Here is a 56,984-nt window from a genome sequence, read left to right as displayed (position 1 = left end):
GTGCTCGCCGGTCACCGTGTATCGGCCGCCGGCATGCTTGGCCAGCTCGTCGAGCACGAGGTCGCGCCGCTGGCGGTATGCGTGGCGGGCGGCGCGCAGGTGCTTCGCGAAATCGCCGTGGCCGATGAAGCGGGCCAGCGCGAGCTGCGGCGCGACGCCGACCGAGCGCGCGGTCGCGTGCCACACGGCGGACAGCGCCGGCCGCAGTTCCGCCGGCACGACCATGAAGCCGATGCGCAGCCCCGAAAACAGCGTCTTGTTGAACGACCCGCAGTAGATCACGCGATCGCATGCGTCGAGCGATTTCAGCGCGGGCAGCGGGGCGGTCTGGTAGCTGAATTCGCCGTCGTAGTCGTCCTCGATGATCCACGTGCGGTTGCGCTGCGCCCAGTCGAGCAGTTCGAGCCGGCGCGACACCGACATCGTGACGCCGAGCGGCGCCTGGTGGGCCGGCGTCACATAGGCGACGCGCGCATCGGGATGGCGGTCCAGCAGCGCGGTGTCGATGCCTTCCCGGTCGACCGGCACATCGATGACGGCCGCGCCCGCGAACGTGAAAATCTGCCACGCCGACGCGTAGCCGGGATCTTCCATCAGCACCGTCGAGCCGGGCGCGAGCAGCGTGCGGGCAACGAGGTCGATCGCGTGGCGGATGCCGGTCGTGATGACGATGTCGCCCGCTTCGCACGGGATGCCGCGGTATTCGCGCAGGTACGCGGCGATCTCGGCGCGCAGGCTGTCGACGCCCTGTGCCGGCGTCGCGGCGAGGTCGTCCGCCGTCGCGGCAAGCAGGCTGGCGCCGAGCGCCTTCTTCCATTGCTGCATCGGCAGCAGGCCGGGGTCGGCGAGTCGCGCGACGAACGGGACGCCCGGGCGCACGCCGTGCTCGGGCTCGGCCGGGGAGGCCGGCGCCGGCGAGGCGGCGGGGGCGTGGAGCGAGCCGCCGTCGCGCGCCTGCTCGGCCGCGCGCAGATAGCTGTCCGGCACCGCCGCACATACACGCGTCCCGGATCCTTGCGTGCGGGCGACGTAGCCCTCGGCGCACAGGATGTCGTACGCCGCTTCGACGGTGCCGCGCGCGACGTCCCAGCGCGCGGCCAGCGTCCGGCTGGATGGCAGCGGCCTGTCGCCGGGCAGCAGGCGCTTCAGGATCGCGTCGCGAATCGTGTCGGCGATGCATTCCTGCTTCGTCTGCGAGCCGGCGCCCGACAACCCGGCAGGGCGCGGCAGATCCAGCGGAATCGCGGCTTTGCCTCGCGGCATAGTGGTCCAGTCAACGGTCGATTTAATGGTCCTTCAGCTTATATCACTTTCGCCCTAGATTGCTGTCGACCCCACTCATCCGACCGAAACGGACTGACCGCATGAAGACGCATTCGTTACCCCGCCGGGGCTGGCTGTTCCTGTTGATGCTCGTCGTTTGCCTGCCGCGCGTCACGATCGATGCATACCTGCCGTCGCTGCCCGCGATGGCCGATACGCTGCACGGCACCGACGCGCAACTGCAGCTCACGCTGACCCTCTACATGGTCGGCTATGCGCTGTCGATGCTGGTGTCGGGGCCGCTGTCCGACCGTTACGGCCGACGGCCGGTGCTGCTCGGCGGGCTGTGCCTGTACGTCGTCGCGAGCGTCGCCTGCGCATGGGCGACCAGCGTTCCGGCGCTGATCGCCGCGCGTGTGTTCCAGGCGCTGGGCGGCTGCAGCGGCACCGTGATCGGCCGCGTGATCGTGCGCGAGCGTTTTGCGGCCGCGACGCAGGCCACGATGCTCGGCCATATTTCCGCCGGCATGGCGCTGTCGCCGGTGGTCGCGCCGCTGGCCGGCAGCGCGATTGCCGCGTGGCTCGGCTGGCGCGGCGTGTTCGGCTGGCTCGCGGCGGGCGGGCTGGTCGCGATCGCGATGGTGCTGCGCGACCTGCCCGAGACCCGTGCACGCGATGCGCGGCCGCCGGCCGGCGCCGGGCTGCTGCGGACCTACGCCGGCCTGCTGCGCGAGCGGCGTTTCCTGCGCTACTCGCTCGCGATCAGCTTCGCTTACTGCACCTACTATCCGTTCATCGCGGAATCGTCGACGCTGTTCCAGCGGCAAATCGGCGTGTCCGGCCCGGTCTATGCGGCGATCTTCGGCGTGACCGTGCTCGGCTACCTGATCGGTTCGAATGCGTTCGCACGGACCAGCGCGCGCTGGAAACCCGATTCGGTCATCGCGGCGGCGTCGGCCGTCAATCTGGCCGGTGCCGCCGTGCTGTGGGTCGGCGGCGCGCTCGCGCCGACTTCGGTGACGGCGCTCGTCGTGCCGATGTTCGTCGTGATGATCGCGGTCGGGATCGCGATCCCGGCCTGCCAGTTCGCGGTGATGCAGCCGTACACGGAGATCGCCGGCACGGCGTCGGGGCTGTTCTTCTTTATCCAGATGGCGATCACGGCCGCGTGCGGCGGCGTGCTGGCGTCGCTGTCGGACGGCACCGCGCACCCGATGATCGTCGTCACGGCCGGCGCGAGCATCGCGTTCGTCGCGGTGGTGGCCGGTTTTCGCGAGCGGAGCGTGTCCGGCCACGCGCACGTCGCGACGGGCAACCGTTCCGCGGCAGCGCGCTGAGCGGCAGCGTCGCGCCCCGGCGCGCGGCGGCTGGACGGCACCGGCGCAACCCGTGTTTTCGCGAGGCGTCGCGATGGAAAGGATCATGTAATGTAGCGGGCTGTCGCTGACCTTACCGGAATTCCCATGCGTGTGCTGCTCGTCGAAGACAACCCGAACCTGGCTCAGTCGCTGAACGACGCGCTGAGTGCCGCGCGCTTCGCGGTCGATCACATGGCCGACGGCGAGGCGGCGGACCACGTGCTGCGCACGCAGGATTACGCGCTGGTGATCCTCGATCTCGGCTTGCCGAAGCTCGACGGGCTGGAGGTGCTGCGGCGCCTGCGCGCGCGCCGCAATCCGGTGCCGGTGCTGATCCTCACCGCGCACGGGTCGGTGGAGGACCGCGTGAAGGGGCTCGATCTCGGCGCCGACGACTATCTCGCGAAGCCGTTCGAGCTGACCGAACTGGAGGCGCGCGCCCGCGCGCTGATCCGGCGCAGCCTCGGGCACGAGCATTCGCGCGTCGAATGCGGGCCGCTTTCGTACGACAGTATCGACCGCAGCTTTCATCTCGCGGGCGAGCCGCTGTCGCTCACGCCGCGCGAGCGCTCGGTGCTGGAAGTGCTGATCCTGCGCAACGGCCGCGCGATCAACAAGGACACGCTGTCGGAGAAGATCTTCGGGCTCGACGAGTCGGTCAACGCGGATGCGATCGAGATCTACGTGTACCGGCTGCGCAGGAAGCTGGAGAACACGGGCGTCGCGATCGTCACGCTGCGCGGGCTCGGCTATCTGCTCGAGGCGAAGGCGGAGCGCGCGGAATGACCCGCCCGAACCTGCGCGCGCAGGTCGCGCTGTGGCTGCTGCTGCCGCTGCTCGGCCTGCTCGCGCTCGACTCGTGGCTCACGTACCAGCGCGCGATGAGCGCCGCGCACGTCGCGTTCGACCGCACGCTGTCGTCGTCGTTGAAGTCGATCCGCGAAGGCGTGCGGCTCAACGACGGCGAGATCGAGGTCGACCTGCCGTATCTCGCGCTCGAAATGCTCGAATCGAGCGACGGCGGCAAGATCTACTACCTGATCCGCGAGGACAACGGCCACACGATCACCGGCTATCCGGACCTGCCGCTGCCGCAGGGGCGCGACGCGGGCGACGGCGCGCTGTTCGTCACGCGCTACTACGACGTCGTGTATCGCGGCGAGCAATTGCGGATGGCCGCGCTGCGCATCCCGGTGCACGACGTGCCGACCGCGCAGTCGCGCGTCGTGTGGGTGATGGTCGGCGAAACGATCGAGGCGCGCCAGGCGCTCGCGCGAGAGATCCTGATCGGGTCGCTGCTGCAGGAAGGGCTGCTCGTCGTGCTGGCGCTCGGGATCGTGTGGCTCGGCGTCGGGCGCGGGCTGCGGCCGCTGAACCGGCTGTCGGCCACCGTCGCCGCGCGCAGCGAGGACGACACGACGCCGCTCGATACCGGCGCGATGCCGAGCGAACTCGCGCCGCTCGTCGATTCGATCAACCAGTACATCGGCCGCACGCAGCGGATGCAGGTGGCGCGGCGGCGTTTTTTCGCCGATGCGGCCCATCAGCTGAAGACGCCGCTCGCGGCCGTGCAGGCGGGCGTCGAACTCGCATTGCGGCCCGACGAGCAGCCGCGCGCGAACGTGCATCTGCGGCGCGCGAACGGCGCAGTGCGGCAGGCGGCGAAGATCGTCCAGCAACTGCTGTCGCTGTCGCGGCTCGATTCGGACAGCGGCCATGCGGTCGCGCACAAGCCGGTCGCGCTGCACCGGCTCGCCCGCAGCGTGACGCTCGACTGGTCGCCCGTCGCCCGCGCGCGCGGCATCGATCTCGGCTTCGAGCACGAGGCCGACGTCGACGTGTCGGGGCAATCCGACCTGCTCGGCGAGATGATCGGCAACCTGATCGACAACGCGATCCGTTATGCGGGCGACCACGCGGTGATCACGGTGCGCGTCTCGCGCGACGGCGCGGACGCGCGGCTCGACGTGATCGACAACGGGCCGGGCATTCCGGCCGACGAACGCGATGCGGTGTTCGAGCGCTTCCATCGCGGCAGCAAGACGCAGACGGTCGAAGGCACGGGCCTCGGGCTGTCGATCGTGCGGGAAATCGCGCGCGTGCATCAGGGCAGCGTGACGCTGGCCGATGCGGCCGGCGGCGGGTTGGTCGTGACGATCCGGTTGCCGGCGGCGGCGAGCGACGCGATGCCGCGCGCCGCGTGACGGCGCGCGACGCGAAGGGGCGTGAAGGGGCGCGAAGGGAACGGGCGGCGCCGTCCGGCTCAATCGCCGAACCCGATCTCCGCTTCGACCGGTTGCCCGACTTCGAGCCACGCGCCCGCGCCTGCGACGACGATCGCATTGATGCCGAACGTCAGCGCGCCGTCGTAGTTCGGGTTCGCGCGATAGGTCTGCATCGTGTCGGTCGGCTCGTGCGGCCATGCGGGATCGGGTGCGCCGGTAACCTGGTCGATCGTCGGCATCGGGCAGCGCGTGCACAGCTTCACGAGCCGCAGCCGCACCGGCGTGTCGCCGTCGGCGTCGAGGTGTTCGACGAAATCCTCTTCGTACGCGTCGAGATCCGACACGACGATGTTCGGCCGGAAGCGGTTCATCGGGATCGCAGGCGCGCCTTTCGCGGCAAGCCGCGCGTTCAGGTCGTCGAGCGACGACTGGCCGATCACGAGCAGCGGATAGCCGTCCGCGAACTGCGTATGCGTATCGATCTCGCCGGTCCATTTGCGGTTGCAGCCGCGGCGCGTGTCGGGGCCGAAGCGCGCGAGCTTCGTCGGCACGCCGAGGAATTCGCTGAGCCACGCGGCCGTTTCGACGCCCGTGTCGATCGCGTCGACGGTGTCGCGCCACACGGTCGCGGCCATCTTCGGCGTGGCGGGCGTTGCGTCGCCATCGAGCGGCGTGCGGATCGCCGGCATGCCCGGCGCGTTCAGCACGAGCGCATCGCCGTCGAGCGTCGGGCGGATCAGCGCGAGCCGCGGGTGCGTGCGCTGCGTGAGCATCTGCCCGTGCGGATCGGTGATCAGCCAGTGACGGTCGTACGCGAGGCCCGTTTCGAGCAGTTGCGCGCGCGTCAGCGCGATGCCCGCGCAGGATTTGATCGGGTAGACGAAGAGTGCGGTGATGGCTGGCATGACGCTGGCTGAAGGCGGGATGATCGAATCGCGATTGTGCCAGATCGTGCCGAAGCCGTTCGGGCGGCCGCGCGCCTCTCAGGCAAGCGGGAAGCTCGTGTCGAAGGTCGTGCGCACGTCGAGCGGCTGGCGCAGCAGCCCGGCCTTCAGGTAGAAGTCGGCCGTGCGCTGCTGCTCGGCGATCACCGTCGCGTCGATCGGCAGCCAGCGCGTGCCGCGGCGCTCGAATTGCAGCTTCGCGGCGGCCGGCGGAATGCCGATGATGCGCGCGAGCGCCGCCGAATATGCGTCGGCGTGCCGGTACGACCAGGCCTGCGCGCGCACGACACGCCGCAGGAAATCGTGCAGCACGTCGCGCTTCGCGGCGATCGCCGCGTCGGTCGCCGCGAGATAGCTGAGGCCTGACCACAGCCCGCGGCCGTTGACCAGCACGCGCGCGCGGCCGCTCGTTTCGGCGAGCGCGGTATAGGGCTCCCAGGTCGCCCACGCATCGATCGAACCGGTGGCGAGCGCCAGCATCGTGTCGGCCGGCGGCAGGAAGCGGAACGACACGGCGTCGGGCGGCAAGCCGGCCGCATCGAGCGCCTTCAGCGTGACGAAATGGCCGATCGAGCCGCGCGTGGTGCCGATGCGCTTGCCTTTCAGGTCGGCCGCGCCTTTCAGCGCGGCGTCGGGTTGCACGAGCACGGCGGTGCCGTATGGATCGGAACGGTTCGCGCCGATCACCTTGATGCGGGCGCCCGATGCCAGCGCGAAGATCACCGGCGCGTCGCCGATCGGCCCGCAGTCGACGGCGGCCGCGTTCAGCGCTTCGGCGAGCGGCGCGGCGGCCGGGAATTCGGTCCACGCGATGTCGTATGCGAGGCCGTTCAGTTCGCCGGCCGCTTCGAGCAGCGCACGCAGCCCGCCTTTCTGGTCGCCGGCGCGCAGCAGCGGCCGGGCGCCCGATTGCGCGCGCACGGCGGCCGGCGCGGCGGCGATCGTGGCAAGGGCGCCCGCCTGGGCGAGGAAGTGGCGTCGGGTCGGATTCATCGTGAAGTGCGGTTGGAGGAAGGGTTCAGGGATTCAATGCGCAAGCCCGGCCTGTACGTCGCGCACGGGTTCCCGGTCGACGCGCAGCAGCAGCGCGGTCAGTGCGTCGCCGCTCGTGGCGCGCGCGGTCGGCTGCACGGACGCATCCGAGCGGCACAGCAGGTCGGCATCCGACCAGCCGACACTGCCCGGCAACGCGCGCGCCCGCAGCCAGCCGCGTCGATCCGCAAGCAGTTGCGTGCCGCCGAGTGCATCGGGCGCGACACCGGCAATCGTCGCGAACGCGCGCCACGCGTCGGCCGTCGTCGCGACGCAGTTCGCACGCGAGCCGGTCGATGGCGCCACCGGCGCGCCGCGTTCGGTGACGAGCAGGGTTTGCCAGCGCGGGTCTTCCTGCGGTGGCGTCGCGCCGGGCGCGAGCGCGACGACGCGCACGCGCTGGCCTTCGCGCCAGCGCTCGAGTGCTTGAGGCGCGGCGTTGCCGCACTGTACGTCGAGCGCCGGCAGCGGGACGGGCACCGGCCACGCGCCTTCCGCCTGCGCGCCGCTGCCGGCGGCCAGCGCCTTCAGGTAATCGAGCACGGCCCACGTGTCCTGCGGGCCGAGCGTCGTGGCGAAGCCGGGCATCGTCGACGCGCCGTGCTCGTCCTGCGTGCCGTGGCGCACGCGCCAGAACAGTTCGCCGTCGAGCCGACGCGCGAGCAGCGCGCCGGCGAAGGTCGGCGGCCAGTGCGCGAGCTTGGCCGCGAGCGGGCCTTCGCCGCGTCCGTCCGCGCCATGGCAGGCCGCGCAATGTTGCGTGTACAGATGAGCGCCGCGCATCACGTTCGCGACGGAAAACGGTGTGGGATCGCGCTGGAAGCTCGTCGGCACGGCAGGCGCGAGCCACAGCGACGCAGGCGGCCACGGCGCGCACCATGCGACGGCCAGCGCGGCGACGGCCGACGCGACACGCCGCTTGCGCGAAGCCAGCGCGATGCAGGCGAGCACGACGGCCAGCGCCGTCGCGCCGCAGGCGAGCGCGAGCTGTCGCGTGAGTCCCGCGTCGATGCGCAGCGTTTCGAGCGCGATGCGGTGCGCCCACGGCCACGCCGCCTGCCCGTCGGCGTCGCCGGTCAGGCCGAGCGCGTGCAGTCCACGCACCAACGCGATTTGCATGCGATACAGCAGTTGCAGGAACGCGATGGCCCAGTCGGCGAACGGCGGCGCGTTCATCGCGCGCGTCTCCGGCGTACCGCGGTCGAACGTCGAACGGCCCCCGGCATCTACCAGCTCGCGTCGAGCCCGAGATGCCGCAGCGCGTCGTGACGCAATGCGGCGAGGCGCGGGTCGCCGCGATGGCGCGGGTAGGGCAGGTCGACGCGCAGCTCGGCGACGATCCGTGCCGGGCGTGGCCCGAACACGATCACGCGCTGCGCGAGGAACAGCGCTTCCTCCACGTCGTGCGTGACGAGCAGCGCGGAGAACCCGTCGCGCTGCCACAACGCGGTGAGCTCGGCCTGCATCGTGAGCCGCGTCAGCGAATCGAGCTTGCCGAGCGGTTCGTCGAGGATCAGCAGGCGCGGATCGTTGACGAGCGCGCGGGCGAGCGCGACGCGCTGCGCCATCCCGCCGGACAACTGATGAGGAAACACGTTCGCGAAGTCCTGCAGCCCGACGCGCGCGAGCGCATCGTCGACGCGATGCTGCGCGGTGCGCGCCACGCCGCGCGCTTCGAGGCCGAGCGCGACGTTCGCGCGCACGCGCCGCCACGGGTACAGCGTCGGGTCCTGGAACACGACGATGCGCGACGGATCGGGGCGCTCGATCGGCACGCCGTCCTGCGCGATCGTCCCTTGCCGGGCCGCGTCGAGCCCGGCGACGAGGCGCAGCAGCGTCGATTTCCCGCAACCGCTCGGGCCGAGCAGCGCGACGAATTCGCCGGCCGCGACCGACAGCGACACGTCGTCGAGCACCGGCAGCGCGCCGCCGGGGCCGTCGAACGCATGGCTCACGCGGCGGATGTCGATGCGCGCGCCGCGCGGCGGCGTGACGGCGGGCGCGGCGACAGTGGTAGCGGACGGTTCGAGTACGGCGGCGCTTACCATTTGACGGTTCCTTTCTGCCAGGCGAGCACACGGTCGCGCAGCGCGAACAGCAGCGCGATCAGCCCGGAAAACAGCAGCGCCATCACGAGCAGCGCCGCATACATGTTCACGTACGATGCCCAGCCCTGCGCCCAGCTCAGGTACCAGCCGAGCCCCGACTTGACGCCCATCATCTCGGCGACGACCAGCACGGTGAACGACGCGCTCAGCCCCATGAAGATGCCGACGAACACGTGCGGCAGCGCGGCCGGAATCGCGACGCGCAGCACGAGGAAGCGTGCGTTCGCGCCGAGCGTGCGCGCGACGTCGTAGTACTGCTTGTTCACGCTCGCGACGCCCGACCACGTGAGCACCGCGACCGGGAACCCGGTCGCGAGCGCGATCAGGAACGCGGCGGCCGAATAGCTCGACGGGAAGAAATAGAACGTGAGCGGCAGCAGCGCGGTGGCCGGCACGGGCCCGAGCACGCGCAGCACCGGATGCACCCAGTAGCCGATCCGGCGCGACCAGCCGATCGACACGCCCACCGCGAAGCCCACCGTGACGCCGTACGCGAAGCCGAGCGCGAGCAGCTTCAGCGTATTGCCGGCGCTGCCGGCGAGGCGCGGCCAGTCGTCGACGTAGACCTCGATCAGCGCCTGCGGCGGCGCGAAGAACGGCGTCGGCAGCCAGCCGGTTTTCGCGGTGACGATTTCCCACGCGGCGAGCACGAGCGGCAGCGCGACGAGCCACGGACCGGCCGGTCGTATGCGTGCGAGCCGCTTGCGGGTCGCCGCAACGAGATGGCCGAGCGTCGCGGCGACGAGCAGCAGCGCGGCGATCGTCCACGCGGCCGTGCCGAACGTGTCGGTGTACGCCCAGTCGCTGAAGCCGACGATCCGGTTCGGCCACAGGTGCGTCAGTGCGCCGAGCGCGGCCCACGCGCATGCGGCGGCGATCCCGGCCGGCCAGGTACGCGCGCGCCGGGCTTCTGCGGCCAGCGTGGCTTCGCAAGTCGTGCAGCCTGCGCGCGCGGAAGCCGTCGCGTTGGCAGCGGCGCCGGTCGAAGCCGATACGGCGCGGGCGGCGGAGGCGTGTTCGATCGTCGACATCGCGTTATCCCAGTACGTTGGCATAGACCTGCTGCGCGAAGCGCTGCGGGTCCGTGCTCTTCTTCAGCACGCTGATGCGGCGGAAATCGTCCGCATAGAACGCGATTTCCTGCTGCAGGTCGACGTTGGTCGGGTGATGCGTGTAGGTGAGCGTCGCGTACAGCTTGCGCAGATCGTCGGGGCTGATCTTCGGCGAATACTTCGCGAACACCTTCGCGGCTTCGTTCGGGTTGTCGTGCGTGTACTCGGTGGCCTGCACGATCGAGCGCGCGAGCGCGGCGGCCGCCGGCCGGTCGTTGCGCACGAGGTCGCCGCGCGCGCCGATCACGCAGCACACCTTGCGTGCGTACTCGCCGGACAGGTTGGTCGCGAGTTCGGTATACGCGCCGTTGCTGCGCTTTTCGAGCAGGTAGAGATTCGGGTCGCCGTCGGCGATCGCGTGGATCTCGCCCTTGTCGACCGCAACGCCGAGCAGGTCGGCCGGATACTGCCGCCACGTGATGTCGCGCTCGGGATCGACGCCGTTCTTCGCGAGCAGGATCGAGAAGAAGTGCTTGCCGGGCGCGGCGAGATCGCTGACGCCGACCGTCTTGCCCTTCAGCGCCTGCAGCGTCGTGACGCCGGCCGCCTTCGCGCCGAGCAGCCGCACGCAGCCGCCGTGCGAGCTGCCGATGATCTTCACGTCGAAGCCGGCCTCGAGCGGCTTGAGCCAGCGGTGGATCATCCCGACCGCCGCATCGGCCTTGCCGGTCGCGATCGATTCGAGCAACTGGTCGGTCGAGCCGCTGTAGTTGATCAGTTCGACCTGCAGCCCGTTTTTCTCGAAGAAGCCGCGCTCCTGCGCGACGACGATCGGCGTCAGGCAGAACGCGTTCTGGTTCCACGCGAACGTGAGCTTTTTCAGCGGCGGGGCGGACCACGCCTTGCGGCCGAGCGTGATCGCCGGCACGGCGAGCGCGGCGGCGCCGGCCGCGCGCAGCAGCCGGCGGCGTTGGTCGTCGTGTGCGTCGTGGGGCGCGGGTGCGGTGGTTTCGGTCATGGTCTGGTCTCCGGTGTGGCGGCGGAACGGCTCAGTCGAGCAGATCGGGTTCGTCGGCGACGACGCGCGCGAACAGGCTGTCGAACGCATGCAGCGCGCCGTCCGGGCCGCCGATCTGGCCGTGCGTATGGCGCGCGGTCGCATGATCGATCGGCTGCGGCGTGCCGGCCGCTTCGGCCAGCAACTGCGTGTGCGCGGCATTGTCGAGCGCGATGTACCACCACGCGGCGGCCTCGACCGTCGGGCCGGCCGTCAGGATCCCGTGGTTCTTCAGGATCACGCCCTTGTGCGTGGTGCCGTCCGGCTTCGCGAGCGCATCGGCGATCCGCGCGCCTTCGCTGGTGTCGACGACCATCCCCGTGAAGTCGTCGAACAGCGCGTGGTCTTCATAGAACACGCACGCGTCCTGCGTGAGCGGATCGAGCGGGCGGCCGAGCGTCGACCATGCCTTGCCGTAGGTCGAATGCGTGTGCGCGGCGGCGACGACGTGCGGATGCGCTTCGTGGATCGCCGCATGGATCGCGAACGCGGCCTTGTTCAGCGGCCGCTGGCCGATCGCGGTTTCGCCGCGCGCGTTGACGAGCAGCAGGTCGGACACCTTGATCTGCGAGAAATGCACGCCGAGCGGGTTCACCCAGAAATGGTCGGGCAGCTCCGGATCGCGCGCGGTGATGTGGCCGGCCAGGCCCGACGCGAAGCCGAAGCGCGCGAACAGGCGGAACGCGGCCGCGAGCCGCTCCTGCCGGTGGCGGCGCTCGGCAGCCACGTCGATGCGCGGCGCGGGCGGATCGAACCAGAAATGCTGGCGCGGGGTGTCGGCGAGCACGAGGCCCGATGCGGTACGGTTGGACGGCGAAAGGACGGCGGACATGATCGCGTATGGCTCCGTTGGACTCAGGCGGCGCGGCGGGCCGCGTCGCGGGCGGCGACGGCGCTGCGCACGCGCGGAATCAGTTCGCGGCCGTAGTCGATCGCGTCTTCCAGCGGATCGAAACCGCGGATCAGGAACGTCGTCACGCCGAGGTCGTAGTAGTCGAGCAACGCGTCGGCGACTTGTTCGGGCGTGCCGACCAGCGCGGTCGAATTCGAGCGCGCGCCGGTGAGCTTCGCGATCTCGGTCCACAGCCGCTTGTCGACGCGCGCGCCGCGCTCGGCCGCGGCGAGCAGGCGCCGCGCGCCTTCGCTCTGCTGCGGGCCGCCGGCGCCGAGTCCCGCCGCTTCGCGCAGCCGGCGCGTTTCGTCGAGGATCCGGTGCGCGCGTGCCCACGCTTCGTCCTCGGTCGCCGCGAGGATCGGCCGGAACGACACGGAGAAACGCACCTGGCGGCCGTGCTTCGCGGCTTCGGCGCGCACGCGCGTGGTCAGGTCGCGCACCTGGTCGAGCGATTCGCCCCACAGCGCGTAGACGTCCGCGTGCTTGCCGGCCACCGCGAGCGCGGCTTCCGACGCACCGCCGAAGTAGATCGGCACATGCGGCTGCTGGAACGGCTTCACTTCCGAGAAACCCTGCTTGAACCGGTAGTGCGCGCCGTCGTGATCGAACGGCTGCGTTTCCGTCCAGATCCGCCGCAGGATGCCCAGGTATTCGTCGGTGCGTGCATAGCGCGCGTCGTGATCGAGAAAATCGCCGTCGCGCTGCTGCTCGCTGTCCGAGCCGCCGGAGATGAAGTGCACCGCGAGCCGGCCGCGGCTGAACTGGTCGAGCGTCGCGATCTGCCGTGCGGCGAGCGTCGGCGCGGTGAAGCCCGGGCGATGCGCGAGCATGAAGTGGATGCGCTCGGTCGCGGCCGCGGCGAACGCGATCGTCAGCGTCGCCGACGGGCCGGTCGAGTGATGCGGCACGAGGATCCGGTCGAAGCCGGCCGTTTCGTGGGCGCGGGCGAAGTCGCGCACATAGTCGGGATCGACCACGGGGCCGGATGCCGGGTGGATTTCCGACTGCTTCTGGCTCTGGATCATGCCGATGAATTCGACGCTCATCTGGGTCTCCGGTGCAGGGACGTCCCGGCGCGCGGCCGGGCAGGAATGGAGCGCAGGTTAACGCCGCGATCATGCGGAATGGAAATAATCAATCCCGATTTGAATATCAGATTTGCATGGTTTGGGGCCGCATGCGTTGCGCATACGCTGTGGGCTCGTGAATGATCGGGCGCGCGTCGGCACGGTATGGGCCGTCGCTGTCGTGTTCGCCGCCGTGTTCGACCTACCCAGGGAATCCGTTTCGATGTCCGCCAGCCTTGCCGCTTCCTCGCCGCCACAGCAGCCTGCGCTGCGTCTCCTGCCTGCCGACGTCGCTCGACCCGCCGCCGACGACGCCGGCGACGAGGCGAACGACGCGCGCCTCGCCGCGTTGCTCGATCGGCTCGCCCCCGAACTCGCCGCCGATGCGGCCCGCAACGACGTCGACGGCCGGTTTCCGCACGAGAACTTCGCGCGGCTGCATCGTGCCGGGCTGATCGCGCAGGTCGTGCCGCGCGAGCATGGCGGCGCCGGGGCGACGCTCGCGCAGGCGAGCCGGATCGTCGCGGCCATCGCGCGGGCCGATCCGGCCACCGCGCTGGTGCTCACGATGACGTATCTGCAGCATCGCGCGCTCGGCCGCGCCGACAACCGCTGGCCGGCGCCGATGCGGCGCGCGGTGTTCGACAGCGCGGTCGCGCACGGCGCGCTGATCAATGCGCTGCGCGTCGAGCCGGCGCTCGGTTCGCCGTCGCGCGGCGGGCTGCCGGACACCATTGCGCGCCGCGCCGGCGACGGCTGGCGGCTGTCGGGCCACAAGCTCTACAGCACCGGGATTCCGGCGCTGCGCTGGCTGGCCGTGTGGGCGCGCACCGACGAACCGGCGCCGCGCGTCGGCGTGTTTCTCGTGCCGCGCGACCCCGAGGCCGGCGATGCCCGCATCCGCGTGATCGAAAGCTGGAATCACCTCGGGCTGCGCGCATCGGGCAGCCATGAAGTCGTGTTCGACGACGTGCCGCTGCCGGCCGATCATGCGGTCGACGTGCGTGCGCCGGACGCGTGGGCCGTGTCGGCTGCCACGCACGCGGATGCCGACGCGCAGGCCGATCAGCAGGCGTGGATGGTCGCGTTGCTCGGCAGCCTGTACGACGCGGTGGCGCGCGCGTCGCGCGACTGGCTGGTCGAATTCGCGACGACGCGCGCGCCGAGCGGGCTGGGCGCACCGCTCGCGTCACTGCCGCGCGTGCAGGAGGCGGTCGGTGAAATCGAGGGCTGGCTGCACGCGAACCGCGTGCTGCTCGACGATCACATCGCGCGCACCGATGCGGGCAACGCGCCGTCGGTGACGACCAGCGGCCTCGTCAAGCGCACCGTGACCGAACACGCGATCCGCACGGTCGAGCAAGCGCTGAAGCTGTCGGGCAATCACGGGCTGAGCCGCGGCAATCCGCTCGAACGCCACTATCGCGACGTGCTGTGCAGCCGCGTGCATACGCCGCAGGACGATGCGATCGCGATAGCGGCGGGGCGGGCGGCGCTCGACGCGACGCGCGGGGCGACGCACGCGCAGGCGGACGCAACGTCACGCAACGGGATCGAACGCGTTCGACGCGATGCGTGAGCCGGGCCGGGTTGCCGTGCGCGAAAACGGCGCGGATCGAGCCGGGCGCCGCGCGGCTGCCTCGGCTTCCTCTGCGTCGTTAAGCGGCCTTGTCCTGCGATCGCTCGGGCAGCGCGAACGCCGTGCGCGCATGCGCGGCGACGGCCGCGAGCGGCGCATCGAAGCGCGCCGCATCGTGCCGGCGCAGCAGCCACAGGTCGATCTGCGGCTTGAAATCGGCGAGCGGCACGATGTCGAGCGCATCGCGCAGCGGGCTGCCTTCGACGAGCGGCAGCGGCATCAGCCCGAGGCCGAAGCCGTTCGCGACGCTCTGCAGTTGCAGGTCGCGGCCGTACGCATCGAGCGTGACCGGCATCGGCAGGCCCTGCGCGTCCAGTGCGCGCCGGAGGCCCGCCCGGAAGCCGCACCCGTCCGGATTGAGCACCCAGCCGCGCGCATGGCAATCGGCGAGCCGGTAGCTGCGGCGCGGCCAGTCGCCCTTGCGGCCGACCGCGACGAGCCGCGTGGCCAGCAGCCGTTCACCCTCGACCTGCGCCGGCAGCACCATTTCGCGGGCGAGGAAGACGAGCGCCGCATCGAGTTCGCGGCGGGCGATGCGTTCGACGAGCAGGCCGCCCCATGCGGTCGTGACCTGCGTCGCGAGCGCGGGCCACTGCGCGGCGAGATCCGCGATGAGCGCCGGCAGCATCAGCTCGCCGAGCCCCTGCGTGAGCCCGATCCGGAATTCGCCGGCGGGCGGCTGCTGGCCGGCCGTCAGCTCGCGCAAGGCATCGACCTCGCGCAGGATCGCGCGACACTGCTCGAACACCTGCCGGCCGATGTCGGTCGGGCGCGGCGGCTTCGTGTTGCGGTCGAGCAGCGTTACGCCGAGCGCTTCCTCGAGATTCTGGACGCGCCGCGTGATCGCGGGCTGCGTCATCCCGAGCTCGGCCGCGGCCTGGCTCAGCGTCTGGCAGCGGACGACCGCTGCAAAAGCGTCGATATCGCTAATTTTCATGTTTGTTCTGCATGGTCTTTCAGGTGCATCATGACGATCCATCATATTCGGCATCATATTCGAGGAGACGGCCGATGAGTACGCTTTCGTTGCAACAGACGCCGCTGCGTCCGTTCGTCGACGGTCTGGGCGCGTTGCTCGCGTCCGGCGCGAACGAGGCGCGCATTCTCGACGAGGGCGGCGCGCTGCTCGCCGCGCTCGTCGAACACGACGACTGGCTGCCCGACGCGTTCGCGCAGCCCGATCCCGAGCGCTACCGGCAGTACCTGCTGCATCTCGACCCGGACGAGCGCTTCTCGGTCGTCAGCTTCGTGTGGGGGCCCGGCCAGACGACGCCGATCCACGATCACACGGTATGGGGGCTGATCGGAATGCTGCGCGGCGGCGAGTTCTCGCAGCCGTACCGGTTCGACGCGGCCGGCAGGCCGGTGCCCGCAGGCGACGCCGTGCGGCTGCGGCCGGGGCAGGTCGAGGCCGTGTCGCCGCGCATCGGCGACGTGCACCGCGTGACCAACGCATTCGCCGACCGCGTATCGATCAGCATCCACGTGTACGGTGCGAACATCGGCAAGGTCGAGCGTGCGGTGTACCTGGACGACGGTACCGTGAAGCCGTTCGTGTCGGGCTATTCGAATGCCTGACGCCACGCCTGCTCGCGCGGCCCGTTGCAGGTGCGCGCCGGCAGGGTGAGACTCGATCCGTTCCGTTTTCTTCACCGACTTTCAACGTATTCAACCCAGAGACATCGTGACGCAATCCGCCGATTCCACTTCCCGCTTTCCCGTCGCGTCGTACCAGGACGTACGCGCGCGCCTGCTGGCCCGCGACGAGATCGCGCTGATCGACGTACGCGAAGAAGATCCGTACGCACAGGGCCACCCGCTGTGGGCCGCCAACTTTCCGTTGTCGAAGCTCGAACTCGACGCGTGGACGCGGATTCCGCGCCGCGACACGCCGATCGTCGTGTTCGGCGAAGCGGGCGGCGAGGATCTCGCGCCGCGCGCGGCCGCGACGCTCGCGCGGCTCGGCTACACCGACGTGCGGCTGCTCGACGGCGGCCTCGCCGGCTGGGTCGCGGCGGGCGGCGAACTGTTCATCGACGTGAACGTGCCGAGCAAGTCGTTCGGCGAATGGGTCGAGGCCGAGCGCCATACGCCGTCGCTGTCCGCGCAGGAGGTGCAGGCGCTGATCGATGCGAAGGCCGATGTCGTGATCGTCGACGCGCGCCGCTTCGACGAATACCAGACGATGAACATCCCGACGTCGACGAGCGTGCCCGGCGCGGAACTCGTGCTGCGCGTGCGCGCGCTCGCGCCCGATCCGCGCACGCAGGTGATCGTCAATTGCGCGGGTCGCACGCGCAGCATCATCGGCACGCAATCGCTCGTCAACGCGGGGCTGCCGAATCCGGTCGCCGCGCTGCGCAACGGCACGATCGGCTGGACGCTGGCCGGCCAGACGCTCGAGCGCGGCGCGGCGCGCCGCTTTCCGGACGCGATCGACGCGACGCAGCGTGACGAAGCGCGTCGGGCCGCCCGCGCGGTGGCCGAGCGCGCGGGCGTGCCGCGCATCGCGCTGGCCGATGTCGCCGCGCTCGACGAACCGGGCCGCACGCTGTACCGCTTCGACGTGCGCACGCCCGACGAATACGAAGCCGGCCACCTGCCGGGCTTCCTGAGCACGCCGGGCGGCCAGCTCGTGCAGGAGACCGACCATCACGCGGCCGTGCGCGGCGCGCGGATCGTGCTGGCGGACGACGACGGCGTGCGCGCCGACATGACCGCATCGTGGCTCGCGCAGATGGGTTGGGACGTGCGCGTCGTCGAACCGGCCGGTACGGCGGCATTCGTCGAGCGCGGCCAGCCGTCGCGCGACGTGCCGGCGGCGCCGCCCGCGACCGACGTGTCGCCCGCGACGCTCGCGGGCTGGTTGAGGGAAGCCGCGCCGGGCGAGCTCGCGATCGTCGACGTGACGGCCAGCGCGAACTACGTGAAGCGTCACATCCCGGGCGCATGGTTTGCCGTGCGCGCGCAGTTGCGCGACGCGCTGGCCGCGATTCCGCCCGCGAAGCGCTACGTGTTCACATGCGGATCGAGCCTGCTGGCGCGGTTCGCGGCGGACGATGCGCGCGCGCTGCTGCCGGAGTCGGCCGACATCCGGGTGCTGACCGGCGGCACGGCCGCGTGGATCGACGCCGGGCTGCCGCTGGAGAGCGGCGAGACCCGTCTCGTGTCGCCGCGCGTCGACCGCTACCGGCGCCCGTACGAAGGCACCGACAACGCGGCCGCCGCGATGCAGGCGTATCTCGACTGGGAATACGGGCTCGTCGACCAGTTGAAGCGGGACGGCACGCACCACTTCAACGTGATCTGACCGGTACGTGCAATCGGGCGCGGCGCGTGCATCGTGCGCGGCGCCCGGTCGCGATGCGTGCCGGCGCTTCGTGTCAGCGCTGGAACGTATCGACGGCCGTGCGGCCGACGGCCGGATCGTCGGTGAAGAAGCCGTCGATGCCCGCACGCAGGTACGCCTGGATCTCGCGCACCGAGCCGGCCGTGTTGCGCGTGGCCGGCGTGCCGCCGTCCTTCAGCGACGCGGGCAGGAAGTTGTTCTCCGGCCGGAACGTGTACGGATGCACGACGAGCCCGGCCTCGTGCGCGTAGCGCACGTACGGCGTCGGCTGCTGCAGCGTGCCGTCCGCGGCGACCGCGATGATCGACGTCTTGTACGGCCCGACGCCGTTCGCGTACGTCGCGATCTCGCGCATGCCGTCGCGCGTCGACAGGTCGCCGTAGGTGCGCGTGTCGTTCGCCTTCACGAAGTCGTACGGGCGCTGGCCGGCTTCGTCCATCAACTGCACGAGCTTCCAGTTCGGCTGGCTCGACTTGATCCGGTTGCGGATCGTCTTCAGGTTCGCGACTTCGAACGACTGGATGTAGACGGTCGCCGTGCGCGACGTGTACGCATCCTTCAGCAGCGCGTCGACGAGGCGATCCTCGAGCGGCAGGCCGATCGACTGGAAGTAGGTCGGATGTTTGGTTTCCGGATACAGGTGAATCGTGCGGCCGGTCTGCGCGGACATCTGCTTCGCGAGCGCGACGATCTCGTCGAACGTCGGAATCTCGAACTGGTCGTTGTACGCGGTGTTGGCGGGGCGCACCTGCGGAATGCGCTCGCGGGCCCGCAGCGTCTTCAGTTCGGCGAGCGTGAAATCCTCGGTGAACCAGCCGGTCAACTGCGTGCCGTCGATCGTCTTGGTCGCCTTGCGGCTCGCGAACTGCGGCAGCGTCGACACGTTGGTCGTGCCCGAGATCTCGTTCTCGTGGCGGGCGACGAGCACGCCGTCGCGCGTCGACACGAGGTCGGGCTCGATCACGTCCGCGCCGTCCTCGATCGCCTTGCGGTACGACGCGAGCGTATGTTCGGGACGCAGCGCGCTCGCGCCGCGATGGCCGACCACCTGGACCTTCGCGGAAATCGGCTGGGTGGGGTCGCGTATCAGATCGTCGTCGCCGCCGCACGCGGCGAGCAGGCACGCGGCGGCACAGGCGAACGGGACGGAGCGCAGGGAGGTCGGGCGCTTGAGGAGCATGTCGATGAACCTTCGAAACGGAGTCGGAAAGGGGCGTTCGCGCCGGTGGCCCGGCATGGGCGCCGGGCTACGCGGAAACGAGCGGTGCGCGATCGTCGCATCGAATAATTACATATGTATTACTTAGACCTTTCCGTTCCGTTTTGACGAGGCGACGGGCACGGCGGCGCGAGCGACGGCAGGCGGGCGCACGCCGCGTCCCGGCCGTCTCGGCGAACCCGCGCGCCGGATGCACTAAACTTGCGGGAATTTTGCATCGTCGCGGCGGGGCCGACGCCCGCCCGGCGCGACGATGCGGCGACTCGCGGGCCGGCGCGGGCGCCCGGCGCCCGTGTGTGCCCGGGCCCCGCGCCGGCCGGTTTTTTCCCGACTCATGACGACCCATACCGATCCCGCCTATCTGCTCGGCGAACTGCTGAAGAACGTTTCCCGCTCCTTCTACCTGACGCTGCGCGTGCTGCCCGACGGCATGCGCGACCCGGTCGGCCTCGCGTACTTGCTCGCGCGTGCGGCCGACACGATCGCCGATACGGCGCTCGTCGCGCCCGACCGCCGCGCGGCGCTGCTGACCGACCTGCGCGACGACATCGAGCGGCTCGGCGACGGCGCGGCGCTGTCGCGTTCGCTCGAGGACGTGACGCGGATGCAGACCGATTCGCACGAGCACGTGCTGCTCGGCTCGATGGAGCCGATGCTCGCGCTGCTGCGCGCGCAGCCGGAGGCCGATCGCGCGTCGATCCGCAAGGTCGTCGCGACGCTCACCGCGGGGATGGAATTCGACCTGCGCACGTTTCCGGACGAGCAGTCGGGGCAGGTCGCGTCGCTGCCCACGCGCGACATGCTCGACCGCTATACGTACCTCGTCGCCGGCTGCGTCGGCGAGTTCTGGACCGACATGACGGCGGCGCACACGCGCGCCGCGCGCGGCTGGGATCTGGCGGCCATGCGGGAGAAGGGTATCCGTTTCGGCAAGGCACTGCAGATGACCAACATCCTGCGCGATTGCGCGAAGGACCTGCGCATCGGCCGCTGCTACCTGCCCGACGACGTGCTGCGCGCGCACGGGCTCGTCGTGGCCGACCTGATGCGGCCGGAAGCCTCGGCGCGCGCGCGCGGCGTGCTGGTCGACCTGCTGCGCGTCGCGCTCGACCAGTATCGCGACGCCTGCCTGTATACGCTCGCGATCCCGCGCCGGTTCGTGCGGCTGCGGCTCGCCTGCCTGTGGCCGATCATGATCGGCCTCGAAACGCTCGAGCTGCTGGCCGGCCACGCTGCGTGGCTCGACCCGGTGACGCCGGCCAAGGTGCCGAGAAAGCGCATCTACCGGATCATGGCCGTGTCGCTCGCGCTGGTCGGCTCGAACACGGCGATCCGCGCGCGCTTGACCGCGCTCGCCGATGCGGTGTCCGCGCGGCTCGCGCGCCCCGTGTCGCAGCCCTGAAGATCGCCGGCGCGACAGGCGCCGGCTTCGCCTTCCGGCCCGCGTTCGCCGGGCCGTTCGCGGCGGGTCTCCGGCACGCCGGCTAAAAACGTTTTCATGATTTCGTGTCTCGAAATGTGGGTGTCATGAACGTCGGCGATCCTGCGCGGCGGCGTGAATCGCGGCGTCAGCTCCGATCGCGCATTTGTAAGATGAATTTTTGCCGAAGGCGTCTGACGACATCGGACGGCCGCGTGGCACCCGTAAAAATGTAAAGCTAGGGTTTTCACCGGCAAATGCCGGAGACGCCCGCCACACATGCGTTTCGAGGTGCCATGTAACCGTTTGGTGAACCCGCGCGTTGCGTCGATCATACGATGACCGACTGCACATGTTGGGAAACAATCGGTAATCCGTCAGAATCGCGTCGGCATGTACTCGCACATGTGTCAGTCATAAAACCACACCAGAAAAGAAATCATTCTTTGAGGACGGAGAATCAATGAAAAAGCGCGTCGCTTTCGCCATGACGGCAGTGGGTCTCGCAGCCGCTACCGCCGCCCACGCCCAGAGCAGCGTGACCCTGTACGGTATCGTCGACAACGGTATCGCTTGGCAGAACAATTCGTCGGCAGTCGGCGCGACCTCGGGTGGTCACTCGAAGGTGCAGATGTCCACCGGCGTGTGGGCAGGCAGCCGCTTCGGCCTGAAGGGCAGCGAAGATCTGGGCGGCGGCACGAAGGCGATTTTCCAGTTGGAAGCCGGCGTCAACACGGCTAACGGCTCGTCGCAGTGGACCAACGGCATCTTCACGCGTCAGGCATGGGTTGGCCTGACCAACGCCACGTACGGTACGCTGACGGCCGGCCGCCAGTACACCGCGTACTACACGCTGCTGTCGCCGTACAGCCCGACGACCTGGCTGACGGGTTACTACGGCGCGCACCCGGGCGATATCGATTCGCTGGATACCAGCTACCGCGCGAACAACTCGCTCGTCTACATGTCGCCGAAATTCTACGGCTTCACGGTCGGCGGTTCGTACTCGTTCGGCGGCGTCGCAGGCGCGACGAACCGCGGCTCGACGTGGAGCGCGGCGATCCAGTACCTGAACGGCCCGGCAGGCATCGCGGTCGGCTACCAGAAGGTCAACAACTCGACGCTCGGCGGCGGTGTGTGGGGCGCGAACTCGACCGCGCAGAACGGTCTGGATGCGAACGGGAACGGTGCGGAACAGGCCGTGTCGTCGATCAACAACGGCTACAAGTTCGCGCAGTCGCAGCAGCGTATCGCCGTGACGGCGGGTTACCAGTTCACCCCGTCGTGGGACATCTCGGCTTCGTACTCGAATGTCCAGTACGTCCCGGGTACGGGTTCGGGCTTCAAGAACACGGCGATCTTCAACACGGCTGGCGCCGTGCTGCACTGGAAGGCATCGGCGCAGTGGGACTTCGCGGCAGGCTACTCGTACACGGCTGCAACGCAGTCGAACGGCGTGTCGAGCTCGGCCAAGTACCACCAGGTTACGGTGTCGCAGTACTACAGCCTCTCGAAGCGCACGGGTCTGTACGCAGTTGAGGCTTACCAGCACGCGAGCGGCAACACGATTACCCCGACCGGCGGTATCATCGCTGCAACGACCTCGATCGGCGACGGCGTGGGCGCAGGTTCGAAGCAGAACCAGATCGGCGTTGGTGTCGGCCTGATCCACCGCTTCTAAATGTCGCGCGGCGCGCGAGCGCCGCTCACTGCATGCGGTATGAAAAAACCGGCCTTCGGGCCGGTTTTTTCGTTTACGTCGTTGCTGCGTGCATCGCGATGCATCGGATCACTGATCGATCGGCGACTTCAGCGGCTGATGCTCGCCCGTCAGCCCGAACACGACGAGTTGCGCGGGCTCGGTCGCGCTCGCGTTGCGCGACACCCGATGGCGCGAGCCGGGCGGCTCGTACCAGCCTTCGCCGGCGCGATAGCGGCGCAGCGGGCCGTCGTTCACCTGCGACAGCACTTCGCCTTTCGACACGACCGCGAACACCGAGCCGAGATGCCGGTGCGCTTCGGATGCCTGGCCGGGCGCATAGTCGACCGTCGCGACGACGACATGCTTGCCGGGCGCTTCCGGCACGGCCTGCCGCATGATCGCGTGCACGTTGTCGCCGGCGTCGTGCGCGCGGGCGGCGGCCGGCAGCGCCGCGGCGAGGGCGAGCCCGGCGGATAGCGCGGCGCGCTGGAGCGGGGAGCGGATCATCGTCGCCGCCTTACTCGGGCATCTTGCGGAACGCGATCGCGAAGCGGTTCCACGAGTTGATCGTCGCGATCAGCATCGACAGGTCGAACAGTTCCTCGTCGGTGAAGTGCGGTTTCACGGCTTCCCAGACGGCGTCGGGCACATGGCTGCTGGCCACGAGCGTCAACGCCTCGGTCCATTCCAGCGCCGCGCGTTCGCGCTCCGTGAAGAACGGCGTTTCGCGCCACGTGACGACGGTCGCGAGACGGCGATCGGTTTCGCCGCCCTTGCGCGCGTCGGCGGTGTGCATGTCGACGCAGAACGCACAGCCGTTGATCTGCGATGCGCGCAGGCGGACGAGCTCGGCGAGCGGCTTCTCGATCGAGCTCTTCGCGAGGAATTCCTCGGCGTTGCGCATCACCTTGATCGCATTCGGGCTGGCGGCATAGAAGTTCAGACGCGGTTGCATGGCAGGTCCTTTTCGGTAGGTAGCGCCAGGGCGGCGCGACAGGACCCACTTTAGGACGCGTACTGGCCTGCTTGAATAACCAATTTCATGGAAATTCAGGTAACCAGTGACGACTCGCCCGCGAGGTCGGCATCCAGTAACCGCGCCAGCTTCGCGAGCGCCGTGTCGATGCGCAGCGCGTCGATCCCGCCATAGCCGAACAGCAGCCCCGCGCGCACCGGCACGCCCACGTGGAACGCTGAGATCCCGTACAGGCCGATGTCCTGCGCGCGCGCCGCGCGGACCAGGGCGGCTTCGTCGAGCCCCGGCTTCAGGCGGGCGGCGAGATGGATGCCGGCGGTCGGCACGATCGCGTCGAACCACGGCGCGAGTTCGCCGCGCAGGTGCGCGATCAGCATCTTGCGGCGCGCGTCGTAGTGCTTCTGCACGCGTTTCAGGTGCCGTGCGAAGTCGCCGTCGTGCATGAAGCGTGCGAGCGCCGCCTGCGTCAGCGTGCACGTGTGCCAGTCGACGATCTGCTTCGCCTTGGCCAGCGCGCCGCGCAGCGCGCGCGGCGGAATCGCGTAGCCGATCCGCAGCTCGGGAAAGATCGTCTTCGAGAACGTGCCGACGTACGCGACGAGGCCCGTGCGGTCGAGGCTCTTCAGCGATTCGACCGGCCGGCCTTCGAAGCGGAATTCGCCGTCGTAATCGTCCTCGATGATCACCGCGCGGCGGCGCTGCGCCCATTCGAGCAGCGCGACGCGGCGCTCGAGCGTCATCGGCATGCCGAGCGGGAACTGGTGCGACGGCGTCACGTACACGAGCCGCGCGTCGTCCGGCAGCCGTTCCGTGACGAGGCCGTGCGCGTCGACCGGCACGCCGATCACCGTCGCGCCGAGCGACGCGAACGCGGCGCGCGCGGGCGGGTAGCCGGGATCCTCGACCGCGACGACGTCGCCCGGCCGCACGACGACGCGTGCCAGCAGGTCGAGCGCCTGTTGCGCGCCTTGCGTGACGAGCACGTCGTCCCAGCTGCAGGCGACCGCGCGGCTGAATGCGACGTATCGCGCGATCGCGCCGCGCAACTGCGGATCGCCGGCCGGATCGTGGTACTGCCCGCGGCCGCGCGCCTGCTGGCGCAGGGCATGATGCAGGCAGCGCCGCCATGCGTCGAACGGGAACAGCGTCTTGTCGGTCACGCCGCCGCGAAAGTCGAAGCCGGGCGAATCCTGCGGCGCGGGCATCGCGAGCGCGTCGGGCAGGTCGTTCCACAGCGCGCGCGCATCGACCGCGTCGATGCGCGGCCGCTCGTCGGCGATCGACGGTGCCGACGTCGCCGCGGCAGGCACACGCGCGAGGCCATCGGCGACGAACGTGCCGTCGCCGGCGCGTGTAGTCAGGTAGCCCTCGGCCACCAGGCGCTCGAACGCGTCGAGCGTCGTCTTGCGCGACACGCCGAGCTGCTTCGCGAGGTCGCGCGTCGACGGCAGCCGCGCGCCGCCTTCGAGACGCCCGTCGACGATCGCCGTGCGCAATTGCCGGAAGATTTGCCCGGTCAGATCGTGACGGCCTTCGATGCGGATCGCGATGTCCATCGCAGTGGTTACCTTGATTCCTGGGATTTCGCCTTGATCAGCATACCGGAAGTCGACCACGCAGGCGGCCGTTCGCGGCAGGCGGGCGCGGCCGCCATCGCGCGATTGGACCGCCGAGCGCTGCTGCCTTACGATCCACCACAAACCTCACCGTGGAGCCACCTCATGCTGTCCGAAGACGAACTGGCGCTGCTCGACGCGATCCGCGCCACCGGCAGCCTGTCGCGTGCCGCCGCGCGGCTCGGCAAGGCGCCGTCGACGGTGTCGCATGCGGCGCGCCAGCTCGAAACGCGGTTCGACGCGCTGCTGTTCGACCGGCGCGGCTACCGGTTGCAGCTCACGCCGGCCGGACAATTGCTGGCCGACGAGGCGGCGCGGCTCGCGCTCGACGTCGCGCGGCTGACGCAGCGCGTGCGGCAGGTCGCAAGCGGCTGGGAGGACCGGCTGTGGATCGTCAGCGACGAGGTGCTGGAGTTCGATACGCTGTTGCCGGTCGTCCGCGCCTTCGACGCGCTCGATTCGGGCGTGTCGCTGCGCTTCACGCACGAGGTGCTCGGCGGGACCTGGGAAGCGTTGCGCGACGGCCGCGCGGATCTGGTCGTCGGCGCGACCAACGAGCCGCCCGCAATTCCGGGCCTCAAGTGGTTCGAGCTCGGCGCGATGGACTGGGTGTTCGCGGTGTCGCCGCGCCATCCGCTGGGGTCCGCGCGCGGGGTGCTGACACGCGACGCGATCGGTGCGCACCGGTCGGTCGTCGTCGCCGATTCGTCACGACGGGCGGCCGGCCGCGCGTATGGCCTGCTCGGCGGGCAGGCCGTGCTCGCGGTGCCGTCGATGCGCGCGAAGATCCTCGCGCAGCGCGATGCGCTCGGCGTCGGCTGGGTGCCGCGCCGGCGCGTCGCGTCGCTGCTCGCGCGCGGCGAACTGGTCGAGAAGCAGACGGCCGATGCGCGCGAGCCGAACCTGCTGTACGTCGCGTGGCACGGCGACCGCGACGGCCGCGCGCTGCAATGGTGGCTGGAGCAACTGCGCGAGCCGCGACTCGCGCAGCGGCTGCTCGACGGGATCGACGTGATCGGCTGAGCGCACGCACACCAACATGTTCGACGTTTTCGAACATGTCCGTCGCGCCCGTCGTACGGCAACGCCGCGCGCCGCGCGCATCCTGTGTTCACGGTCAACTCACCGGTTCACAGGAGAACATCATGCAACGCTTCGAAGGAAAGACGGTCCTCGTCACGGGCGGCAACAGCGGCATCGGCCTGGCGGCTGCCCGCGCATTCGCGGCCGAAGGCGCGCGAGTCATCATCACCGGGCGCGACGCCGAAACGCTGGAAGCCGCCCGGCAAACGCTCGGCGAAGGCGCGCTGGCGATTCGCAACGAAGCCGGCAGCGTCGCGTCGGCCCGCGCGCTGGCCGACGCGCTCGCCGCCGCCGGCGTGCGGCTCGACGCCGTATTCGTCAACGCGGGCGTCGCGAAACTCGCGCCGTTCGCCGACAGCGACGAAGCGATGTGGGATCTCGTGTTCGACACCAACGTGAAGGGCGCGTATTTCCAGATCCAGTCGCTCGTGCCGCTGCTGAACCGCGGCGCATCGATCGTGATCAACGGCTCGATCAACGCGCATGTCGGGATGCCCGGCTCGTCGGTGTACGCGGCGAGCAAGGCGGCCGTCAATTCGTTCGCGAAGACACTGTCGACGGAGCTGCTGCCGCAAGGCGTGCGGGTGAACGTGGTGAGTCCGGGGCCCGTGCAGACGCCGCTGTACGGCAAGCTCGGGTTCGACGCGGCGACGCTCGACGCGACGGCCGACAAGATCAAGGGCCTCGTGCCGATCGGCCGGTTCGGCACGCCGGACGAAATCGCGTCGACGGTGCTGCACCTGAGCGCGCCGGAATCCGCATTCATCGTCGGCGCGGAAATCATCGCGTCGGGCGGGATGGGGTTGCTCTGAGGGGCGAGGCGCCGGGGAGCGTACCCGGCGCCAATGAGGTGCCGGGCGAGCGCCTCCCCGTCACCTGCACCTACCGGGCCGCACAGGCGCCGCGCGTATCGTCGCCGGTTTTCAACTGCGTCACCGTCAACCCCGCGAACGTCGCGCTGCCTTGCTCGGCGAACACGGCCACGCGATCCGCATCGAGCGGCGGGAAAATCAGGTCCGTCAGCGCCACGCGGCCGCCGTTCGCGAATACTTCGACCGACCCGCGATCGACGACGATTTCGAGCCGCAGTTGCCCATGTTCGAGCGGCAGATCGACGATGTGCTCGCGGCTGAACGTGCCGGCGAAGTTTGCCTCGCCGGATTGCGAGCGGTCGAGCGTCAGCGTGCGTTTCGCCGTGTCGTACACGATCCGGGTGCCGGTCGAGCCGTCGGCCGAGCGCCGGACGATCAGGCCCGCGCGCGCGGCACGCTGCGGCGAGATCGTCACCGTGATGCGCTGGACGACGCCGCGCGTCGCGGCCGACAGCACGCGCGTAGCGGAGTCGACCGCGACGTCGCCTTCATGCACGGCGGGCCGGCCGTCGGCCCATGCATCGAACGCCGCGGCCGGCGCGACGATGAGGGTCGGCTCGCCGTCGATCGTCTTCAGCGACAGTTCGCGCGGCAGGGTGGTCGCGCCGCGCCATGGGCTGGTCGGCGCCTTGGACGCGTAATCCCAGTTGCTCATCCATGCGATCGCGACCGGCCGCGCACCCGGCGCGCCGGAGAACGTGCCGGCCGCATAAAAATCGGCGCCGTGATCGACCCAGCGGAATTGGGCGGGATCCGAGCCGGCGGGCGCGACGCGGTCGGGCACGAACGTGCGGCCGTCGAAGTCGCCGACGAAATACATCGCACCGGAACCGCCCGCGATCGACCACGGGTTGACGTTGACGATCATCACCCACTTGATCCGCTTCGGATCGTCGTCGAGCGGCAGCGGTATGAGGTCGGGCATCTCCCACAGCGCGCCCGCATGTGGTATGTCCGGCAGCGTGAAGTCGCTCAGGAACGACCAGTGGATCAGGTCGTCGGAGCGATAGAGCTTCACGACCTGCGCATCGGCGACGACCGTCGTCATCAACCAGTAGCCGCCCCGCGCATACCACGACACTTTCGGGTCGCGAAATTCCTTCGATTCCGGATCGAGCGTCAGCACCGGGTTACGCGCATACGGCTGCCAGGTCGTGCCCTGATCGAGGCTGTACGCGAGCGACTGCGCCTGTATGCCGGGTGCGTGACCGGAGCCGGGCTTGTAGACGCTCGTATAAAGCGCGACGAGCGGCGTGTGGCCCGGTGTGCCGAGACCGGACGTGTTCAGGGTATCGGCGACGATCGAGCCGGAGAAGATTTCCTCGGTGGCGTTCGCGCGCATCGCGACCGGCTGCTCGCGCCAGTGGACGAGGTCGGTGCTGGTCGCGTGCCCCCACGACATGTTGCCCCAGTCGTTGCCGAGCGGGTTGTACTGATAGAACAGGTGATAGCGCCCGTTCGCGTAGACGAGCCCGTTCGGATCGTTCATCCAGTTGCGCTGGGGCGTGTAGTGAAGGGTGGGCCGCCATTGCGGCGTGCCGATTTCGGCCGATGTACGGCACGGAGCGGCGATGGCCTGCGCGCAGGCCATGCAGGCCATGCAGGCGAACAGCAGCCGAACGAGCCGGACGGAACAGCGGAAAGACGTCGATTTCATGCGGTCGGGCGCTTCGTCGGGCGAAGCGGGAAAGGACAGGGCGCACACCGCCTGCGAAGACGAGATGCGCAAGGTCAAAAATGGAAAGTCGAAAGAAAAAGAGGAGGCGCACACGCGACACGCGCGATACGCGCCTCCTGAACCTCGTGCCTTGATCGACGATCGTTATCGTGGTTCGGCCTGATTACGCTGGCCGTTGCCGTCAGTTGTGGCCGGCCCCCGTCGCCGGCAGGTTCGCCGGGATGTCGCCGTAGCCGCCGAGACCGCCGCGCCCGTACGTGCGGTCGACCGCCGTCGACGCGCCGTTGATGTTCACCTTGACCGTCGGCGCGAGCGTACCGCCGCGGCGCGGACCGATCGCATCGATGAACGACTCGACGAGCCCGCCCGGCATCACGTAGTGCGAATACGACTGGAATTCGCGCGGGTTCTGGTTCGGATCCTGCGCATACGGTGCGCCGGCCGGCGCGGAGAAGTCGGTCGGGTTGCCGAGCACGAGGCCGCTGCCGCCGTTCAGCGGCAGGAAGTCGCTGCGGATGCCGTTGCCGACGAAGCCGTACACGCCGTCCGGGCCGTCGACGCCGGCCGCCATCGTCGTGCGGTGGCTGATCGTGAACAGGTAGTACTTGCCGTCCTTCAGGTAGATCTGCGGGCGCTCGGTCTGGTCGTCGACGCAGTTCGCCGACAGGATCGGCGGCAGGAACTTCCACTCGGTCAGTTGCGGGTTCGTCGCGACCGCCAGGCCGACATTGGCCTTTTGATACACTGCGCCCGCGTTCATCACCGCGTTGAGATCTTCCCGGTTCGGATCGTTCGGCGCGTAGCCGAGATCGGCCTCGGTGCAGGTGCGTGCGCCGCGCGGGCCGCCGGTGTTGCCTTCGAACACCATGTAGGTCTTGCCCGGATGCGCGGGGTCGGTGAACACGAACGGATCGCGGAACGAGAAGTAGGTGTTCTGCTGGCCGGTCTGATAGTAGTTGCCGTCCGGTTGCAGCAGCGCCTTGTGATCGTCGAAGCCGGTGAACCACACGTGTTTGTCGTCGGCATGGATGTGACCGTCGGCGCGCGTGATGATCGCCTGCGGCGGCGTGATGTCGGCGCCGCCGGGCGCCGAGCGGTTGAACGACGTGGCGGTGTAGTAGAGGCTGACGTTGTCGCCCTGCGTGAGGCGCGCGGAGCCCGACCATTCGGCGTTGTTGGTCATCGGCGCGGTGCCGAATACCTTGACGCTCGCGCCGTCCGGGAACAGGTGGCCGCCCCAGGTCCAGCCGCCGTTCGCGGGGCGCTGCGACGCGGGGATGCCGGCGCGGCGATAGAAGAAGCCGATGCGGGCGTGAACGTGGCGGTCGTCGAACGTGTAGCCCGCGTGCGGATCGGCGGTGAGCGAGAAGATCACCTCCCAGCCCTTGTAGCTGAGCTGGTTCGCTTGCAGGTCGGCCAGCGGCCACGTGTCCCACACCCACACGTTCGAGTTGATCAGCGGGAAGTCCTGCGGGATGTCTGGCATCGTCAGCGCTTGCGGCAGCGAGTTCCTGTCGGCGCCGGCGGTATGCGATTGCGCGACGATCTGGCGGATGTCCGCCCGGGTCCAGCGCATCGTGAAGTTGCCTTCGGGATCGTAGGCTTGTTGCGTATGGGGCGTGGGCACGGGCGCGCCCGTGCCGCTGGACTGCGCGTGCGCGACGGACGCGAAGGCGGCAAGTGCGCCGCCAGCGAGCAGCAAACGTTTGGCCGCGATCGGGCGGAAAAGGGGAAAGTATGTCATCTCGTCGTTGTTTCCTGGAAAAGTGAAAGTGAACGGCTGAGTGGGCATCGATGTCCAAACCGGTTTGGATGCTATTTCAAACCGGTTTGGAACGCAAAAGATATTTATTTGACGGTAATAACTACCCAATGGAAATAATTACCCGGTCGGCGCGTCGCGGTCTTCGGGCGGCCGGGGGGATCGGCGAATGCGAGGAACCACGGTGAAGGTGAATCTGAAGGCGCTATCGGACGCGCTCGGTCTGTCGCGGACGACGGTCAGCCGCGCGTTGAACGGTTACGACGACGTCAGCGAGGCGACGCGCGAGCGCGTGGCGAAGGCCGCGCGGGAAATGGGCTACGTGGCCGATCCGACCGCGCGCCGGCTGGCGACCGGGCGGGCCGACATGGTCGGCATCGTCTATCCGTTCGGCGCCGGCGATCTCGGCGATCCGCGGTTCGGCGAGGTCGTCGCGGGGATCACCGAGCGGCTCGCGGAGCGCAATCTCGACTTCATCATCGCGTCCGCGCGACCGAACGCGGAACTGGACACCTATCGGCGGATCGTCGACGGCAAGCTCGTCGACGGGCTGATCGTCGCGCGCACGCGGGTCGACGATCCGCGCCTCGCGTATCTGCAAGCGAGCGGGTTTCCGTATGTCGCGTACGGCCGCACGCAGGCGGCCGGCCCGTATGCATGGTTCGATTTCGACAACGAGGCGGGCGCGCGCGACGCGGTGCGCCGGCTGATCGGCTTCGGACACCGGCGCATCGCGATGATCAGCGCGCCGCTCGCGCTGAATTTCGCCGCGCAGCGGCGCGCCGGCTTTCTGTCGGCGTTGCGCGAAGCCGGTATCGATGCGGAGCCGGCGCTGCTCGTCGAGTGCCCGTTTACGCACGACGGCGGGCTGCAGGCGGCGCGGGCGCTGCTCGCGCGCGCCGCGCCGCCGACCGCGCTGCTGGTCGACAACAACATCGCGGGCGCCGGCGCGTTTCGCGCGCTGGTCGACAGCGGGCTGCGCCTGGGGGCGGACCTGTCGCTGATCGTCTACGACGGCGTGCCGCCCGATATCGCGCATCCGTATCGCGTCACGGCGGTCGTGCAGCCGACCGGGCATGCATCGGGGCGCGCGCTGGCGGAACTGATGCTTCGGCTGCTGGACGACGGCGTGTGCGATAGCCGGCTCGAAGCGCCCGTCATCGAGGCGGGCGACACGGACGGTCCGTTGCTCGGTTAGCCGGTACACCGGTGGCGCGGCGACGGCGGGCGTGGCCGAACCGCGCCCCCGTCGAAAAGGCCATGACGACGACAGGGGCGAATACGCGTGCTTATAGACGACCGGTCTAATCCAGCGATATCATCCGTCCTGATGAATGCGGCGACGTCTTGCGGCAGGCTCATGCAGCGGGACGCCGTCGTTTTATTTCGGCTGCTTCTAGACGACTGGTCTAATAGGCGTGTATCGCATACGGATGAATGAATCGCACGTTGCCGCGCGCCGGCTGACTAACCGACAGGCGTGCCGCGCCGACGTGCGGCTGCGTTCCCCCGTTCATTTTCGAAGGAGTGTCCGATCATGAAGATTCTGGTTGTCCTGACCTCGCACGACACGCTCGGCGACACCGGCAAGAAAACCGGCTTCTGGCTCGAGGAACTGGCCGCGCCGTACTACGCGTTCAAGGATGCGGGCGTCGAGCTGACGCTCGCGTCGCCCAAGGGCGGCCAGCCGCCGCTCGACCCGAAGAGCAGCGACCCGACGGCGCAGACCGACGCGACGCGCCGCTTCGACGCCGATCCGGCAGCCAAGGCCGAACTCGCGTCGACGCGCAAGCTCGCCGATGTGTCGGTGGACGACTACGACGCCGTGTTCTACCCGGGCGGTCATGGCCCGCTGTGGGATCTTGCCGAGGATCTGCACTCGATCGGCCTGATCGAGCGTGCGCTCGCGGCCGGCAAGCCGGTCGCGGCCGTTTGCCACGCGCCGGGCGTGCTGCGCCACGTGAAGCACCCGCAGACCGGCGAGTCGGTCGTGCGCGGCAAGCGTGCGACGGGCTTCACCAACAGCGAGGAAGCCGCCGTCGGGCTGACCGAAGTCGTGCCGTTTCTCGTCGAGGACATGCTGAAGACCAACGGCGCGGAATTCGAGCGCAGCGCCGACTGGGCGCCGCACGTCGTCACCGACGGGTTGCTGATCACCGGGCAGAACCCCGCGTCGTCGGCGCCCGCGGCCGAGGCGCTGCTCGCGAAGCTCGGTCATCGCTAAAGCGCGGCGCCGGCCGGGCCGGCGCCGTTTCCTTGCCGTCGCCGGGCTCAGCCGGCCCGCCGACGGCCCGAATCGTTGCGTCGTGCGCACCGCGCGGCGCATTCCCAGCCGTTTTGCAGAACCAAGCAAAGGAGTCGTGGATGTCTGCCCTGTTCGAACCGTTCAAACTCAAGGATGTCACGCTGCGCAACCGCATCGCGGTGCCGCCGATGTGCCAGTACGTCGCCGAAGACGGCGTCGTCAACGACTGGCATCACGTGCATCTGGCCGGCATCGCGCGCGGCGGCGCGGGCCTCGTGATCGCGGAGGCGACGGCCGTGTCGCCGGAAGGACGCATCACGCCGGGCTGCGCGGGGTTGTGGAACGACGCGCAGGCCGAGGCGTTCGCGCCGTCGGTCGCGGCGATCAAGGCGGCCGGCGCGGTGCCCGGCATCCAGATCGCGCACGCGGGCCGCAAGGCGAGCGCGAACCGCCCGTGGGAAGGCGACGACCATATCGCCGACGGCGATCCGCGCGGCTGGCAGACCATCGCGCCGTCGGCCGTGCCGTTCGGCGCGCACCTGCCGAAGGTGCCGCGCGAAATGACGCACGACGACATCGCGCGCGTGCAGGCCGACTTCGTCGCCGCGGCGCGGCGTGCGCGCGACCTCGGCTTCGAATGGCTGGAACTGCACTTCGCGCACGGCTATCTCGGCCAGAGCTTCTTCTCGGTGCATTCGAACCGGCGCACCGACGAATACGGCGGGTCGGCCGAGAACCGCGGCCGCTTCCTCGTCGACACGCTCGCGGCCGTTCGCAAGGTCTGGCCGGAGCATCTGCCGCTGACCGCGCGCCTGGGCGTGATCGAATACGACGGCCGCGACGAAGAGACGCTCGCCGAGTCGATCGCGCTCACGCAGCGGATGAAGCGGGAGGGGCTCGACATGCTGAGCGTGTCGGTCGGCTTCTCGACGCCCGACGCGCAGATTCCGTGGGGCCCGGCGTTCCTCGCGCCGATCGCCGAGCGCGTGCGCCGCGAGGCCGGCTTGCCGGTGTCGTCCGCGTGGGGGATCGATACGCCGCAGCTGGCGAATCGCGTGGTGGCGCAAGCGCAGCTCGATCTCGTGATGGTCGGCCGCGCGCACCTGGCCGACCCGCACTGGCCGTATTACGCGGCCAAGCAGCTCGGCGTCGAGCGTCCGTCGTGGACGCTGCCCGCGCCGTACGCGCACTGGCTCGAGCGCTACCGGGTCGCCGACAAGGTGGCCTGAGCGAGGCGCGACGACGCAACGCCGCGGCGGTCCGCGCAGCGCGCGTGCCGCCGATCCGGCGCCGATGGATAGAATGGCGGTTCGCCCAGGTCCGTTGCCTGGGCGAACCGCCATTTTTTCATTTCGCCAGAGGTGCCATGGGCGCACATGTCCCGTCGTCTCACGATTCCGCCGCGCGGCCGCGCGCCCAGCAAATCGCCCGCGTCGCGCTGTATGCGGCGTTGCTGGTGCTCGCGCTGTGGGTGATCCGCGACTTCATTCCCGCCATCGCGTGGGCCTGCGTGATCGCCATCGCGATGTGGCCGCTGCTGAAATGCTTCGAATCGCACCGGCTGTTCCGCAGCCGGCCGACGCTGATCGCAACCGTCATCACGGCGGCGATTTCGTTGCTCGTCGTGCTGCCGGTGGCCGTCGCGACGACCCAGGCGATCGCGCAGGCGCACGACCTGCGCGAATGGCTGCGCGCGATCCAGGACAACGGCATTCCGTTGCCGGACTTCGTCAGCCGCCTGCCGTACGGCGCGGCGCAGATCACCGAATGGTGGCAGGCCAATCTCGGCCATCCGTTGCATGCGGCCACCGCGATGCACGGTGTCAACGGCGAGAAATTCATCGCGTTCGGCCGGCAATTCGGTACGAAGCTCGCGCACGTGCTGCTCGAATTCGGTTTCATGCTCGTCACGCTGTTCGTGATCCTGCGCGCCGGGCACAAGCTGTCGGGCGCGTTGCTGCAGGGCGCGCGACGCGCGTTCGGGCGCAACGGCGCGGAACTGATCGAGCGCATGGTCGCGGCCGTGTACGGCACGGTCACGGGGCTCGTCGTCGTCGGGCTCGGCGAGGGCGCGCTGCTCGGCGTCGCGTATGCACTGGCGGGCGTGCCGCACGCGGCGCTGCTCGGGCTCGTCACGGCGGTCGCCGCGATGCTGCCGTTCTGCGCGCCGGTCGTGTTCTGCGGCGCGGCGCTCTGGCTGTTCGTGCAGGGGGCGACCATGTGGGCCGTCGTGGTCGCCGCGCTCGGGTTCATCGTCGTGTTCGTCGCCGAGCATTTCGTGCGGCCGGTGCTGATCGGCAGTTCGGCGCGGCTGCCGTTCCTGCTCGTGTTGTTCGGCATCCTCGGCGGCGCCGAGACGTTCGGGCTGATCGGGCTGTTCGTCGGGCCCGCGCTGATGACGGTGCTCACGATGCTGTGGGCCGAATGGATCGCTTGACTGCGCACGCCGTTGCACTGATTCGATGCAGCGGCGCAACAGTGCGCCAGCGCCTGCACATGGGTGCGGCTGCAACGGTCGCTGACGATTCTGTGGGCGCGGATGCCCGCAAGCGCAGGGATTCGGATAGAGATCTCTACATTTCTTTTCGATCCGGACCCAAAGGTCGAGTAGCATGGGGCTTTCGATCACACCGCCATGGCGCAGCAGATTCCTCGAGCATGCGATTGATTCCGATGGTCCGTCCCGCGGCGACGCTGTCCCTGGCCGCCAGCTGCCTGATGTTGCACGGCTGTGCGTGGTTCGACTCGTGGCTGCCGTTCTCGTACTCGCGCACGCCGCTCGCACGGGCCGCGTCGAAGCACGGCGCGACGCGCGCCGACGTCGTTCGCGCCGCCGGCAACCCGCGCAGCGTCTGGATGGTCCGCAACGGCAGCGGCGTCTGCTACAACTACTTCATCGAGCACGGCAACGATCATCGCGCGTTCTTCGTCGTGTTCGACAACGCCGGCGTCGTCACGCAACACGGCTTCGATACCTGCATGGACGCCGATCGCAAGGGCGCGCTTCAGGCGGGCAAGAGCGCGTCGCGATAGTGCGGCGGCCACGCGCGGCACGAGCGCGTCACGCCGCCGTCACGCGATCGTGTCGACCACGCCGCCATCGACGCGCAACGCCGCGCCGGTCGTGGCCGACGCCTGCGGCGAGCACACGTATACGACCAGGTTCGCGACTTCCTCCGTCGTCGCCGGCCGCTGGATGATCGAACTCGCGCGCTCGCTGCGCACGAACTCCACCGCGATGTCGTCGATGCTGCGGCCCGTTTCGTCGGCCTGCGCCTTCAGCATCTCGCGTACGCCTTCCGACATCGTCGGCCCGGGCAGCACCGAATTGACGGTCACGCGGGTGCCGGCCGCGAGCTTGGCGAGACCGCGCGCGATCGACAACTGCGCGGTTTTCGTGAACCCGTAATGAATCATGTCGACGGGGATGTTCAGGCCCGATTCCGACGAAATGAACACGACGCGTCCGGCGTTGCGCTCGATCATCCCTTTGAGGTAATGCCGCGCGAGCCGCACGCCGGACATCACGTTCATCTGGAAATAATGTTCCCATTCGGCATCGTCGATGTCGAAGAACGGCTTCAGGCCGTAGATGCCCGCGTTGTTGACGAGAATGTCGGCATGGGGCGTGTGCTGCGTGACGCGCGCGACACCGGCCGCATCGGACAGGTCGGCGGCGACGCCGTCGACGCTTGCACCGGGCACGGTCTTGCGCAGTGTCTCGAGCGCGGATTGCACCGACGTGTCGCTGCGGCCGTTGACGACGACGTGCGCACCGGCGCGCGCGAGCCCTTTGGCGATCGCGAACCCGATGCCGGCGGTGGAGGCGGTGACGACCGCGGTCTTGCCTTTCAGATCGATCTGCATGAGCGTGGAGGGGAAAAGTGAACGGGAACCGCCGCGCGTGTCGCGGCGGACGGAATTCAAAGCTTAGGTAAATTCCGCTCGATCGGCCATCTCGCGAGCGTGTCGGCGGCGTGGGCGCAAGAACCGGTCCTTTCGATTTCAGCGCCCGAGCAGGCGGAAACCTCCGTAAGCGGGTGCGGGGTGGCCGATGTTCCGGCGTCGGCGCGGCATTCTCGGCGCATTGCGTCGAAGCGTCGTGCCGAACGGCGAAGCCGGGCGATCCGGTTGCACGGCGCCGCGCAGTCTTGTACGGTGAGCGTTCGCCGTCCAGACCGGGAGCCCGCCGCGTGAGCCGTACCGCCAACCGATCCGTCGTACCGTCGCCGTTCTGGCGCGATACCGCGCTGCCGTTCATCGAGGCGCGCACCGTCGACGACGGGCGCGCGATCTGCTACGCGAAGCACACGCACGACACGTTTTCGGTGGGCGCGATCGTCGGCGGCACGAGCACGTACGTGAACGGTGCGACGAACGCCCACGTCGGGCACGGCGTGCTGGTGATCATCGATCCGGAGCAGGTGCACGCCTGCAACCCGTACGGCCCCGAAGCGTGGGCGTACCGGATGGTCTATGTCGACGTGCCGTGGCTCGCGCGGCTGCAACATTCGCTGGGCCGCGATCCGAACCGCGATTTTCACGGGTTTTCGCCGAAATTGACCGAGCGCGGCGACCTGTTCGCGCAATTTGGCGGCTTCTATCGCACGCTCGTGTCGCCCGGCATCGATGCGCTCGGCAAGGAGAGCGCGGCGGTCGGATTCTTCACGGCGCTGCACGGCGCGCTCGATCGCGAGGTGCCCGACACGCGGCCGGGGGACGACAACGCGAAGCTCGCGCGCGCGGCCGACTACATCGCCGCCCATTGCCGCGAGGCCGTCACGCTCGATGCGATCTGCGCGGCGGCCGACCTGTCGCCGTCGTACCTGATTCGCGCATTCAATGCGCGTTACGGGATGACGCCGCATGCGTTCCTGATCGATCGGCGCGTGCAGTACGGCCGCACCGAGTTGCGCCGCGGCCGGCCGATCGCCGAAGTCGCGCTCGACGCCGGCTTTGCGGACCAGGCGCATTTCCAGCGCGCGTTCCGGCGGATCGCGGCCGCGACGCCCGGGCAATACCGCAGCGCGATGCGCTGACCGGCGAAGCCGCTAGACGTCGAGCAGCAACAGTGCGCTGCCCGCGAGCAGCAGCGCCATCAGCCGGTTGAACACGCGCATGCGCCGTGCGTTCGCGAGCCGGTGCCGCAGCGACGCGCCCGCATAGCCCCAGCATGCGATCGACGCGAAGCAGATCACCAGATACAGCGCGGCGAACTGCCAGACTTGCGCGCGATCGCCGTCGGCCGCATACGCGCCCATCGCGGCCACGCACGCGAGCCACGCCTTCGGATTGAGCCACTGCATCGCCGCGCCGGACGCCGCCGACGGCCCGGCCACGTCCGGCTCGGCCGACAGCCGGCCGTCGTCGAGCGCGAGCCGCAGCGCCATATACAGCAGGAACGCGATCCCCGACCACTGCGTGGCCGTCGTCAACACGGGCCAGCGCGCGAGCGCCGCGTGCAGGCCGAGGCCGATCAGCAGGAACAGCGCGACGAAGCCGAGCGTCGCGCCGGCTGCGTAGCGCAGGCTCGCGCCGAGGCCGTGGCGGGCGCCCGCGCTGAGCGCGACGATGTTGACGGGACCGGGGGTGATCGACGAGGCGAGCGCGAACGCGGCCATCGAAACCAGCATGCTCATCGGGTGTCTCCATGCGAAATGTCGAAAATCGCATCGAGACTACGGGCGCCGCGTCGGCCCGTATTGAAGAAAACTGCCCTCGGCGGCGCGTGGCCGCCGTCAGTGCAACGCGCGCGGCGCGTGCGCCGGACGAGCGCCGCGCGGATCGGGCGGATTCTCCGAATCGGCCGGACGCAGCGGCCCGCCCGACCACGGTTGCGTCGACACCGAGAAGCCGAACGTGTTGACGCCGCCCGAGCACGCGACGAACACGCCGCCGCCGTGCATCTCGGCCACGGCCTTGACGATCGACAGCCCGAGCCCGTGGTTTTCCTTGCTGTTCGCGCGCGCTTCCTCGAGCCGGTAGAAGCGCTCGAACACGTGCGAGCGCTGCACGGGGTCGATCGGCTCGCCGGGGTTCGACACGGCCATCTCGACGAGCGTGTCGCGGCGCGCGATCGTCACGTTCAGCGTCGCGCCCGGCGGCGAATGCTGGATCGCGTTGATCAGCAGGTTCGTCATCGCGCGGCGGAACAGCGACGGATCGACGGCCGCGCGCGCATCGCCGTGCAGCTCGGCGCGCAACTGCGCCTCGTCGAGCGGGATTTCGAGAAAGTCGAGCATGCGCCGCACCTCGTCGGCGAGCGACACGTCCTTCAGGTCGGTCGCGCGTTCGCCGCGGTCGCTGCGCGACAGGAACAGCATGTCGTTGATGATCACGCGCAGCCGCTCGAATTCCTCGAGGTTCGACTGCAGCGTCTGGCGCATCCGGTCGACCGAGCGGTCGCGGCTCGTGAGCGCGACCTGGGTCTGGCCGATCAGGATGCTGATCGGCGTGCGCAGCTCGTGCGCGACGTCCGCGTTGAACGCTTCGAGCCGCGCGTAGGTTTGCTGGATGCGTTCGAGCGCGCCGTTGAACGACGTGGCGAGATCGCGCAGCTCGCTCGGCAGCGCGTCGGTGTGCAGCCGCTGGCGACGGTTCGTCGCGCTCACGCTCGCCGCGTCCTGCGACAGCCGCTCGAGCGGCGCGAGCCCGAAGCGCGCGACCGCGCGGCTCAGCAGCAGCGTGATGACGGTGGCCGTCGCGATCAGCCCGGCCAGCGTCCAGCCGAAGCGGCGCAGCATCCGCTGCGTGCGCTCGCACGACGACGCGACGATCAGCTTCACGTCCGGGCGCTCGCCGCTGCCCGCGACCGCGATGGTCTTCGTCATCACGTTGTAGCTGCTGCGGTTGAGCGCGTACTGCTGGAACGCGCCGAACGGTTCGCCGACGGGTACGCCGTCGACTGGACGGCCGAAGCGGAAATCGGCGTCGGGGCTGTCGACCTGATAGCGCGTCGAGCCGTCGGGCGGTTCGAGGTCGGCGAGTTTTTCCTGCATCAGGCGGCCGCGCGCGGCCGTCGTCGTGTGCGACACGATCATCTGCGCGACCTTCGCGCGCGTGTCGATCGTCGCGCGCAGCTCGGCGAGCAACTGGCGCTCCATCATCACGAACAACCCGCAGCCGACCAGCGTGAACACGAGCAGCGACACGATGCCGAACATCGCCGACAGGCGCAGGGTGATCGAGCGTTTCAAGCGTGCTTCTCCACGTCGCCGTCCTCGCGCGCCTCGAGCACGTAGCCCATCCCGCGGATCGTATGCAGCAGCTTCTCCGGGAACGGGCCGTCGAGCTTCGCGCGCAGGCGCTTGATCGCCGTCTCGACGACGTTCGCGTTGCTGTCGAAGTTCACGTCCCACACGAGTTCGGCGATCGTCGTCTTCGACAGCACCTCGCCGGTGCGCCGCGCGAGCACGCCGAGCAGCTGGAATTCCTGCGCGGTCAGGTCGAGCCGCGCGCCGTCGCGGGTCGCGCGGCGGCCGATCAGGTCGACGCGCAGGTCGCCGATCGAGATCAGCGTCGATTCCTGCACGCGGGCGCGGCGCGTCAGCGCACGCAGCCGTTCGATCAGTTCGAGGAACGAGAAGGGTTTGGTCAGGTAGTCGTCGGCGCCGCCGCGCAAGCCGCGCACGCGGTCGTCGACACGGTCGCGCGCGGTCAGCATGATCACGGGCGTCTGCTTCTGCGCGCGCAGCGCACGCAGCACGCCGAAGCCGTCGAGCTTCGGCAGCATCACGTCGAGCACGACCACGTCGTAGTCGAATTCGACGGCTTTCCATGCGCCGTCCTCGCCGTCGAGCGCGGTGTCGACGACCCAGCCTTCCTCGGTCAGGCCGCTTTTCAGGTATTCGACGACTTTCGGTTCGTCTTCGACGATCAGGACTTTCATAGGCGTATGTGTGTAACCGGTTAGGGGCCGATGTTCGCGGCGGGCCGCGGGCCGGCCGCCGCGACGTCGGTCGACGCGGCGCCGCCGTCCCAGCCGCCGCCGAGCGCCTTCGCGAGAAACACCACGAGCGCCGCGCGCTGACCCTGGATCTGCACGGCCTGGCGCTCGCTCGTCAGCAACTGCTGCTGGGCCGTCAGCACGTCGATGAACGGCGTCAGGCCGCCCGCGTAGCGGTCCTGCGCGAGCGAGACGAGCTTGCGCGCGTCGTCGACGGCCGCCGACGCCTGCCGGGCCGCCTGCGCCAGCACCGCCAGGCCGGTCACCGCATTTTGCACCTCCTGGAACGCGGTGAGCACGGTCTGCCGGTAGCTCGCCTGCGCGGCGACGTAGCCGGCCTGCGCGAAATCGACGCCGGCCTTCAGCCTGCCGCCTTCGAACAGCGGCTGGCTGAGCGAGCCGCCGACCGACCACAGCAGCGCCGGCACCGTAAACAGGCCCGCGAAGCGCGTCGCGTCCCAGCCGATGTCCGGCGACAGCGTGATGCGCGGGAAATACGCGGCGCGCGCGACGCCGATCTGCGCGTTCGCGGCGGCCATCGCGCGCTCGGCCGACGCGACGTCGGGGCGCCGCTGCAGCAGGTCGCTCGGCATGCCGGTCGGCAGCGCGGGCGCGTTGATCGGCACCACGCGCGGCGGCAGCGAGAATTCGGGGGCCGGCGTGCCGACCAGCGTCGCGATCGCGGTTTCGACCTGCGCGCGCTGCTGGATCAGCAGTTGCGCCTGCGTGCGCGTCGCGTCGAGCTGCGCGCGTTGCTGCAACAGGTCGAGGCCCGACACCGCGCCGAGGTCGTGGCGCGCGCTCACGTAGTCGAGCGCCTTCTGCTGCAGCTCGATCGAGCGCTTGACGACGTCGATCTCGGTGTCGAGTTCGCGCAGCGCGAAATAGCTCGACGCGAGATCGGCGCTCAGCACGAGGCGCGCGTTCGCGAAATCGTCGCGCGCCTGCTCGGAGCTCGCCTGCGCGGCTTCGACGTTGCGTCGCACGCGGCCGAACAGGTCGAGTTCGTAGCTGACCGCCGCGCCGACCTGGATCTCGTTCTGCACGGTCGACATGCTCTTCGTCGCGTAGTTGGTCTGCGGCCGGTCGCCGGAGATCTTGAAGCGCTGGCCGCTCGCGTTCAGCCCGACGGCCGGATACTGCGCGGACGCGACCGATGCGAGCGTCGCCTTCGCCTGGTCGTAGCGGGCGGCCACCGCCTTCAGGTTCTGGTTGTTGCGCAACGCATCGGCTTCCAGCGCGTCGAGCTGCGCGTCGCCGAACGCGGTCCACCAGGCCGGATCGAGCGGCGCGCGGGCCGGCTCGGCCGGGTGCCAGTCCCCGTCGGCCGGGTCGAGCCGCCATGCGGCCGGTGTATCGACGGCCGGGCGCCGGTAGTCCGGGCCGACCGTGCAGGCGGCGACGGCGGCGGCCGCGATGAGGGTGGCGGCGAGCGCCACGGGCCGTGCGCGGGCGCGCATCGCGATCACGACTTCGCTCCCGCGGCGGCAGAGGCCGGCTGCGCGGCCGGCGCCTGCACGACGACCCGGTCGCCGGTCGCGAGCGCATCGCTCGGGTTCGCGACGAGGCGGTCGTTCGGCGTGATCGGGCCGTCGACTTCGAGCGTCTGGCCGATCGTGCGCACGACCGTCACCTGTTTCAGCCGGACCTGGCCGCTCGCGTCGACGGCTGCGACCGTCGGGCCCTCGGCGCGGAACAGCAGCGTATTGGCCGGCACCTGCAGGCGGCCGACCGGCGTCATCGGCAGCGTCGCCTGCACGTATGCGCCGGGCAGCAGCCGTCCGTCCGGGTTCGGCAGCGTGATCTCGATCTGCAGCGAGCGCGTCGCGACGTCGATCGCCTGCGCCGTGCGCGTGATCGTCCCGTCGAACGTCCGCCCCGGCAGCTCGGCCTGCGCGACGCTCACGTGCTGGCCGACCTTCACCTGCTGCGCATACGCCTGCGGCACCTGCACGTACAGGCGCAGCCGGTCGGCTTGCACGACCGTGAACAGCGCACGGCCCGCGTTGCCGGAATTGACGAGATCGCCGACGTCGACGTTGCGCTGCGTGACGATCCCGTCGATCGGCGCGACGATCCGCTGGAACCCCTTCAGCTCGGTGAGACGGCGCACGTTCGCATCGGCCGCCGCGAGGTTCGCGGTGCCCTGGCTGAACGCGCCTTGCCGGTCGTCGAGTTCCTGCTGCGCGACGGCATCGCGCTGGCGCAACTGCTGCGCGCGGTCGAACGACGTCTTCGCGAGCGCGAGCGCCGCTTGCGCCTGCTGGCGTTGCGCGGTGGCCTGCGCCAGCTCCTGGTTCAGCTCCGGCGTGTCGAGTTCGGCGAGCGTTTGCCCCTGCTTCACGTGCGTGCCGATGTCGGCCTGCCAGCGCAGCACGTAGCCGCTGGCGCGCGCATAGATCGGCGCCTCGACGAAGCCGCGCAGCGTGCCGGGCAGCGTCAGCTTGCCGCCGGTGGCCGCGTCGACCGGATGCACGACGCTCACGTACTGGCGCGTGTTCTGCTCGGCGACCGCGTCGAGCCGGTTGCGGTTCAGCCCGTTGACGATCAGCGTGCGCGCGGCGCCGGCGGCCAGCAGCACGCCGATCGCGATCACGACGATCCGTCCGCGTCGCGACACCGACGCGCGCGTCGGCAGGTGCATGCCGTGTTCGTCCACCTGGATGCCGACGGCGCTGTGATGTTTCTCTTCCATGAATTCAACCAATTCAACCGGGTAGTGGGGCGAAAGTCAGTGTCCGGCCTGGCGCGCGCGCCGGCGGGCCAGCCGTGAATGCACGCCGCCGAACACGAGCGGCACGAACAGCAGCGTCGAGACGGTCGCGAACAGCAGCCCGCCGATCACCGCGCGGCCGAGCGGCGCATTCTGCTCGGCGCCTTCGCCGAGACCGAGCGCCATCGGCACCATCCCGATGATCATCGCGAGCGCCGTCATCAGCACCGGCCGGATCCGCGTCGCGCCCGCCTCCAGCGCGGCCGTGAGCGGCGGCGCGCCGGCCGCGAGGCGTTGCCGCGCGAACGACACGACCAGAATGCTGTTCGCGGTCGCGACGCCGACCGTCATGATCGCGCCCGTCAGCGCGGGCACGCTCAGGTGCGTGCCGGTGATGAACAGCATCCACGCGATGCCCGCGAGAGCGGCCGGCATCGCGCTGATGATGATCAGCGGGTCGAGCCACGACTGGAAGTTGACGACGATCAGCAGGTAGACGAGCACGATCGCCATCGCGACACCCGCGCCGAGGCCGAGATACGACGTGCGCATCGTCTCGATCTGGCCGCGCATCGAGAGGTCGGTGCCGCGCGGCAGCGTCGCGCGTGCGTCCGACACGATGCGGTCGATCTCGCCCGCGACCGCGCCGAGATCGCGGCCCTCGACGCTCACGTACACGTCGATCGCCGGGCGGATGTTGTAGTGCGTGATCACGGCCGGGTTCACGGTGCTGCGCACCTGCACCAGGTTGCCGAGCAATTGCAGCGGCGTGCCGGTGCGGCCGCTGGCGGAGATCGGCGTGCCGAGCAGGTCGTCGACCGACGAGAGGTTGTATTGCGGGGTCTGGATCTGCAGCGGGTACTGGACGCCGGTGCGCGGGTTGATCCAGAACGACGGCGTCGTCTGCGAGCTCCCCGACAGCGAGATCAGCATGTTCTGCGCGACGTTCTGCGCGGAGAGATTGAGCTGCTGCATGCGCGTACGGTCCATGTCGGCCAGCAGGGTCGGTTCGTCATTGCGTTGCAGCACGTGCACGTCGACGGCGCCGGGAATTTGCCTGATCTTTTTCATCAGGCTGCTCGCAATGGCCATGTTACTCGCGAGATCGTTGCCGAGCACCTGCACGTCGATCGCGGCCGGCTGGCCGAAGTTGAGGATCTGCGTGATGATGTCCGACGGCTGGAAGAAGAACTCGACGCCCGGGAAGCGCTGCGGCAGCACCGTGCGCAGCGTCTCGACGTAGTGCCCGGTTGCGCGGTGGCCGGGCTTCAGCGCGATCAGCAGCTCGCCGTCGAGCGTGCCGATCGTGCCGGCGTTGCTGTACGACAGGTTGATGCCGCTCACCGGCAGGCCGAGGTTGTCGACGATCGCGCCGAGCTCGTCGGGCGGCACGGTTGCGCGGATCACGCGCTCGACCTGGTCGGCGAGGCGCGCGGTTTCCTCGATCCGGTAGCCGGTCGGCGCACGCACGTGCAGCCGGAGGTTGCCGGAATCGGCGTTCGGGAAGAAGTCGCGGCCGAGCACGAACACGAGGCCCGTCGACAGCACGCAGAAGCCGAGGAAGCACAGCGCGTAGAAGCGGCGGCGCACGAGCAGGATGCTGAGCAGCACGATGTACCACGCGCGCAGCCGTTCGAACGCGTGGTTGAATGCGTGATGGAGGCGCGCGAAGCGCGACGTCGCATGATCGGGGCCGGTGCCCGCCTGCTGCGGGCGGAACAGCAGCATCGCGAGCGTCGGCACCAGCGTGCGCGACAGCACGTACGACGCGAGCATCGCGAACACCACGGCTTCCGCGAGCGGCACGAACAGGAAGCGCGCGACGCCGGTGAGGAAGAACATCGGCACGAACACGATGCAGATGCACAGCGTCGACACGAGCGCCGGCACGGCGATCTCGCCCGCGCCCTCGAGGATCGCATCGTGCAGGTTGGTCCCCAGATGCAGGTGCCGCTCGATGTTCTCGATCGTGACGGTCGCGTCGTCGACGAGAATGCCGACCGCGAGCGCGAGCCCGCCGAGCGTCATGATGTTGATGGTCTCGCCGAGCGCCGACAGCGCGATCAGCGACGTGAAGATCGACAGCGGAATCGAGATCGCGATGATCAGCGTGCTGCGCCAGTTGCCGAGAAACAGCAGGATCATCATCGCGGTCAGCACGGCGGCGATCAGCGCCTCGTGGATCACGCCCTGGACGGCCGCGTTGACGAACACCGACTGGTCGAACAGCGGCGTGATCGTGAGCCCTTCCGGCAACGTCGGAATCACCTTCGGCAGCAGCGTCTTCAGGTCGGACACGACCTTGAGCGTCGACGCGTCGCCGCTTTTCAGGATCGAGATCAGCACGCCGCGCTGGCCGTTCTGGCGCACGACGTTGGTCTGCGGCGCGAAGCCGTCGCGTACCGCCGCCACTTCGCGCAGGTAGGTCGTCGCGCCGTTGATCGTCTGCACGGGCAGGTTGCTGATGTCGGCGACCGTATCGGCCGACGCGTTCGTGTCGATCCGGTATTCGGTCTGGCCCATCTTCGCGGTGCCGGTCGGCAGCACGAGGTCCTGCGCGTTGACCGCGTTGACGATGTCGGCCGGTGTGAGGCCCTTCGCTTGCAGCGCCTGCGGGTCGAGGTCGATCGCCACCACGCGCGTGCGCCCGCCGTACGGAAACGGAATCTGCACGCCCGGCACCGTGATCAGCTGCGGGCGCAGGAAGTTGAGCGCGATGTCGGCGAGCGACTGCTCGCTGAGCGTCTGGCTCGACAGCCCGAGCTGGATCACCGGAATGCTCGACGCGGAATAGGTGATCACGAGCGGCGGCGTCGCGCCCTGCGGCATCTGCCGCACGATCGCCTGCGCGGACGACACCGTCTGCGCGATTGCCGTCTGCACGTTCGCGCCCGGTTGCAGGAACACTTTCACGACCGCGATGCCGGGCAGCGACGTCGATTCGACGTGCTGGATGTTGTTGACGGTCGTCGTCAGGATCCGTTCATGCACGGACGTGATGCGGTTCGTCATCTCCGTCGCGGAGAAGCCGGTGTAATTCCAGATCACGCTGATCACGGGGATGTTGATCGCGGGCAGCACGTCGACCGGTGTGCGCATCAGCGCCAGCGGGGTGGCCAGCACGATCATGATGGCCATGACGATGAACGTGTAGGGGCGCCTGAGCGCGAGATTGACGATCCACATGGAGGCGGCGGGACAGGCGGTGATCGGGCGTCGGTGAAGGGAACCCGCATGATAGGCGTCGGCCCGCAACGGGTTACTGTCGCGAAACTGGCGGAATTGTCAGGTTGGGGCGCGCGGGCCGGCGGCCGATTCGGCAGACGAAACGCACCGTCGCGATGGCGACGGTTTCGCGCATCGGGCGGCGCTCACAGCTGCTCCATGCCGAAGCGGGCGAGCGCGTCGAGATCGACGACGTCGATCTGGTTGTACGCGAGCCGCAACGCGCCGAGCTTCTCCAGTTGCTGCAGCGCCTGGTTGATCCGCTGGCGCGACACGCCGACGAGCATCCCCAGTTCCTCCTGCGAGATCGACAGCGACGGGCCGGTATCCGGGTACAGCGCCGGGTTGAAGAGCTGCGCGAGCGCCTGCGCGACGCGCGCGTCGACGTCGAGCAGCCGGCTGTTCTGGATCGACGCGATGAATTCGCCCATCCGGTTGTTCAGCTGATGGATCACGAAGCGCGTGAACGGCAGGCTCGTGTCGAGCAGCGCATGGAACGTGTCGACCGGCACGAACAGCACGGTCGAGCGCTGGATCGCGACGACCTCGTACTTGCGCCGCTCGCGCTTGATCACGCTGCCTTCGCCGAACCAGCCGCCCGACGGCACGCCCGAGAACGTGCAGCCGCGCCCCGACACGTTGAAGATCGCGAGCTTCAGCAGCCCCTGATGGACGCCGATCCAGTGTTCGGACGGCGCGAGCCGGTGCGCGACCACGTCGCCGGCCTCGCACCGCGCGACGTGCGACTGGGCCAGCACGAGCGCCTGATGCTCAGGCGCCAGCGTGCGGAACCATGCGCACCGGCCGAACAGCGTCGCGAGCGGCGGCAGCGGGCCCGGTTCGGCAAGCGTGTCGGCCGGGCGGACGGCCGCGTCGAGGTGATCGTGCATGGGTGCGGGTTTGCGAGGATAGGGATAACGCGCAGCGCTCGAGCGGCACTCTGTCGTTTCGATGACAGACGGCTCACAATAGCGCCCGTTAGGCTGTCGGCAATTGAACCACATCAAAACGATCCGGGGTGCGTGCGCTCCGGTCGACAGAACACGGGAGACAGGATCATGACGCAGATGTTCGAGGCCGGGCTCGGCCGCCGCGATGCCAACTACGTAGCGCTCACGCCGATCGATTTCCTGGTCCGTACGGCCGAGGTCTATGGCGAGCGTCTCGCGATCGTGCACGGCGACGTGCGGCGCACGTGGGGCGAGACCTGCACGCGCGCGAAACAGCTGGCGAGCGCGCTCGCGCAGGCCGGCGTCGGGCGCGGCGACACGGTCGCGGCGCTGCTGCCGAACATTCCGGCGATGGTCGAGGCGCACTTCGGCGTGCCGATGGCCGGCGCCGTGCTGAACACGATCAACACGCGGCTCGACGCGTCGTCGGTACTGTTCATGCTGCGTCACGGCGAGGCGAAGGTGCTGATCGTCGATACCGAATACGCGGAGGTCGCGCAGCGCGCGGCGCTGGAGCTGCCGGGCCTGAAGATCGTCAGCGTGGCCGACGCGATGCCGGCCGACCCGGACCGTTTCGCGGGCGCGACCGACTACGAGGCGTTCGTGGCCGGCGGCGACCCGGACTACGCATGGACACCGCCCGCCGACGAATGGGAGGCGATCGCGCTGAACTACACGTCGGGCACGACCGGCGACCCGAAGGGCGTCGTCTATCACCATCGCGGCGCGTATCTCGCGGCGATCAGCAACATCCTCGAATGGGACATGCCGAAGCACGCGGTGTATCTGTGGACGCTGCCGATGTTCCACTGCAACGGCTGGTGCTTCCCGTGGGCCGTCGCGGCACGCGCGGGCGTGAACGTGTGCCTGCGCAAGTTCGACGCGAAGACCGTGTTCGACCTGATCCGCCGCGAGCGCGTCACGCACTACTGCGGCGCGCCGATCGTGCAGAGCGCGATCGCGAACGCGCCGGCCGAGTTCCGCGCGGGAATCGACCACACGGTGCACGCGATGGTCGCGGGCGCGGCGCCCGCGCCGGCCGTGATCGCGAAGATGAAGGAGATCGGTTTCGACCTGCTGCACGTGTACGGGCTGACCGAGGTCTACGGCCCGGCAACTGTCTGCGCGCAGCAGTCGCATTGGGACGCCGTGTCCGACGAGGAGCGCGCGCGGCTGAATGCACGCCAGGGCGTGCGCTACCACCTCGAAGCAGGCGCGACGGTGCTCGATCCCGACACGATGACGCCGGTGCCGGCCGACGGCGAGACGCTCGGCGAGATCATGTTCCGCGGCAACATCTGCATGAAGGGCTACCTGAAGAACCCGAAGGCGACCGACGAGGCGTTCCACGGCGGCTGGTTCCATACCGGCGATCTCGCGGTGCTGATGCCGGACGGCTATATCCGGATCAAGGATCGCAAGAAGGACATCATCATCTCGGGCGGCGAGAACATCTCGAGCATCGAAGTCGAGGACGCGCTGTACCGGCATCCGGCGGTGGCCGTGGCGGCCGTCGTCGCGATGCCCGACCCGAAGTGGGGCGAGGTGCCGTGCGCGTTCGTCGAGCTGCGCGAGGGCGCGAGCGCGACCGAGGCGGAGATCGTCGCGCATTGCCGGCAACTGCTCGCGGGCTTCAAGGTGCCGAAGGCTGTGCGCTTCGGCGAGCTGCCCAAGACGTCGACCGGCAAGATCCAGAAGTTCCAGTTGCGCAACGCCGTCGGCTCGGACAAGGCGATCGACCTGGCGGGCGACAAGAAGTAGGCGGCGCGCCCGGTGGTGTTTCCTCATCCGGCCCGCGTCACGCGTCGCGTGCGAGCCGGAACACGCTGACCGCGTCCGACAGTTGCGCGGCCTGGTCGCGCAGCGCGACGGCCGCGCGTTCGGCATCGGAGATCAGCATCGCATTCTGCTGCGTCGCGTCGCCGATCTGCGTGACCGCGAGATTCACCTGTTCGATGCCGGTCGATTGTTCGCGCGACGCGGCGCTGATCTCGCCGATCAGCGTGCGGACCTGGTCGACCCGCGCGACGATGTCGCGCATCGTGCCGCGCGCGGCGTCCGCGATCCGGTAACCCTGTTCGACGGTCGTCGACGATTCGGCGCTCAGCGCATCGATCTCCTTGACCGCGGCCGCGCTGCGTTGCGCCAGCGCGCGCACCTCGGCCGCGACCACCGCGAAGCCCTTGCCGTGTTCGCCCGCGCGGGCGGCCTCGACGGCCGCGTTCAGCGCGAGGATGTTGGTCTGGAACGCGATGCCTTCGATCGCGCCGGTGATCTCGGCGATCCGGCGCGTCGCACGGCCGATGTCGTCCATCGTCGCGACCACGCGCTGCACCGCGGCGTCGCCGTTCGTCGCGGCGGCCGACGCGTCGGCGACCAGCGCGTTGGCTTGCGCCGCGTGCTCGGCGCTCTGCTGCACGGCGGCGGTGATCTGTTCCATGCTGGCGGCCGTCTGTTCGACGCTGCTCGCCTGCGTCGCGATGCGCGCGGCGATGTCGCCGCTGCCGGCCGCGATGCCGACCGTGCCGTGCGCGATGTCGGCCGCGCTGTTGCGCACCTGCGCGACGATCCGCGCGAGGCCGTCGCCGATTCCGTCGACCGCCTGCACGAGCCGGCCGATCTCGTCGTTGCCCGCGCTGCCGTGCGCATTCGCGCCGTCGCGGATACGCACGCTGAGATCGCCCGCCGCATAGCGCTCGGAGGCGCGGGCGGCCGCCTCCAGCGGCCGGCTCACGACACGTCGCACGACGATCACGAACAGCGTCGCGAACGCCGCGACGAGCACCGCGCCGATCATCAGGAAGCGGTTGCGGGTGGCGCGCATGGTGGCGAGCAATTCGTCGTCGAGTGCGATGCCGCCGACGAGCCATTGCCACTGCGGAATCGTCGTGAAGGACACGAATTTCGCGGTCGGCGCGCCGTCGTGCGCGGCCGGGTCGGTCGACGTGTACGCGAGCCGCCCCTGGCCGGCCGCGAGCATCTGCGCATAGGGCGCGCGCGTGTCGTCGGCCCGTTGGCCGGCCGCATCGGGATGCACGACGAAGGTGCCGCGCGACGGGCCCTGCGACGCATCGAGCACGAAGTAGTAGCCGTTGTCGCCGATCTTCAGCGCGCGGATGCCGTCTTCGACGAGCTTGAGCTCGGCGCCGATGTCGAGGCCGACGAACAGCGCGCCGATCACGCGGCCGCTCGCATCGGTCACCGGCTTGTACTGCGTGATGTACGGCCGGCCGAACAGCTTCGCGAGGCCCGTGTAGCTGCGCCCGGCGACGAGCGGCGCGTAAGCGGGGCCGGCGCGGTCGAGCCGGGTGCCGACGGCGCGCGCGCCGTCCTGCTTCTTCAGCGACGTGGTGATGCGCACGAAATCGTCGCCGTCGCGCGCGAAGATCGTCGCGATCGCACCGCTTTTCTTCAGGAACTGGTCGGGAATCGAGTAATCGAGGTCGAGCGGCTGGCCGCCCGCGAGAAGCGTCGGCGCGGCCACGCCGCCGATATCGACGGTGCGGGCCGGGTCGAGCGTGAAATCGGCCGGCAGGAAACTCGCGAACAGCGACATCGAGCGGTTGGCTTCGGCGGTCAGCGCCTTGTCGAACAGATCGACCATCGCGCGGATCGACTGCTCCTTTTCGTCGATTCGCAGGTGCGCCTCGTCGGCGAGCTGCTGGCCGGCGAAATGGGCGAGCGTCCACGCGAACACGGTAAACAGCACGGCGACGAGCGCGCACGCCAGCGCGGCCAGACGCGCGCCGACGCTCACCCGGCCCAATTGGGTCAATCTCATGAAACATCCTGAGTGGCGAGGGAGAGGGGGGCGGAACGCACGCGTCACCGCTAGTCGTCCACTTAATACGGCAACTTCGGCGAAATCTTTAGCGGGACGGCGTCGTGGCAGGCCGGCAGGCGCGCGAAGGGCACGCGGACGTCAGTGCGTGACGAGCCACGCGACGGCCAGATAGCGGCCGACTTTCGCGATCGTCACGATGACGAGAAAGGTCGGCAGCGGCTCGCGCAGCACGCCGGCGATCATCGTCAGCGGATCGCCGATCACCGGTGCCCAGCTGAGCAGCAGCGACCAGCGGCCGTAGCGTGCGTACCAGCGCTCGGCGCGTGCGAGCGCGGACGGTTTGACCGGAAACCAGCGGCGCTCGCGAAAGTGCTCGATGCCGCGGCCGAGCGCCCAGTTGATCGTCGAGCCGGCGACATTGCCGACGCTCGCGACCAGCACCAGCGCCCACACGGGTTCGCGCCCGGCGAGCAGCAGGCCGGCGAGCACGGCTTCGGACTGGAGCGGAAACAGGTCGCGGCGACCATCGACACGGCGAACAGGCCGCCGTAAGTGAACAATTCGGACATCGCGCGATTGTACGGGCGGCGTCGCCGCCGGTGCGCGGGTGTTGCGGTCGCGCGGAAAGGAAAGCGTCGACGCCCTCAGTTCCAGCCGACCATCATCGCGCCCATCCCGACGAGCAGCCCGCCCGTCACGCGGTTCATCGCACGCATCCGCGCCGGCCGCTGCAACGCGCGGCTCAGCCGGTGCGAGAACAGCGCCATCGACGCGACGCCGCCCGCGAACAGCAACGCGAACGTCGCGGCGAGCAGCAGGTATTGAAGGTTCAGGCTCCAATCGGCAGTCGGGTTGATGAACTGCGGAAAGAACGACGGAAAGAACAGCAGCGTCTTGGGATTCAGCCCGGAAGTCGCGACGCCGCGCCAGAACAGCGCGCGCCCGGTGTCGGTGTCCGGCGCGGCGATCGCTGTTCCAGCGTCGGTATCGGCCGATGTCGATGCCGATGCCGATGCCGATGCCGATGCCGATGCCGATGCCGATGCCGCGGCTGCGCCGGCCGGCGCGCGGCTCAGCCACTGCTTGCCGCCGAGCCAGACGAGATACGCGGCGCCGGCCCAGCGCAGCACGGTCAGCGCGTGTTCATCGAGGTGGACGAGCGAATTGAGGCACAGCGCGGTCAGCGCGAGTTGCAGCAGCACGGCGAGCGTGCCGCCCCAGACGCACGGCAGCGCGCGGCGCCAGCCGGTGCGCAACGCCTGGTTCATCGTGAGCAGGTTGACGGGGCCGGGCGCGTAGATGAGAACGACGGAAGCGGCGAGGAACGACAGATAAAGCTTGAACGACATACGGACGGGCAGGAACGGGGACGCAGGCACCGGCCCCGCACGCGGTCGGATAGGCGTGCGGGCGGCGGGGAATCGCATGCCTGCCGGCCGGCACCGCAACTCGTGATTGCGGTCGTGCGTCCCGTTGCGAGGGGTGGTCGCGGGGAGCGTGCCGGGCAGCGGGCATGGAGAAAATGTATCAAGCGGCCCGGTTAAAAGGCTTCCTGTTTTCCAGCGAAACGGGCCCGAAACCGGAATCCTGTTCAGATAGAATGCCGATTTTAAGTAGAAGATTCTTCTCATCATGGCTACCCGCGAACGCACGCCCAAAACGCTCGACAATCAGGACCGCAAGATCCTCGCTGCCTTGCAGAAAAATGCGCGCCTGTCGAACGCCGAACTGGCTGAACAGATCGGCATGTCGACCACCGCGTGTTGGAACCGCACGCGGCAACTCGAACTCGACGGCTACATCGACGGCTACGTCGCGCTGGTCAACCAGCGCAAGCTCGGCTACGCGGACATCGTGATCCTCGAAGTGACGCTCGATCGCCATGAAGACGACGCGCTGGCGCGCTTCGGCGCCGAACTGGCGGCGCTGCCGGAGGTGCTCGAGGCGTACCTGGTGTCGGGCGAGTACGACTACTGGATCAAGGTCGCGGTGGACGGCACGGCCGGCTACGAGCGCTTTCTGCGTGAGAAGCTGTACAGGATTTCGAGCATCCGCCACAGCCGCTCGATGTTCGCGCTGCGGTGCATGAAGGACGTGCCGTCGATCCAGGTTTGACGGCGGTGCGGCGAGCGGCGGCGCATCGGGTTACGGGCTCGCGGCTGCGGGGCAAGAAGGGCGTAAGGGCACTTTAGCGGCCGCGGTGTACCGCCTGAGCCGGATACGGGCGTAACGGGCCCGCAGGGAGAAACGGATGATTCTTCCGTCGCTGCTTGGCGCGATGAGCGACGAACCCGACGAACCATCGGCGATGTCGCCCGGCGCGGTGGTGCAATGCCCGCGCGGGCAGCCGGACAGCGACGTAATCCGGCAGGACGGCGCTTTGCATCGTGCCAACACATCGGGCACGGCACCGCAACTGCATCACGGCGCCGAGATCGCGTGAGCGCCTTCACTTCCGAACCATTCGGCCCTTTTTATTGATACCCGCCAGCCGCTCCGATGGTGGACGCGACGGCCTTTCGGCGCGCGTCCCGACAGCGGATCAGCCGGATATCGTGCCGCCGGTGGGCGGCCGGTCGAAGCATTTAGCGCGGCAGGCGTGCGTGCGCTTCAGCGATGACTTCGCAGTTCTCGAGGTGCAGAGCCCATGCTTCCGCGAGCAACTCGCCAATGCGTGCGAGCCAGCCAGCGGATTGGGTGGAACGATCGGAGACATTAGACGTTTGCATGACGAAGCCCCATATAAGTGGTGAGTTAGGGATAACCCTAATCATAGAGAAACGTCACCGCTTTGTGAAATGCGTTTTCGTTATATGAGAATTCCTGACACTTTCTGTTGCCGTCGCGCAACAGGCGTCGTGGCGGCCTCGCGGAATGTACGGGCGTGGCGGGGCCCGGGCGGAAGCGGGCCCGTTGCATTGGCGAGCGGTAAAGGGAAAGGGAAGTGAAGCCGCGGAGCGGGCGCGGCAGCGCGACCGCGCTTACCCGCCGATCCACCCGAAGCGCCACGACAGCCGCCGTGTCGCGGCCCGCAGCGTCTGCGCCAGCATGCTGTCCGACCCGCGCGGGAAGCCGCGCGACGAGCCGATGATCGCGATCACGAGCCGGATGCTGCCGGTGTGATCGAACACGGGGGCGGCAATCGTCCCGATGCCGGGCACCGGCGCGTCGAACGCGAAATCGAGTTCATCCGCGCGGATCGTCGCGAGCCGCGCGCGGAAGGCTGCGTCGTCCGGTGCCGTGTGTGCGCCCGCAAGACGCACGGGCTCGTTGGCGAGGAGGTCGGCCAGTACGTCGTCCGACATGCCGGACGCGAAAATTCGGCCGATCGCCGTATTGACGAGCGACATCACGGTGCCGACCTGCAGGCTCACGTGCTGCGGTCGCGCCGATTCCTCGAGCCGGATCACGGTCGGCCCGAGCGGCCCGAGCGTCGCGGCGGCCACGCTCATGTCGGTCGCGCCGGCGAGCGCGACGATCTCGGCTTCCGCGTCGCGGGTCGGCGACACGCGCTGCATCGCGATCAGGCCGAGCGCCTGCGCGAGCGGGCCGCCGTCGAAGCAGCCGGCGTCGTCGCGGCTCAGCAGGCCGATCTTCTGCAGGCTGACCAGATGCGGAAACGCCTTCGCGGCGGGCATGCCGGCCGCCGCCGCGAGATCGCGCAGCGGCAGCGCGCGGCCCGCCGACACCAGCGCGAGCAGCAGCTCGCCGGTGCTGTCGAGCGCATTGATGCCGCGCTGCGCCTTGGCGTCGTCGGCCAGCGCGGGCGGCACGCGCGCGGCGCCCGGCGCCGGCGCCGGCGCAGGTTCGGCACGCGCCGCGCCGAGCGACGCCGTGGCCTGCCGCGCCGCATCGCGCAAGGCCGCCGCGATCGGGCCGTCCCAGTCGACATCGATCGATCCCGTCGAACCGATCACCGTCAACGCGAGTTGCAGCCGCCCGTGCGCATCGAACACGGGCACGCACATCCCGCTGACGCCCGGGCTCGGCCGGTCGATGCTGCGCTCGATGCCGCGCGCACGGATCGCGTCGAGTGCGGTGCGTTGCGCATCGGCGTCCGGCGCGGCCGGCTCGGCTTCGGCGCCGGCGAGCGTATCGCCCGCGCCGGCCTGGCTCGCCGCCATCGCGTCGAGTTGCGCGGCGTCGCCGAACGCGCGGAACACCCGGCCGGTCGCGGTGGTGTCCAACGACATCACCGAACCGACGTGCAGGTTCACGTGCAACGGATAGCCGCCGTGCTCGATGCGCACGATCGTCGGGCCGAGCACGCCCGGCACCGACAGCGCGACGCTCAGGCCGACCGTTTCCGCAAGCTTCACCGCGTGCGGCAGCGTCGCGCGGTACGCCGGCTGGCGCTCGATCGACATCAGCCCGAGCCGCAGCGACAGCGGCCCCGGCTCGTAGTTGCCGGTGATTGCATCGCGCTTGACGAGCGCGAGCCGCGTCAGGCTCACGAGATAGGTATGCGCCTGCGCGGTGGACAGATCGGCCGCCGCGGCCAGCTCCGACAGCCCGAGCGGCTTGCGCCGGCGTGCGAGCGCGTCGAGCAGGCGGCCGCCGACCTCGACACTCTGGATGCCGCGCTGCGCCTTGGGCGGCGCATCGTCCGCGCTGACTTCATGGTTCTGCACGCGATGATTCTTCCGTTGACGAAACCCCGCATGGTATCCGACGCCATTTCTCGCGCCAGTCCGCAGGTTTACCCGTATTAGACAATAGCAAGCTGATTTGCCATTGACAAATATTCGGGGCAGGCAGATGATCCGCTCATTCCCCTCAACACATGGCTCGCCGCCACGGAACGCACAATGGCCAAAGCATTCGCCTCCCAAGCCGATCTGGAAGAGAAGAAAGTCACCTGGACGCAGCTGTCCGAGAACGCGTACGCGTACACCGCCGAAGGCGACCCGAACTCGGGCGTGATCATCGGCGACGACAGCGTGCTGATCGTCGACACGACCGCGACGCCCGCGATGGCGCAGGACCTGATCGCGAAGATCCGCAGCGTGACCGACAAGCCGATCAAGCACGTGGTGTTGTCGCACTACCACGCGGTGCGCGTGCTCGGCGCGTCCGCGTATTTCGCCGAAGGCGCGCAGCACGTGATCGCGAGCCGCGGCACGTACGAGATGATCGTCGAGCGCGGCGAGGCCGACATGAAGTCGGAGATCGAACGCTTCCCGCGCCTGTTCGCCGGCGTCGAGACGGTGCCGGGACTGACCTGGCCGACGCTCGTGTTCGAGCGCGAGATCACGCTGTTTCTCGGCAAGCTCGAAGTGAAGATCATGCACGTCGGCTCGGGCCACACGAAGGGCGACACGATCGTCTGGCTGCCGTCGCAGAAGGTGCTGTTCTCGGGCGACCTCGTCGAATACGACGCCGCGTGCTACTGCGGCGACGCGCAGCTCGAACAGTGGCCGGCCACGCTCGAGGCGCTGCGCGCGCTCGGCGCGGAGAAGCTCGTACCGGGCCGCGGCCCCGCGCTGCTGAATCCGGCCGAAGTGAACAAGGGCCTCGACTACACGAAGGATTTCGTCACGACGCTGCTCGCGCAGGGCCGCAAGGCCGTCGAGCGCAATCTCGACCTGAAGGCGGCGATGGCGCTCACGCGCGAGGCGATGGACCCGAAGTTCGGCCACGTGTTCATCTACGAGCACTGCTTGCCGTTCGACGTGTCGCGCGCATTCGACGAGGCGAGCGGCATCGCGCATCCGCGCATCTGGACCGCGCAGCGCGACAAGGAAATGTGGGCCGCGCTGCAGGAGTGAGCGGTGCCCGGCGGCGGGGCGGCGTTCGCATGATCGT

General features: G+C 69.3%; 48 protein-coding genes and 1 pseudogene (1 of these 49 running past the window's edge). 21 read left to right on the top strand and 28 right to left on the bottom strand.

Going from position 1 to position 56,984, the window contains the following annotated elements:
• Positions 1–1,263 carry the 5' portion of a PLP-dependent aminotransferase family protein gene (locus HWX62_RS12015; protein WP_175928360.1) on the bottom strand. Its footprint begins 219 nt before the window's first position, so only the first 1,263 of its 1,482 coding nucleotides appear in the window; the start codon lies at positions 1,261–1,263; its stop codon lies beyond the left edge, outside the window.
• A gap of 101 nt (positions 1,264–1,364) precedes the next feature.
• Here HWX62_RS12015 and HWX62_RS12010 point away from each other — a divergent pair, with 101 nt between their 5' ends.
• From HWX62_RS12010 to HWX62_RS12000, 3 genes are all read left to right on the top strand, one after another.
• Positions 1,365–2,600 carry a multidrug effflux MFS transporter gene (locus tag HWX62_RS12010; protein ID WP_175928361.1) on the top strand — a complete coding sequence of 412 codons (1,236 nt, stop codon included), beginning with the start codon at positions 1,365–1,367 and terminating at the stop codon, positions 2,598–2,600.
• A 126-nt stretch (positions 2,601–2,726) separates the two neighbouring features.
• Positions 2,727–3,407, top strand: a complete 681-nt coding sequence (locus tag HWX62_RS12005; RefSeq protein WP_175928362.1) for a response regulator — start codon at positions 2,727–2,729, stop codon at positions 3,405–3,407.
• On the top strand, positions 3,404–4,825 hold the full coding sequence (locus HWX62_RS12000) for a sensor histidine kinase (RefSeq protein ID WP_175928363.1): 1,422 nt from the start codon (positions 3,404–3,406) through the stop codon (positions 4,823–4,825). The genes HWX62_RS12005 and HWX62_RS12000 overlap by 4 nt, the downstream gene beginning before the upstream one ends.
• Before the next feature lie 59 nt (positions 4,826–4,884).
• Here the strand turns inward: HWX62_RS12000 and HWX62_RS11995 are convergent, their stop codons facing one another.
• The 8 genes from HWX62_RS11995 to HWX62_RS11960 all read right to left on the bottom strand — a co-directional run bounded on the left by HWX62_RS11995 (position 4,885) and on the right by HWX62_RS11960 (position 12,980).
• The gene (locus HWX62_RS11995) at positions 4,885–5,751 is read right to left on the bottom strand and encodes an MOSC N-terminal beta barrel domain-containing protein (protein ID WP_175928364.1); all 867 of its coding nucleotides are present in this window, start codon (positions 5,749–5,751) and stop codon (positions 4,885–4,887) included.
• A 78-nt stretch (positions 5,752–5,829) separates the two neighbouring features.
• The gene (locus tag HWX62_RS11990; protein WP_175928365.1) at positions 5,830–6,783 is read right to left on the bottom strand and encodes an ABC transporter substrate-binding protein; all 954 of its coding nucleotides are present in this window, start codon (positions 6,781–6,783) and stop codon (positions 5,830–5,832) included.
• A gap of 33 nt (positions 6,784–6,816) precedes the next feature.
• Entirely contained in the window at positions 6,817–7,998 is a 1,182-nt protein-coding gene (locus HWX62_RS11985) for a cytochrome c (RefSeq protein ID WP_175928366.1), read from the bottom strand.
• Between the two features lie 50 nt (positions 7,999–8,048).
• The gene (locus HWX62_RS11980; protein ID WP_175928367.1) at positions 8,049–8,870 is read right to left on the bottom strand and encodes an ABC transporter ATP-binding protein; all 822 of its coding nucleotides are present in this window, start codon (positions 8,868–8,870) and stop codon (positions 8,049–8,051) included.
• Complete coding sequence (locus HWX62_RS11975; protein WP_175928368.1) at positions 8,864–9,961, bottom strand: ABC transporter permease; 1,098 nt, start codon at positions 9,959–9,961, stop codon at positions 8,864–8,866. Before HWX62_RS11975 ends, HWX62_RS11980 begins: the two co-directional genes overlap by 7 nt.
• Positions 9,962–9,965: 4 nt before the next feature.
• Entirely contained in the window at positions 9,966–11,000 is a 1,035-nt protein-coding gene (locus HWX62_RS11970; RefSeq protein WP_175928369.1) for an ABC transporter substrate-binding protein, read from the bottom strand.
• Between the two features lie 31 nt (positions 11,001–11,031).
• Complete coding sequence (locus HWX62_RS11965) at positions 11,032–11,871, bottom strand: class II aldolase/adducin family protein (RefSeq protein ID WP_175928370.1); 840 nt, start codon at positions 11,869–11,871, stop codon at positions 11,032–11,034.
• 23 nt (positions 11,872–11,894) lie between these two features.
• Positions 11,895–12,980, bottom strand: a complete 1,086-nt coding sequence (locus tag HWX62_RS11960; protein ID WP_175928371.1) for an LLM class flavin-dependent oxidoreductase — start codon at positions 12,978–12,980, stop codon at positions 11,895–11,897.
• Between the two features lie 244 nt (positions 12,981–13,224).
• Here HWX62_RS11960 and HWX62_RS11955 point away from each other — a divergent pair, with 244 nt between their 5' ends.
• On the top strand, positions 13,225–14,580 hold the full coding sequence (locus HWX62_RS11955; RefSeq protein ID WP_175928372.1) for an acyl-CoA dehydrogenase family protein: 1,356 nt from the start codon (positions 13,225–13,227) through the stop codon (positions 14,578–14,580).
• A 79-nt stretch (positions 14,581–14,659) separates the two neighbouring features.
• On the opposite strand, the gene HWX62_RS11950 is transcribed toward HWX62_RS11955, so the two are convergent.
• Positions 14,660–15,634: a LysR family transcriptional regulator gene (locus tag HWX62_RS11950; protein ID WP_175928373.1), complete on the bottom strand. Its 975-nt coding sequence runs from the start codon at positions 15,632–15,634 to the stop codon at positions 14,660–14,662.
• Between the two features lie 17 nt (positions 15,635–15,651).
• Between HWX62_RS11950 and HWX62_RS11945 the strand changes: the two genes are divergently transcribed.
• Both HWX62_RS11945 and HWX62_RS11940 read left to right on the top strand, forming a co-directional pair.
• Complete coding sequence (locus tag HWX62_RS11945) at positions 15,652–16,218, top strand: cysteine dioxygenase (protein WP_175928374.1); 567 nt, start codon at positions 15,652–15,654, stop codon at positions 16,216–16,218.
• 106 nt (positions 16,219–16,324) lie between these two features.
• Positions 16,325–17,950, top strand: a complete 1,626-nt coding sequence (locus tag HWX62_RS11940; RefSeq protein WP_175985141.1) for a rhodanese-related sulfurtransferase — start codon at positions 16,325–16,327, stop codon at positions 17,948–17,950.
• Between the two features lie 73 nt (positions 17,951–18,023).
• Here the strand turns inward: HWX62_RS11940 and HWX62_RS11935 are convergent, their stop codons facing one another.
• Entirely contained in the window at positions 18,024–19,169 is a 1,146-nt protein-coding gene (locus HWX62_RS11935; RefSeq protein WP_175928376.1) for a glycerophosphodiester phosphodiesterase, read from the bottom strand.
• A 373-nt stretch (positions 19,170–19,542) separates the two neighbouring features.
• Between HWX62_RS11935 and HWX62_RS11930 the strand changes: the two genes are divergently transcribed.
• Positions 19,543–20,610 carry a phytoene/squalene synthase family protein gene (locus HWX62_RS11930; protein WP_175928377.1) on the top strand — a complete coding sequence of 356 codons (1,068 nt, stop codon included), beginning with the start codon at positions 19,543–19,545 and terminating at the stop codon, positions 20,608–20,610.
• 481 nt (positions 20,611–21,091) lie between these two features.
• Complete coding sequence (locus HWX62_RS11925; RefSeq protein WP_175928378.1) at positions 21,092–22,309, top strand: porin; 1,218 nt, start codon at positions 21,092–21,094, stop codon at positions 22,307–22,309.
• 108 nt (positions 22,310–22,417) lie between these two features.
• Here HWX62_RS11925 and HWX62_RS11920 read toward each other — a convergent pair whose 3' ends face one another.
• The 3 genes from HWX62_RS11920 to HWX62_RS11910 form a co-directional block, all read right to left on the bottom strand.
• On the bottom strand, positions 22,418–22,837 hold the full coding sequence (locus HWX62_RS11920) for a cupin domain-containing protein (protein ID WP_175928379.1): 420 nt from the start codon (positions 22,835–22,837) through the stop codon (positions 22,418–22,420).
• 10 nt (positions 22,838–22,847) lie between these two features.
• Entirely contained in the window at positions 22,848–23,285 is a 438-nt protein-coding gene (locus HWX62_RS11915) for a carboxymuconolactone decarboxylase family protein (protein ID WP_175928380.1), read from the bottom strand.
• 95 nt (positions 23,286–23,380) lie between these two features.
• A complete protein-coding gene (locus HWX62_RS11910) occupies positions 23,381–24,862 on the bottom strand; it encodes a PLP-dependent aminotransferase family protein (protein WP_175928381.1) in 1,482 nt (493 codons plus the stop codon).
• A gap of 165 nt (positions 24,863–25,027) precedes the next feature.
• On the opposite strand from HWX62_RS11910, the gene HWX62_RS11905 reads away from it, so the two are divergent.
• Both HWX62_RS11905 and HWX62_RS11900 read left to right on the top strand, forming a co-directional pair.
• Positions 25,028–25,945, top strand: coding sequence for a LysR family transcriptional regulator (locus tag HWX62_RS11905; RefSeq protein WP_175928382.1), 918 nt, complete (start codon positions 25,028–25,030; stop codon positions 25,943–25,945).
• A gap of 122 nt (positions 25,946–26,067) precedes the next feature.
• Positions 26,068–26,817, top strand: a complete 750-nt coding sequence (locus tag HWX62_RS11900; RefSeq protein WP_175928383.1) for an SDR family oxidoreductase — start codon at positions 26,068–26,070, stop codon at positions 26,815–26,817.
• A 70-nt stretch (positions 26,818–26,887) separates the two neighbouring features.
• Here the strand turns inward: HWX62_RS11900 and HWX62_RS11895 are convergent, their stop codons facing one another.
• Positions 26,888–28,534, bottom strand: a complete 1,647-nt coding sequence (locus HWX62_RS11895) for a glycoside hydrolase family 32 protein (RefSeq protein ID WP_175928384.1) — start codon at positions 28,532–28,534, stop codon at positions 26,888–26,890.
• Here HWX62_RS11895 and HWX62_RS11890 point away from each other — a divergent pair.
• A complete protein-coding gene (locus HWX62_RS11890; RefSeq protein ID WP_175928172.1) occupies positions 28,449–28,718 on the top strand; it encodes a hypothetical protein in 270 nt (89 codons plus the stop codon). The two genes, HWX62_RS11895 and HWX62_RS11890, sit on opposite strands and share 86 nt — an antisense overlap.
• Positions 28,719–28,736: 18 nt before the next feature.
• Here HWX62_RS11890 and HWX62_RS11885 read toward each other — a convergent pair whose 3' ends face one another.
• Positions 28,737–30,299 carry a glycoside hydrolase family 68 protein gene (locus tag HWX62_RS11885; protein WP_175928385.1) on the bottom strand — a complete coding sequence of 521 codons (1,563 nt, stop codon included), beginning with the start codon at positions 30,297–30,299 and terminating at the stop codon, positions 28,737–28,739.
• A gap of 187 nt (positions 30,300–30,486) precedes the next feature.
• On the opposite strand from HWX62_RS11885, the gene HWX62_RS11880 reads away from it, so the two are divergent.
• From HWX62_RS11880 to HWX62_RS11860, 5 genes are all read left to right on the top strand, one after another.
• Positions 30,487–31,515 (top strand): substrate-binding domain-containing protein, encoded by a 1,029-nt coding sequence (locus HWX62_RS11880; protein WP_175928386.1) that lies wholly within the window; start codon positions 30,487–30,489, stop codon positions 31,513–31,515.
• Positions 31,516–31,854: 339 nt separating this feature from the next.
• Positions 31,855–32,541 (top strand): type 1 glutamine amidotransferase domain-containing protein, encoded by a 687-nt coding sequence (locus tag HWX62_RS11875; RefSeq protein WP_175928387.1) that lies wholly within the window; start codon positions 31,855–31,857, stop codon positions 32,539–32,541.
• Between the two features lie 140 nt (positions 32,542–32,681).
• Positions 32,682–33,791 carry an NADH:flavin oxidoreductase/NADH oxidase gene (locus tag HWX62_RS11870; RefSeq protein WP_175928388.1) on the top strand — a complete coding sequence of 370 codons (1,110 nt, stop codon included), beginning with the start codon at positions 32,682–32,684 and terminating at the stop codon, positions 33,789–33,791.
• A gap of 137 nt (positions 33,792–33,928) precedes the next feature.
• Entirely contained in the window at positions 33,929–34,999 is a 1,071-nt protein-coding gene (locus HWX62_RS11865) for an AI-2E family transporter (RefSeq protein ID WP_175928389.1), read from the top strand.
• Between the two features lie 221 nt (positions 35,000–35,220).
• Positions 35,221–35,595 carry a hypothetical protein gene (locus tag HWX62_RS11860; protein WP_175928390.1) on the top strand — a complete coding sequence of 125 codons (375 nt, stop codon included), beginning with the start codon at positions 35,221–35,223 and terminating at the stop codon, positions 35,593–35,595.
• Between the two features lie 39 nt (positions 35,596–35,634).
• On the opposite strand, the gene HWX62_RS11855 is transcribed toward HWX62_RS11860, so the two are convergent.
• A complete protein-coding gene (locus tag HWX62_RS11855; protein ID WP_175928391.1) occupies positions 35,635–36,429 on the bottom strand; it encodes an SDR family NAD(P)-dependent oxidoreductase in 795 nt (264 codons plus the stop codon).
• Positions 36,430–36,755: 326 nt separating this feature from the next.
• Between HWX62_RS11855 and HWX62_RS11850 the strand changes: the two genes are divergently transcribed.
• Positions 36,756–37,601, top strand: coding sequence for an AraC family transcriptional regulator (locus HWX62_RS11850; RefSeq protein WP_175928392.1), 846 nt, complete (start codon positions 36,756–36,758; stop codon positions 37,599–37,601).
• Positions 37,602–37,613: 12 nt separating this feature from the next.
• Here the strand turns inward: HWX62_RS11850 and HWX62_RS11845 are convergent, their stop codons facing one another.
• From HWX62_RS11845 to HWX62_RS11815, 7 genes are all read right to left on the bottom strand, one after another.
• The gene (locus HWX62_RS11845; RefSeq protein WP_175928393.1) at positions 37,614–38,201 is read right to left on the bottom strand and encodes a LysE family translocator; all 588 of its coding nucleotides are present in this window, start codon (positions 38,199–38,201) and stop codon (positions 37,614–37,616) included.
• Between the two features lie 99 nt (positions 38,202–38,300).
• Positions 38,301–39,758: a heavy metal sensor histidine kinase gene (locus tag HWX62_RS11840; RefSeq protein ID WP_175928394.1), complete on the bottom strand. Its 1,458-nt coding sequence runs from the start codon at positions 39,756–39,758 to the stop codon at positions 38,301–38,303.
• Positions 39,755–40,450: a heavy metal response regulator transcription factor gene (locus tag HWX62_RS11835; protein WP_175928395.1), complete on the bottom strand. Its 696-nt coding sequence runs from the start codon at positions 40,448–40,450 to the stop codon at positions 39,755–39,757. The genes HWX62_RS11840 and HWX62_RS11835 overlap by 4 nt, the downstream gene beginning before the upstream one ends.
• Before the next feature lie 20 nt (positions 40,451–40,470).
• Positions 40,471–41,967, bottom strand: a complete 1,497-nt coding sequence (locus HWX62_RS11830; RefSeq protein WP_175928743.1) for an efflux transporter outer membrane subunit — start codon at positions 41,965–41,967, stop codon at positions 40,471–40,473.
• Between the two features lie 5 nt (positions 41,968–41,972).
• A complete protein-coding gene (locus HWX62_RS11825; RefSeq protein ID WP_175928396.1) occupies positions 41,973–43,202 on the bottom strand; it encodes an efflux RND transporter periplasmic adaptor subunit in 1,230 nt (409 codons plus the stop codon).
• A gap of 36 nt (positions 43,203–43,238) precedes the next feature.
• Positions 43,239–46,406: an efflux RND transporter permease subunit gene (locus HWX62_RS11820; protein ID WP_175928397.1), complete on the bottom strand. Its 3,168-nt coding sequence runs from the start codon at positions 46,404–46,406 to the stop codon at positions 43,239–43,241.
• 185 nt (positions 46,407–46,591) lie between these two features.
• A complete protein-coding gene (locus HWX62_RS11815; protein WP_175928398.1) occupies positions 46,592–47,335 on the bottom strand; it encodes a Crp/Fnr family transcriptional regulator in 744 nt (247 codons plus the stop codon).
• Between the two features lie 168 nt (positions 47,336–47,503).
• Here HWX62_RS11815 and HWX62_RS11810 point away from each other — a divergent pair, with 168 nt between their 5' ends.
• A complete protein-coding gene (locus tag HWX62_RS11810; protein WP_175928399.1) occupies positions 47,504–49,156 on the top strand; it encodes an acyl-CoA synthetase in 1,653 nt (550 codons plus the stop codon).
• A gap of 37 nt (positions 49,157–49,193) precedes the next feature.
• On the opposite strand, the gene HWX62_RS11805 is transcribed toward HWX62_RS11810, so the two are convergent.
• The 3 genes and pseudogenes from HWX62_RS11805 to HWX62_RS11795 form a co-directional block, all read right to left on the bottom strand.
• Positions 49,194–51,176, bottom strand: coding sequence for a methyl-accepting chemotaxis protein (locus HWX62_RS11805; RefSeq protein WP_175928400.1), 1,983 nt, complete (start codon positions 51,174–51,176; stop codon positions 49,194–49,196).
• A gap of 141 nt (positions 51,177–51,317) precedes the next feature.
• A pseudogene (locus HWX62_RS11800) lies at positions 51,318–51,748 on the bottom strand (YqaA family protein).
• Between the two features lie 75 nt (positions 51,749–51,823).
• Entirely contained in the window at positions 51,824–52,528 is a 705-nt protein-coding gene (locus tag HWX62_RS11795; protein WP_175928401.1) for a LysE family translocator, read from the bottom strand.
• 283 nt (positions 52,529–52,811) lie between these two features.
• On the opposite strand from HWX62_RS11795, the gene HWX62_RS11790 reads away from it, so the two are divergent.
• Together HWX62_RS11790 and HWX62_RS11785 are read left to right on the top strand one after the other, a co-directional pair.
• Positions 52,812–53,294: an Lrp/AsnC family transcriptional regulator gene (locus HWX62_RS11790; RefSeq protein ID WP_175928402.1), complete on the top strand. Its 483-nt coding sequence runs from the start codon at positions 52,812–52,814 to the stop codon at positions 53,292–53,294.
• 163 nt (positions 53,295–53,457) lie between these two features.
• A complete protein-coding gene (locus HWX62_RS11785) occupies positions 53,458–53,622 on the top strand; it encodes a hypothetical protein (RefSeq protein ID WP_175985139.1) in 165 nt (54 codons plus the stop codon).
• Between the two features lie 538 nt (positions 53,623–54,160).
• On the opposite strand, the gene HWX62_RS11780 is transcribed toward HWX62_RS11785, so the two are convergent.
• A complete protein-coding gene (locus HWX62_RS11780) occupies positions 54,161–55,810 on the bottom strand; it encodes an IclR family transcriptional regulator C-terminal domain-containing protein (RefSeq protein ID WP_175928404.1) in 1,650 nt (549 codons plus the stop codon).
• Positions 55,811–55,987: 177 nt separating this feature from the next.
• On the opposite strand from HWX62_RS11780, the gene HWX62_RS11775 reads away from it, so the two are divergent.
• Positions 55,988–56,947 (top strand): MBL fold metallo-hydrolase, encoded by a 960-nt coding sequence (locus HWX62_RS11775; protein ID WP_175928405.1) that lies wholly within the window; start codon positions 55,988–55,990, stop codon positions 56,945–56,947.
• The last annotated feature ends 37 nt before the right edge of the window (positions 56,948–56,984 follow it).

This window comes from Burkholderia sp. BCC0506 (genome assembly GCF_902833145.1).
Classification (GTDB): Bacteria; Pseudomonadota; Gammaproteobacteria; order Burkholderiales; family Burkholderiaceae; genus Burkholderia.
Note: the sequence above shows the minus strand (reverse complement) of the source record. Positions and strands in the feature narration are given on the sequence as shown.

Excerpts from the sequence above, each read along its gene's own strand:
- HWX62_RS11815 (WP_175928398.1), bottom strand. The coding sequence starts at position 47,335 with ATGCACGATCACCTCGACGCGGCCGTCCGCCCGGCCGACACGCTTGCC.
- HWX62_RS11985 (WP_175928366.1), bottom strand. The coding sequence starts at position 7,998 with ATGAACGCGCCGCCGTTCGCCGACTGGGCCATCGCGTTCCTGCAACTG.
- HWX62_RS11915 (WP_175928380.1), bottom strand. The coding sequence starts at position 23,285 with ATGCAACCGCGTCTGAACTTCTATGCCGCCAGCCCGAATGCGATCAAG.
- HWX62_RS11960 (WP_175928371.1), bottom strand. The coding sequence starts at position 12,980 with ATGAGCGTCGAATTCATCGGCATGATCCAGAGCCAGAAGCAGTCGGAA.
- HWX62_RS11895 (WP_175928384.1), bottom strand. The coding sequence starts at position 28,534 with ATGAAATCGACGTCTTTCCGCTGTTCCGTCCGGCTCGTTCGGCTGCTG.
- HWX62_RS11820 (WP_175928397.1), bottom strand. The coding sequence starts at position 46,406 with ATGTGGATCGTCAATCTCGCGCTCAGGCGCCCCTACACGTTCATCGTC.
- HWX62_RS11980 (WP_175928367.1), bottom strand. The coding sequence starts at position 8,870 with ATGGTAAGCGCCGCCGTACTCGAACCGTCCGCTACCACTGTCGCCGCG.
- HWX62_RS11775 (WP_175928405.1), top strand. The coding sequence starts at position 55,988 with ATGGCCAAAGCATTCGCCTCCCAAGCCGATCTGGAAGAGAAGAAAGTC.
- HWX62_RS11835 (WP_175928395.1), bottom strand. The coding sequence starts at position 40,450 with ATGAAAGTCCTGATCGTCGAAGACGAACCGAAAGTCGTCGAATACCTG.
- HWX62_RS11845 (WP_175928393.1), bottom strand. The coding sequence starts at position 38,201 with ATGAGCATGCTGGTTTCGATGGCCGCGTTCGCGCTCGCCTCGTCGATC.
- HWX62_RS11920 (WP_175928379.1), bottom strand. The coding sequence starts at position 22,837 with ATGATCCGCTCCCCGCTCCAGCGCGCCGCGCTATCCGCCGGGCTCGCC.
- HWX62_RS11975 (WP_175928368.1), bottom strand. The coding sequence starts at position 9,961 with ATGTCGACGATCGAACACGCCTCCGCCGCCCGCGCCGTATCGGCTTCG.
- HWX62_RS11955 (WP_175928372.1), top strand. The coding sequence starts at position 13,225 with ATGTCCGCCAGCCTTGCCGCTTCCTCGCCGCCACAGCAGCCTGCGCTG.
- HWX62_RS11795 (WP_175928401.1), bottom strand. The coding sequence starts at position 52,528 with ATGTCGTTCAAGCTTTATCTGTCGTTCCTCGCCGCTTCCGTCGTTCTC.
- HWX62_RS11890 (WP_175928172.1), top strand. The coding sequence starts at position 28,449 with ATGGCCTGCGCGCAGGCCATGCAGGCCATGCAGGCGAACAGCAGCCGA.
- HWX62_RS11970 (WP_175928369.1), bottom strand. The coding sequence starts at position 11,000 with ATGACCGAAACCACCGCACCCGCGCCCCACGACGCACACGACGACCAA.
- HWX62_RS11860 (WP_175928390.1), top strand. The coding sequence starts at position 35,221 with ATGCGATTGATTCCGATGGTCCGTCCCGCGGCGACGCTGTCCCTGGCC.
- HWX62_RS11935 (WP_175928376.1), bottom strand. The coding sequence starts at position 19,169 with ATGCTCCTCAAGCGCCCGACCTCCCTGCGCTCCGTCCCGTTCGCCTGT.
- HWX62_RS11910 (WP_175928381.1), bottom strand. The coding sequence starts at position 24,862 with ATGGACATCGCGATCCGCATCGAAGGCCGTCACGATCTGACCGGGCAA.
- HWX62_RS11865 (WP_175928389.1), top strand. The coding sequence starts at position 33,929 with ATGGGCGCACATGTCCCGTCGTCTCACGATTCCGCCGCGCGGCCGCGC.
- HWX62_RS11885 (WP_175928385.1), bottom strand. The coding sequence starts at position 30,299 with ATGACATACTTTCCCCTTTTCCGCCCGATCGCGGCCAAACGTTTGCTG.
- HWX62_RS11805 (WP_175928400.1), bottom strand. The coding sequence starts at position 51,176 with ATGAGATTGACCCAATTGGGCCGGGTGAGCGTCGGCGCGCGTCTGGCC.
- HWX62_RS11875 (WP_175928387.1), top strand. The coding sequence starts at position 31,855 with ATGAAGATTCTGGTTGTCCTGACCTCGCACGACACGCTCGGCGACACC.
- HWX62_RS11785 (WP_175985139.1), top strand. The coding sequence starts at position 53,458 with ATGAGCGACGAACCCGACGAACCATCGGCGATGTCGCCCGGCGCGGTG.
- HWX62_RS12010 (WP_175928361.1), top strand. The coding sequence starts at position 1,365 with ATGAAGACGCATTCGTTACCCCGCCGGGGCTGGCTGTTCCTGTTGATG.
- HWX62_RS11810 (WP_175928399.1), top strand. The coding sequence starts at position 47,504 with ATGACGCAGATGTTCGAGGCCGGGCTCGGCCGCCGCGATGCCAACTAC.
- HWX62_RS11870 (WP_175928388.1), top strand. The coding sequence starts at position 32,682 with ATGTCTGCCCTGTTCGAACCGTTCAAACTCAAGGATGTCACGCTGCGC.
- HWX62_RS11965 (WP_175928370.1), bottom strand. The coding sequence starts at position 11,871 with ATGTCCGCCGTCCTTTCGCCGTCCAACCGTACCGCATCGGGCCTCGTG.
- HWX62_RS11855 (WP_175928391.1), bottom strand. The coding sequence starts at position 36,429 with ATGCAGATCGATCTGAAAGGCAAGACCGCGGTCGTCACCGCCTCCACC.
- HWX62_RS11900 (WP_175928383.1), top strand. The coding sequence starts at position 26,068 with ATGCAACGCTTCGAAGGAAAGACGGTCCTCGTCACGGGCGGCAACAGC.
- HWX62_RS11930 (WP_175928377.1), top strand. The coding sequence starts at position 19,543 with ATGACGACCCATACCGATCCCGCCTATCTGCTCGGCGAACTGCTGAAG.
- HWX62_RS11990 (WP_175928365.1), bottom strand. The coding sequence starts at position 6,783 with ATGAATCCGACCCGACGCCACTTCCTCGCCCAGGCGGGCGCCCTTGCC.
- HWX62_RS11950 (WP_175928373.1), bottom strand. The coding sequence starts at position 15,634 with ATGATGCCGAATATGATGGATCGTCATGATGCACCTGAAAGACCATGC.
- HWX62_RS11905 (WP_175928382.1), top strand. The coding sequence starts at position 25,028 with ATGCTGTCCGAAGACGAACTGGCGCTGCTCGACGCGATCCGCGCCACC.
- HWX62_RS11790 (WP_175928402.1), top strand. The coding sequence starts at position 52,812 with ATGGCTACCCGCGAACGCACGCCCAAAACGCTCGACAATCAGGACCGC.
- HWX62_RS12000 (WP_175928363.1), top strand. The coding sequence starts at position 3,404 with ATGACCCGCCCGAACCTGCGCGCGCAGGTCGCGCTGTGGCTGCTGCTG.
- HWX62_RS11880 (WP_175928386.1), top strand. The coding sequence starts at position 30,487 with ATGCGAGGAACCACGGTGAAGGTGAATCTGAAGGCGCTATCGGACGCG.
- HWX62_RS11925 (WP_175928378.1), top strand. The coding sequence starts at position 21,092 with ATGAAAAAGCGCGTCGCTTTCGCCATGACGGCAGTGGGTCTCGCAGCC.
- HWX62_RS11825 (WP_175928396.1), bottom strand. The coding sequence starts at position 43,202 with ATGGAAGAGAAACATCACAGCGCCGTCGGCATCCAGGTGGACGAACAC.
- HWX62_RS11995 (WP_175928364.1), bottom strand. The coding sequence starts at position 5,751 with ATGCCAGCCATCACCGCACTCTTCGTCTACCCGATCAAATCCTGCGCG.
- HWX62_RS11945 (WP_175928374.1), top strand. The coding sequence starts at position 15,652 with ATGAGTACGCTTTCGTTGCAACAGACGCCGCTGCGTCCGTTCGTCGAC.
- HWX62_RS12005 (WP_175928362.1), top strand. The coding sequence starts at position 2,727 with ATGCGTGTGCTGCTCGTCGAAGACAACCCGAACCTGGCTCAGTCGCTG.
- HWX62_RS11830 (WP_175928743.1), bottom strand. The coding sequence starts at position 41,967 with ATGCGCGCCCGCGCACGGCCCGTGGCGCTCGCCGCCACCCTCATCGCG.